This is a genomic window from Pseudomonas sp. W2Oct36, from assembly GCF_041060465.1.
Classification (GTDB): Bacteria; Pseudomonadota; Gammaproteobacteria; order Pseudomonadales; family Pseudomonadaceae; genus Aquipseudomonas; species Aquipseudomonas graminis_B.
Map to the genome: position 1 here is coordinate 1 of NZ_JAUERW010000020.1, position 57,671 is coordinate 57,671.

Below are 57,671 nucleotides of genomic sequence, written 5' to 3' on the forward strand. Positions count from 1 at the left end.
AAAACTGGGGTATCTGCCACCGACCGTTTACGAACGGACGATGGCCTTGAAACAACCTATCGAGGTGTCCGGAATTAGTTGACCACTACAGACGACTGACGCATTCCCGGCTAAAGCCAGTCCCACTAAACGCACGCGCTCGGTCAGTGGGACCGGCTTCAGCCGGGAAGAGGCCGTGCGGACAACCGCAGTTTAGCGGTGTGACGCCTGACGCATTCCCGGCTAAAGCCAGTCCCACTAAGAGAACGCGCTCGGTCAGTAGGACCGGCTTCAGCCGGGAACAGGCCGGTGCGGAAACCCGCAGTTTTGCGGTGTGACGCCTGACGCGATCCCGGCTAAAGCCAGTCCCACAAAAAGCACGCGCTCGGTCAGTAGGACCGGCTTCAGCCGGGAAGAGGCCGGTGCGGACACCCGCAGTTTTGCGGTGTGACGCCTGACGCGTTCCCAGCTAAAGCCAATCCCACAAAAAGCACGCGCACGGTCAGTAGGACCGGCTTCAGCCGGGAACAGGCCGGTGTGAACACCCGCAGTTTTGCGGTGTGAGGCCTGACGCCTTCCCGGCTAAAGCCAGTCCCACTAAGAGAACGCGCTCGGTCAGTAGGACCGGCTTCAGCCGGGAAGAGGCCGGTGCGGACACCCTCACTGTTGCGGTGCAGCGAATGACGCATTCCCGGCTAAAGCCAGTCCCGCTAAACGCACGCGCTCGGTCAGTAGGACCGGCTTCAGCCGGGAAGAGGTCGGTGTGAACGCCCGCAGTTTTGCGGTGTGACGCCTGACGCCTTCCCGGCTAAAGCCAGTCCCACCAATAGAACGCGCTCGTTCAGTAGGGCCGGCTTCAGCCGGGAAGAGGCCGGTGTGAATACCTGCAGTTTTGCGGTGTGACGACTGACGCATTCCCGGCTAAAGCCAGTCCTACTAAACGCACGCGGTCAGTCAGTGGGACCGGCTTCAGCCGGGAAGAGGCCGGTGTGAACCCCCTCAGTTTGCGGTGTGACGCCTGCCCCATTCCCGGCTAAAGCCAGTCCCACTCAACGCACGCGCTCGGTCAGTAGGACGGGCTTCAGCCGGGAAGAGACCGGTGTGAACGCCCTCAATTTTGCGGTGTGACGACTGACGCATTCCCGGCTAAAGCCGGTCCCACAAAAAGCACGCGCTCGGTCAGTAGGACCGGCATCACACGCAGATCACTGCCAGCCAAACTTGCGTACGTAGAACCCCTTCACCGCCTGGGTCAGCGCCACGTAGGCGATCAGGATCAGCGGCAGGATGGCGAAGTACAGCGGTGGCAGCGCTTGCAGTTTGAAGTAGTGCGCCAGCGGGCCCATCGGCAAGAAGATGCCCACGGCCATGATGACACCGGTCATCACCATCAACGGCATCGCCGCACGGCTTTGCAGGAACGGGATTTTCGGTGTGCGGATCATGTGCACGATCAACGTTTGCGTCAGCAGGCCCACGACAAACCAGCCCGACTGAAACAGGGTCTGATGCTCAGGCGTGTTGGCGCCAAACACGTACCACATGACCGCGAACGTGGTGATGTCGAAGATCGAGCTGATCGGCCCGAAAAACAGCATGAAGCGTCCTACATCCGCAGGCTGCCAGCGCTGGGGTTTTTTCAGCAGTTCCTCATCGACGTTATCGAACGGGATGGCGATCTGGGAAATGTCGTACAGCAGGTTCTGCACCAGCAGGTGCATCGGCAGCATCGGTAGAAACGGGATGAACGCACTGGCGACCAGCACCGAGAACACGTTGCCGAAGTTGGAACTGGCCGTCATTTTGATGTACTTGAGCATGTTGGCGAAGGTCCGGCGCCCTTCCAGCACGCCCTCCTCCAGCACCATCAGGCTCTTCTCCAGCAGAATGATGTCGGCGGCTTCCTTGGCGATGTCCACCGCGGTGTCCACGGAAATACCGATGTCGGCGGTGCGCAGCGCAGGCGCGTCGTTGATGCCGTCGCCCATGAAACCCACCACGTGCCCGTTGGCCTTGAGCAGCCGCACGATGCGCTCCTTGTGGGAAGGCGTCAGCTTGGCGAACACGTTGGTGGTCTCGACCGCGACCGCCAGTTCGGCATCGCTCATCCGCTCGATATCAGCCCCCATCAGCAGGCCCTGACGCTCCAGCCCGACTTCGCGGCAGATCTTCGCGGTGACGCGTTCGTTGTCGCCGGTCAGCACTTTCACCGCCACGCCATGCTCGGCCAACGCTTTAAGCGCCGGCGCCGTGCTTTCCTTCGGCGGATCGAGAAACGCCACATAACCGATCAGGGTCAGGTCGCTTTCGTCAGCCAGGCCGTAGGTGTCGCGGCCTGCCTCCATAGGACGCGCCGCCACCGCCACCACACGCAGACCTTCTTCGTTGAACGCGGCGGTGACGCTTAGAATGCGCTCGAGCAGCTCAGGCGTCAGCGCTTCTTCGGCATCGCCATGACGCACGCGGTTGCACACGCTCAGCACTTCTTCCAGCGCGCCTTTGCAGATCAGCAGATGCGGCTCGTGCTGCTGTTGCACCACCACCGACATGCGCCGGCGATTGAAGTCGAACGGGACCTCATCAACCTTGCTGAACGCGGTGCCGACTTGCAGCTCGCGGTGAATCTCGACGTGCTCCAGCACCGCGACGTCCAGCAGGTTTTTCAGGCCGGTCTGGTAGTAGCTGTTGAGGTAGGCCATTTCCAGAACGTCGTCGGACTCATCGCCCCATACGTCGACATGGCGTGCGAGAAAAATCTTGTCCTGGGTCAGCGTGCCGGTCTTGTCGGTGCACAGCACGTCCATGGCGCCGAAGTTCTGGATCGCGTCGAGACGTTTGACGATGACTTTTTTGCGCGACAGAAACACCGCGCCCTTGGCCAGCGTCGAAGTGACGATCATCGGCAGCATTTCCGGGGTCAGGCCGACCGCGATGGACAGCGCGAACAGCAACGCTTCCATCCAGTCGCCCTTGGTGAAGCCATTGATGAACAACACCAGCGGCGCCATCACGAACATGAAGCGGATCAGCAGCCAGCTGACTTTATTGACCCCGGCCTGAAACGAGGTCGGCGCACGATCGGTGGCGCTGACCCGTTGCGCCAGCGCGCCGAAATAGGTGTGGTTGCCGGTGGCCAGGATGACACCCGTCGCCGCGCCGGACACCACGTTGGTGCCCATGAACAGAATGTTTTCCAGGTCCAGCGGGTTGCCCGTATCGACGCCCTGACGCCGCCCGAACTTCTCCACCGGCATGGATTCGCCAGTCATCGCGGCCTGGCTGACGAACAGGTCCTTGGCGCTGAGCACGCGGCAGTCCGCAGGGATCATGTCGCCGGCAGACAGCACGATGAGGTCGCCCGGTACCAGTTGCTTGATCGGCAGCTCAATGCGTTTTTGCTTTGCGTTATCGGCAGCGTCGAACGAGCTGTCGGCGCGGCGCATGACGGTCGCGGTGTTGCTGACCATTGCCTTTAGCGCGTCGGCGGCCTGATTGGAACGCGCCTCCTGCCAGAAACGCAGCAGCGTGGAGAGCACGACCATGGAGAAAATCACCGTGGCGGCTTTCATGTCTTCGGTCAGCCACGAGATGAACGCCAGCAGGGTCAGCAGCAGGTTGAACGGATTTCGATAGCAGTGCCACAAATGCACCCACCATGGCAGCGGCTGTTCGTGCTCGACTTCGTTGAGGCCGTGTTGCTCGCGCAGTTCGTGCGCTTCGGTTTCGGTGAGACCGTCGGCGTGGCTGCTCAGGCGTGCGAGCAATTCAGGCACATCGCTGCTGGCGCCGCGGGTCAGGGTTTGCGCGAGGGTGGGCGGCACTTCGCGGCTGACGGTGGCGTCGGTCACGCTGTCGAGCGTCGCCAGCCGACGGAAGTGCCGGCCGAGTTTGCGGGTGCGGACGAAGTCTGCGAGGAATTCTTTCAGGAGGGTGTACTTCATGGTTGTGTCCCCTGGACTGAAGGCTGCTGGAGCTGAAAGCACAGGAACCTTGAGCGGGTACGGCACGCCTCAGGCGCCGCGCTCGTTCATGAGCAGGCACCGCAGGCTGGCCCGCGCAGCAAAAGCCACGCGCGTCCGATGCGCAGACGAACGACAGACGCGTCGGTCATCACGCAGGATTGGGCGTCAGGGAAAGGACAGGGAAGCGGGCTCTGAGCAGAGTCCGCGGGCCACCGCCGCTTCTCACGTTGTCGGCGAGATAGCGGCAGTGAAAAGACTGCGCGTTATCGTGCCGAGGATTGGCCGGTCGTTATCACCGGCTGACGTCTGTCACTCGAACAAGTACCCACTGTGGGTCTCCGCATTGGTTGAAAACGGGCGAAGCATACGCCCGGGTTTTATGAGAGTAAATCGCCAGTACGGAGGGTGAGCGGGTTAATGCGGATTTCTTCAGGGGAGGTTCAGGAACCGGGGGATGACGCCCCTTGTAGGAGTGAGCTTGCTCGCACATGCGTCATATCTGAGACCCAAAGGTTGAACTGATTCACCTCAGTTTCTGTAGGAGTGAGCTTGCTCGCGATGGCGTTATGTCTGCGAAGAGGATGTCGTCTGACACGCCGCTATCGCGAGCAAGCTCACTCCTACAGTGGTTTGCGGCGAGGGCAGTGCGAAAGTCCGTAGAAGCTTGCTGGCGAACAGGCGGCAACACCGGCATTGGCCTTGCTGATAAACTCGCACGCCCTCATTCCTGCCCCAAGGCCGAGCATGTCTTCGTTGAATCAGGCGCTCAGCGTCGCCCTCGATAATCGTCAATCCCTGCTGGCGGAACTGCACGCCCAAGGCACCGATTGTTATCGCCTGTTCCACGGCAGTCAGGAAGGCGCGAGCGGGCTGACCGTCGACCGTTACGGCCCGCAACTGCTGGTGCAGAGTTTCCACAACAGCCTGGATCTCGACTCGCTGCTGGCGCTGCAGGCCGCCGTCAATGGGCGGCTGGGCCTGGAACTGATGCTGGTTTACAACGACCGCTCCCAGGGCAACTCGCGGGTCGACCGGACAGACCCGATCTATAAAGCCGACGACGCGGCGCTGGCCGATCTGGTCGGCCATGAATGGGGCCTGAAATACCGGGTGCGCGGTCGTCATGCCGGGCAGGATCCACTGCTGTTTCTCGACCTGCGCAACGCCCGCGGCTGGGTCAAGCAACATGCCGCCGGCAAGAGCGTGCTCAATCTGTTCGCCTACACCTGCGGCGTCGGCCTGAGCGCAGCGGCGGGTGGCGCGCGCGAGGTGTGCAACCTGGATTTCGCCGAGGGCAATCTGGCGGTCGGTCGAGAGAACGGCCTGCTCAATCCGCAGCTACCGGCCATGCAATTTGTCCAGTCCGATTACTTCCCGGCCATTCGCCAACTGGCCGGACTGCCCATCGCTTCCCGTCGCGGCCACAAGCTGCCGAGGTACGTGCGCCTCGAGCAACGCCAATATGATCTGGTCTTGCTGGATCCGCCGGCCTGGGCCAAGAGCGCGTTCGGCACGGTGGATCTGCTGCGCGATTACCAGAGCCTGCTCAAACCCGCGCTGCTGACCACCGCCGAAGATGGCGTGCTGATCTGCTGCAACAACCTGGCGAAGGTCAGCCTCGACGATTGGCGCGAGCAGGTGCTGCGTTGCGCCAGCAAAATCGGCCGGCCCGTGCGCGACTGCCAGGTGCTGACCCCGGGCGCCGACTTTCCGTCACAGGACCAACAGCCCCCGCTCAAGACATTGATCTTGCAGCTGTGATGCGTGATCGGGCCTAAGGAAATTTCCCACAAGGATTGAAGCGACTGGATTCGGAACCAGATTGGCGTGCCATACTCCAAGGACCTCCCATCGAGAGAGTCGGCGACCTACATGCCCAAAGGATTGAAACGCGCCATCGGCGCCCTGCTGGCCGTCTTCGCCATTTACAGCGTGCTGGGGTTTCTGATCCTGCCCGGCGTGGCATTGCGAATCATCAATCAACAGCTGGCGAATTACGCCACGGTGCCGGCCAGGCTGGACCGTCTCGAACTCAATCCCTACAGCCTGGAAGTCACTCTCTGGGGCCTGAACATCGGGGCGCCGGGCAAGGAGCAAATCGGTTTCGCGCGGCTTTACGCCAACCTGCAAATCGACAGCCTGTGGACCAAGGCCCTGCACCTCAAGGCCGTCGAGCTCGATAAACCCAAGACCGAGTTGCTGTTCGCCAAAGACGGCACGCTCAATCTGGCCGGGCTGTTCAAGCTGCCGGCCAGCGAACCTGCTAAACCTGACGCCCCCCCGAGCAAACCGTTCCCGCTGCGCATCGGCGAGATCAAGCTGGCTGACGGCTACGTGCATTTCCAGGACATGCGCCCCAGCGAGCCCATCGAGTTTCTCTACGACGCGCTGAATTTCGAGCTGAAAAACCTCAGCACCCTGCCGGAAGACAACGCCGACATGACCCTGGTCGCCGCGGGGCCTAACGGCGGTCAGATCGACTGGGTCGGGCGTATCAGCCTTGTGCCCCTCTCGTCCGAAGGCACGCTAAAAGTCACCGACGGCAAGATGGAAGTCTGGTGGCCCTACGTGCGCGACGCGCTGCCGCTGGTCCTCAAAGACGGCGTCCTCAATTTCAACACCCATTACACACTCAGTCTGGCGAAGGAAACCGAGCTGCTGCTGGACAAGACATCCCTGAGTGTTGCGCCCTTCGCCATCGATGCCCCGGACGGCAGACCGCTGGCGCGCCTGAAAAAACTGAGCGTGAGCGACACGTCAATCGATCTGGCCAAGCAGTTGGTGTCGGTCGGCAAGATTCGCAGCGAAGGCCTGGAAACCTGGGCGACGCGGGAGTCTGACGGCGAGCTGGACTGGCAGAAGCTGTTCGCCAGCCAGCCGTCCAAAGCACAAGCCAAGAAAGTCGAGGCTGAAAAACAGCAGCCCGCGACCGCCACCGGCGCAGAAACCACGGCCAGCGCAAAAACGGCGGCGCCAAGCAAACCTTGGCAGGTGTTGCTGCGGGATACGCAGCTGCGCGACTACCGGATTCATCTTGCCGACAAGGTCCCGAAAGAGCCTGTGGCGATTGATGTCGGCCCGCTGAACCTGGACCTGACCGGCTTCGACAGCCTCAACAAGTCACCCTTCAAGCTCAAGCTCGACACTGGTGTGGGCAAGCAAGGCAAGCTGACCGCCGAGGGCGAGGTGAATCTTGCGCCGGTTCGCGCCAATCTCAATGTCACTACGCGCGACATCGACCTGCGAGTCGCGCAGTCCTACGTCACGCCGTTCATTCGCCTGGAAGTGCGCAGCGGCATGCTCAACAGCGATCTGGCCGTGGACCTGAAAAGCACCGAGCCCTTTGCGCTGCGCATCACCGGCAAGGCGCAGGTTGACCAGTTGCATACCCTCGACACCCTCAAGTCGCGGGACTTCGTGAAGTGGCAGCGGTTGAACGTCGACGGGCTGAATTTCCAGCTGGGCGATAGCCTGACCATCGCTTCGATTAATGTCGACCAGCCGTATGCGCGCTTCGTGATCGCTGACGATCGCTCGACCAACATTGACGACCTGCTGATTCCGCAGCCTGCAGATAAGGCGCCTGCCGCGCCGAAAGCCAAAGCCGCCAGCAGCGAAAAGCCGATGGGCATTCGCATTGGCGAGGTCAACATCACCAACGGCTCGGCCAACTTCGCCGACTTCAGCCTGACACCGAACTTCGCCACGGCCGTTCAGCAACTCAACGGCAAAATCGGCACGCTGGATAACCGCCAGGACAAACCCGCGACGGTGAATATCAACGGTAAGGTTGATCGCTATGCGCCGGTGACCATCAAGGGCGCGCTGAACCCGTTCAACCCGATGGCGAGTCTGGACATCGCGACCAGCTTCAAGCGCGTGGAACTGACCACGTTGACGCCCTACTCCGGCAAATTCGCCGGTTATCGCATTCGCAAGGGGCGTCTGAATCTGGATCTCCACTACCTGATTACCAAGGGCCAGCTCAAGGCTGAGAACAAGGTGGTGGTCGAGCAGCTGCAATTGGGTGAGAAGGTGGACAGCCCGGACGCGGTGAATCTGCCGCTGAAACTGGCGATTGCCCTGCTCAAGGATACCGATGGCAAGATTTCCATCGAGTTGCCCGTAACCGGCGATCTCAACAATCCGCAGTTCAGCGTGATGCCGATCGTCTGGCAGACCCTGCGCAATCTGGTGGTGAAGGCAGCGGCGGCGCCGTTCAAATTCATCGGTGGATTGATCAGCGGCGGTGGCGGATCGGAGGACCTGGGCACGGTGTCCTTCGCGCCAGGGGCTGAGGAGCTGAGCCCTGAGGCGATGGCTTCGCTGGACAAGCTGGCGGCAGCCTTGAAAGCCCGGCCAGCGTTGCGTCTTGAGATTGAAGGCACCAGCGCTGAAGCCAGCGACGGCCCGTTGATTGCCCAGCAACGACTGGAGCGTGAATACCAGAGCACGTACTACAAGATTCTCCAGCGCCGAGGCGACAAGGTGCCTGCGCAGCCGAGTGATCTGACGGTACCTGCGGATGAGAAGGCGCCAATGCTTGACGGTATTTATCGCACGCGCCTGAAACAGCAGCCGCCGGCCGAGTGGGTGAATCTGGGCAAGGAAGAGCGTCAGAACAAGCTGCGCGAGGCGGTACTCAAATCCTGGAGTTCGAGCGCGCTGCTGCTGCGTCAGCTCGGCCAGGCGCGGGCCGGAAGCATCAAGGACTACCTGGTCGACAAGGGCCAACTGGCAGACGAGCGGGTGTATTTCATCGACACCACCCTTGGCAAGCCGGAAAAAGACGGCCGCGTCATCAGCCCCCTGCACCTCGACAGCGAGTAATGATTTTGAAGAATGCGATAACGAGGATGGCGGTGATTCTCGGTATGACGGCGCTGCTTGGCATTGCCCAGGCAGACACATTGCGCTGTGGCAGCCAGCTGATCAGCGTCGGCGACCGGATGTTTGAAGTGCAGCAGAAATGCGGCCAGCCGGTCAGCCAGGACATCATCGGCTATAAGGAAACCGTCAATCACTACCGCCAGGTGGATCAGGTGCAAGTCCAGGAATGGATCTACGGCCCGAGCAACGGGATGTACCAGTATTTGCGGTTCGAAGGCGGGCGATTGGTGAGGATCGATAGCAAACGCGGAAGGTGATGGTTGCGGAAGATTTATTGTAGGACCGGCTTTAGCCGGGAAGAGGCCAGTATGAACACCACACATCTGCGGTGTGACACCCGACGCTTTCCCGGCTAAAGCCGGTGCTACAAAGGTGAGCCTGCCGCACTAGCAGGCGCGCCGCAGTTTTATAGTAGGACCGGCTTTAGCCGGGAAGAGGCCAGTGTGAACACCACACATCTGCGGTGTGACACCCGACGCTTTCCCGGCTAAAGCCGGTCCTACAAGGGAAGAGACCTGCGTGGACACCCTACATTTGCGGTGTCACGCTTGACGCCTTCCCGGCTGAAGCCGGTCCTACAGGGGAAGAGGCCCGCGTGAACACCCTACATTTGCGGTGTCACGCTTGACGCTTTCCCGGCTGAAGCCGGTCCTACAACGAGCGGGGCCAGTCCCACAGCCATCAACCATCTACCATCAACGCTCGTGCAATGCCTCGGCGCGGGCTTTGAGGACGGGTTTGAGCATGTAGCTCAGGATGGTTTTCTTGCCGGTGATGATGTCCACCGAGGCGACCATGCCAGGGATGATCAGCAGCGGGTGCTCATCGGTGCCGAGGTGGCTGCGGTCGGTGCGCAGTTTGATCACGTAGAAGGTGTTCTTCTTCTCTTCGTCCTGAATGGTGTCAGCACCGATCTGTTCCAGCTTGCCTTTCAGCCCGCCATAAATCGTGTAGTCATACGCGGTGAACTTGATCATCGCCTCCTGCCCCGGGTGCAGGAAGGCAATGTCTTGCGGGCGAATGCGCGCTTCTACCAACAGCGTGTCATCCAGCGGCACGACTTCGGCGATGTCGCTGCCCGGCTGAATAACACCGCCAACAGTGTTGACCAGCATCTGCTTGACCACGCCGCGCACCGGCGATGTCACCATTGTGCGGTTCACGCGGTCTTCAAGGCCCTTGGCCGTCGACTGCGCTTTGGAAAGGTTGGTGCGCGCTTCATTCAGTTGCGTCAGCGCGTCACTGCGGAATTTGCCACGGGTTTCATCGATCTTGCGCTGCACTTCGGCAATCGCCGCCTGTGCGCGAGGGATCGCCAGCGTGGTGCCGTCCAGCTGACCACGGGTTTCCACCTCGGAGCGTTTCAGCCGGAGGATGTCCACCGGCGACACCGCGCCCTGAGACACCAACGGCTCGGACATGCCGATCTCCTGGCGCAACAGGGCCAGGCTGCTGCGGTACTGCTCCTGCTTGGAAGCAAATTCGCGCAATTCCTGCTGGCGTTGAATCAGTTGCTGCTGCAAACCACCGACCTCATCGACCAACTGCTGACGGCGGCTCTTGTACAGCGACTCTTCGTTGGACGCCTGATTCGGCACCAACTTGCGCGCTTCGGCGCTGATGTTCAGTGGCCGATCGTCAACCTCGGCGCTCAGGCGCTCGACGCGCAACTGCATCGCCAGACGATCAGCTTCAGTCTCACCCACGTTGGAGGCAAAGCGGGTGTCGTCGAGACGAATCAGCGGGGCGCCGGCGTCGACAATCTGGCCGTCGTGGGCATAGATCTGCGCGACGATGCCGCCTTCCAGGTTCTGGATTTTCTGGATCTTGGTCGACGGAATGGCCTTGCCCTCGCCCTTCGTCACTTCATCGATCACGGCGTAGTTAGCCCACACCAGCAAGAAAACGAAGAACAGGATCACGGCCCAGATGGTCAGCCGCACGATGCGCGGGGCGTCGTCGACCAGTGCCTTTTTGACTTCCGGCAGCGCTTGGCCTTCGAGCGAAGGCGAGCCTTTGAAATAGCCGAAGATGCCGCCACCGGAGTTTTGACCTGACTTAAGCAACACTGATCTGCCCCTTCTTCAACGCTTCCATAACGGCGGCTTTCGGGCCGTCGGCCACGATCTGGCCGCGGTCGATGACCACCAGGCGATCAACCAGGCTGAGCAACGAAGCTCGGTGTGTCACAAGAATCACGGTCTTTTTCTCGATAACGCCATGCAGGCGCTGCTTCAAACGTTCTTCGCCAGTGTTATCCATGGCGCTGGTGGGTTCGTCGAGCAACAGGATTGGCGGATCGAGCAACAAGGCCCGCGCCAGCGCAACGTTCTGCCGTTGACCACCGGACAGGTTCTGCCCGCGCTCGCCCACCTGCAACTCATAGCCCTGGGGATGCAGGCTGGCGAATTCATGCACGCCGGCCAGTTCAGCGGCCTGCAGCACCATCTCGTCGTCGACGTAACGCGCGCCGGAAATCAGATTGTCCCGCAGCGTCCCTGATAACAGTTGAATGTCCTGGGCCACGTAGCCGATGTTGTGGCGCACTTCGCTGACGTCGATCTGACGGATGTCGACGCCATCCACCAGCAGCGAGCCTTCGTCCGGCTGATACAGACCCACCAGCAGTTTGGCCAGGGAGCTTTTCCCCGACCCGCTGCGGCCGATGATGCCGACCTTCTCGCCCGGGCGGATCACCAGATTGATATTGCGCAGGGCCAGGTTCTGCTGGTTCGGGTACGTGAACTCCAGATTGCGGAATTCCATGGCGCCCTGCAGGACCTGACGGCTGAGCGGACGCTCGTCGAAGTTGCGTTCCTGGGGCAGCTCCATCATCTGATCGACCGAGACCATGGTCACTTTCGCTTGCTGATAACGGGTCAGCAGGCCGGACAATTGCGCCAAGGGGCCTAAAGCACGACCGCTGAGCATGTAGCACGCCACCAGGCCGCCCATGCTGAGAACGCCGTCCATGATCATGTAAACGCCGAAACAGATCATCGCCACGCCCGCCAGTTGCTGGATCAGCAGGGTGATGTTCATGGCGAGACCGGAAAGCACTTTGACGCGCAGTTCCAGACGGCTGAGCGTACCGATGGTGTGTTCCCACTGGTATTGACGCTCGCTTTCGGCGTTGTTGACCTTCACCGCATCGAGGCCGGCAAGGGTTTCGATCAGGCTCGACTGACGCTCGGCCCCCAGCGCCATGGTGCGTTCAAGGGTGGAGGTCAGCGGTTTTTGCAGGAAGTGGCCGATGCCCAGCGCCAGCGGGAAGGCAATGATCGGAATCCACACCAGATGCCCGCCCAGCAGCGCGATCACCAACAGGATGATCAGCGTGAACGGCAGGTCAATGAGGCTGGTCAGGGTCAGCGACGTGAGGAAGTCACGCATGCCCTGAAACTCATGGATGTTCTGGGCGTAGCTGCCGACCCGCGCCGGGCGAAACTTCATCGCCATGCCGACGATACGTTCGAACAGCGTGGCGGAAATGATCAGGTCGGTTTTCTTGCCGGCCAGGTCCAGGCACAGACTGCGCAGGCCCTTGAGCAAAAGATCAAACAGGAACGCGCCACAGATGCCGGTCGCCAGCACCCACAATGTTGCGGTGGCCTGGTTGGGCACGACACGGTCGTAGACGTTCATGACAAAAAGAGGGGTAGCCAGCGCGATCAGGTTGATCACGAAGCTGGCAGCGATCGCGTCGACGTAAAGCCAGCGAGACAGCTTGAGGGTGTCCTTGAACCAGGAACGAGCGCGCGGGATGAGCGAGCCCTGGGTGACGTCAAATTTATGTTGCGGCTGTGCGAAAAACACCCGACCGCTGTAATCCTGCGCCAGCGCTTCGGTTTCGATCAGCACTTCGCCGCCGTTGCTTTCGCTGATCAGCAGGCGGGCAGACTCGCCCTCCCAACCGAGCAGAACGGCAGAGCGCCCTTCCTTCAGCAGCAGCAAGGCGGGCAATGCGATCTCGGGAATCTGGGTGAGTTTGCGTTGCAGCAAACGCCCCTGCAAACCTGCCCGGGCTGCGGCGCGAGGCAGCAAATCCGGGCTCAAGCGTTGGTCGGGCAATGGCAGACCGGTGGTCAGCATGGCCCGGCTCGCCGGTTTGTGATGCAGGGCACAGAGTGTCAGCAGCCCGTCGAGTAACGGATCGTCGTGCTGGCTGCGTGGATCATGACCTAATTGAGCCGAAGGTAATTCCAAGTCCACGCTGACACTCTCTTTCTTAACAGTTAAAAGAAGCTGACCCCGTCAAGAATCAGTTCATGCCCGGCAGCTGAACGGTCGGTTTCACATCGTTCTGCACAACCGATGCCATCGGCGCGACGACGCCCTGGCTTTTCAGCAGCGTGCCCATGTCCGCCTTGATGCGGTATTGGGTGTACATCTGCAGGTTTTTCAGCTGCATCAGACGCTGTTGCGCGGTGAACAACTCGTTCTCGCTGTCGAGAAGGTCGAGCAGGGTACGCTCTCCCAGACTGAATTGCTGCTGGTACGAGGTACGCACGCTGTTGGCACGCTCGACGTACTGCTGAGCGATCGGCAGCTGGGCGTTGGCGTTGTTGTAGGCGTTCCAGGCCAGGCCCAGTTCTTCGTTCAACTGACGCAGCGCGTTGTTGCGGATATCCAGCGCCTGGCTCGACAGGTACGACTTCGACTGCAGGTCAGCCTTGTTGCTGCCACCGGCGTACAGGTTGAAGCGCATGCGCACCATGGCTTCCCAGCCATTGTTGTGGCCTTCGTCGCCGCCAATGTTGTTATCGGCATTGCGGCCCAGTTCTGCATCGAAACGCGGGTAGTAATTGGACTGCGCCGAGGTGTACTGCTTTTCAGCGGCCACGATGTCGGATTCGGCCGAGCGCAGCACCGGGCTGTTCTCCAGCATCTGGCGACGGGCTTCGTTCAGATCGGCAGGCATCATCGCGAACGGCGACGGCGCTTCAAGTTGATCAGCTTCCAGACCAACGGCACTCAAGTAATTGGTTTGGGCGTCGGCCAGATTGGTTTGTTCGGTGATCAGGTTGTTGCGGGCTTGTGCCAGACGGGCATCGGCCTGGTCCATATCGGCCATACGACCCACGCCGCGGGAAGTGCGCAGTTTGATTTGGTCGTAAATACGTTCGTGACTCTTCAGGTTCTCTTCGGCCAGCCGAACCATTTCACGTTGAGTCAAAACATCCAGATAGACCTGCGCAACTGTCAACGCCGTACGTTCGGTTGTATTTAACAGCGAGTATGCCCGGGAATTGGCGGTGGCTTGTTGACGCGCAACTTCGTTACTTGTTGCGTAGCCGTCAAACAGCATTTGCTGAAGACGGATTTGCGCTTCGCCGCGGTCCAGCGTCTGGTAGTCGTGACGACCGGTCGAGGCACGGGTGCTTGGCGTATCGGAACCGGCCCGGCCGTAGCCCGCCGTGACATCGACACGCGGCAGGTAGCCGCCTCGTGCAGCGCGCAGCGCATAGTCCTGGGCGATACGGGCATTAATGCCTGCCTGCACCTCGGGATGCTCGTCCATGGCTTTCTGCATGGCGGACTGTAGCGTCTGGGCCTGAACGAAACCGGCACAAAGGATGAGGGGTACAGCAGTGAAGAGGTGCTTACGCATTTTGGTGGTTTCCCGAGAACGTACTTGTTCAAAATGCAGCAATACACACTGCCGCATCGTAAAAATGGCCATTGAAGTGATCGTTTCGAGAGTGTTCTGAAGGGCGCTTGCGATCACACTGCAGAAATACGCGATCTCATCAAATATCAATGTGACATTACGGAAGCGATTGTTTAGGATGTCGCCGAATAGGTCAATACTTTGGCAGAAAGTTAATTCCTGTGCCGACCTGCTGTTAATAAATTGGCGCCAGATTACGTGCAACTTAATTAGTTCCCTAAGTTGTTATCTGGCGCCGGAACAAATGCGAATCTTTACGTATTCCAGTAATGAAGCGGCGTTAGTTAAGGCCGGTCGGCATGATGGATACCAACTGAACGGTAATTTCGGAGAGTCACCCCCATGAGCAGTGTTGTTGCCATCGTCAAAAGCATTGTTGGCCAAGTCGTCGCAGTTTCCCCGGAAGGGATTCGTCGTGTGCTCATTGAGGGTGACCGGTTGTTCACCGGCGAGCAGGTTCTGACAGGCCCGGGAGGCGCAGTCACGCTGCAGCTTGCCGATGGCCGTCAGCTGGACATCGGCCGTGACAGCCAGTGGAGCGCAGACGCACCGGCTTCTGCGACCAACCTTGCCGAAGCCACCGCGCAAGCCGCACCGTCCGTTGCGGAATTGCAGCAGGCGATCGCGGCCGGCGCCGACCCGACCAAAGACCTCGAAGCCACTGCGGCAGGTCCGCAAGCGGCGCCAGGTGATGGCGGCAACGCAGGCGGCGGCCACAGCGTGGTGATGCTCACCGAGACCGCGGGCGAAGTGAATCCGACCATCGGCTTCCCGACCAACGGCCTGGCGGCAACGGCTGTGCCCCCTCCTACCCTGAGCAACGGTCTGGCGATCGACAACGGCAATGGCAACGGCACCCCCGCCGCGCCGCAGCCTGTCGGCACCCTGACACTGACCGCTACCCAGACGCTGACCGAAGCCGGCGGCGCGCTGGTGTACACAGCAAACGTCACTCAGGCGCCGACTTCGGACCTGACAGTCACCCTGTCCAACGGGTCGACCATTGTCATTCGTGGCGGCGACACGTCGGGCTCGACCACTGTGCAAGTGGCTGACACCAATACTCCGTACATCGACCCTTCAGTTATCAGCACGACCATCACTGGCACAACGGGCGGTGGCGGCCTCATCGTGACGACCGATCCGACGCCGGCGGTGACCACCATCACCGACACCATCGACACCACTTTTGCCAGCATCACCGGCACTCAGTCGGTGATTGAAGGCCAGGCCGCCACGTACACCATTACGCTGAGCAACCCCGCGCAGACCGAAGTCACGATCAACCTGACCTACAGCGGCACCGCTACCGACGGCAGCGACTACACGCAAGTGGTCAGCGTGAAGATCCCCGCCAACAGCAGCAGCGTCACCTTCGACCTGAACACCCTGAATGACACGATCCCGGAAGGCGTTGAAAACGTCACCGTGGCGATCGGCGCCATCAGCGGCGGCAACTTCGAGAACGTCGCTGTCAGCCCGACCAATGGCAGCGTCACTACCACCATCATCGACAACGATGCGCTTCCGGTTGTCGATCCCAATGGCGGCGCCAACGGCACCAACAGCGAAACCACCTTCACCGAAGGCCAGGCTGGCGTTTCGATCGCCGACCAGTTGACCGTCACGGACGCCGACAGCCCGACGCTGCAAGGCGCGAAAGTCACCCTGACCAACCCTCAGGACGCCGACAGCCTGGTGGTGGGCAGCCCGAACGCGAACATCGCGGTCAGCACCGCCACCGTCAACGGCCAGATCGTACTGACCCTGACCGGCGCCGCCACCGCAGCCGAATACGAAGCCGTGATCAAGTCGATCACCTTCCAGAACAGCAGCGAAGACCCGAGCGTTACCGATCGCACCATCACTGTGACCGTCAACGACGGCCAGAACGACTCCGCACCGGCCACCAGCATCGTGCACGTCGTCGCCGTCAACGACGCCCCGACCGTGTCCTTCACCAGCACCGATTACGTCGAAAACGGCGCGCCTCAGGCACTGGTCAACAACCTGCAGATCGGCGACGTCGACGGCGGTCAGTTGAGCGGCGCGAAGATCACCGTGACCGGCGTTCAGGCCGAAGACCTGATCGCATCGCCGTCCTTCCAGGGCGGCAACAGCGGCACCACGGCTTCGGGCATCAGCTACACGCTGGGCAACGACGCCAACGGTAACGTCGTCATTCAGTTGAACGGCAACGCCTCGATCGCCGACTACACCACGCTGATCAACTCGATCACCTACGCCAACAGCAGTGACGCGCCGATCACCACCCCACGGGGCGTGACCATCGAAGTGACTGACGTGGACACCCACGGCACCAACAACCTGACGGGCAGCGCCACCGGCGAAGTCGCCATCACGCCGGTCAACGACGCACCGACCGTCATCGACGCATCGGGCCAAGGCGACGAAGACACCGCCATTGCGGTCAGGCTGACCGGCACTGACGTCGACGGCACCATCGACCACTTCAACCTGGTCAGCCTGGCGGCCAACGGCACGTTCTACGCCGATGCTGCCGGTACCCAGGCGCTGACCAACCTCAGCAACATCGCCGCCACCGCCAACGGCGCAACGATCTACTTCAAGCCGAACGCCAACTGGGCGGGCGACACCAGCTTCACCTACACCGCAGTCGACAACCAGGGCCTGCAAACTGGCGCGCCAGCCAACGGCGTCATTAACGTCACGCCAGTGGCCGATGCGCCGATCGTCACCGTTGCTGACGCCCAAGGTAATGAAGACTCGGCGATCAAGCTGACCCTGAGCACCGCGCTGGTCGACACCGACGGCTCCGAATCCCTGGGCCCGCTGGTTGTGTCCGGCATTCCGGTCGGCGCCGTGCTGACGGATGGCACCCACAGCTACACCTCGATTCCGACAGGCGACGGTGCTGTTTATATCGACGGTTGGGACCTGAACAACCTGACGATCACCCCGCCGAAAGACTTCAACGGCCCGATCACACTGCAGGTGAGCTCGACGTCGACCGAAGGCGCCAACCAGGATTCGGCCACCACGACACAGGCGCTGATCGTCAATGTGACGCCTGTGAACGACGGCCCGGCGGTCAACTTCGACAGCACGACTTACACCGAAAACGGTGCACCGGTCGCGCTGGTCAATAACTTCAGCATCACCGACATCGACAGCACGCAACTGAGCAGCGCGAAAATCACGCTGACCGGTGTTCAGGCTGAGGACCTGGTGGTGTCTCAGTACTACAAAGGCGGCACCACCGGCCTTACCGACCTGGGCATCACCTACACCCTGAGCAACGACGCCAGCGGCAACATCGTGATCGACCTGACGGGCAACGCCTCGGTCGCCAACTATGAAACCCTGATCAAGTCGCTCACGTACGCTGACAACAGCGAAAACCCGAGCACCGTACCGCGTGGCGTGAGCATCTCGGTTACCGACCTCGACGCCAACGGCACCACTAACCTGACCGCCGTGCACGACGGCCAGATCAACGTGATTGCCGTCAACGACGCTCCGACCGTGAACGCGGCTCTGGGCCAGGGCGACGAAGACACTGCGATCGCGGTCAACCTGACCGGCGCTGATGTCGACGGCACCATCGACCACTTCAATCTGGTCACCATGGCCGAGCACGGCACGTTCTACGCCGACGCCGCCGGTACCCAGGCGCTGACCAACCTCAGCAATATCGCTGCCAGCAACAACAGCGCGACGATCTACTTCAAGCCGGATGCCAACTGGGCCGGTGACACCAGCTTCACCTACACCGCGGTCGACAATCAGGGCCTGCAAACTGGCGCGCCAGCCAACGGCGTCATCAACGTCACGCCGGTGGCAGACGCCCCGATCGTCACCGTTGCCGACGCCCAAGGTAATGAAGACTCCGCGATCAAGCTGAACGTCAGCACCGCGCTGGTCGACACTGACGGCTCGGAATCTCTCGGCCCGTTCGTGGTGTCCGGTATTCCAGTCGGCGCCGTGCTGACGGATGGCACCCACAGCTACACCTCGATTCCGACCGGCGACGGCGCTGTCTACATTAATGGCTGGGACCTGACCAACCTGACGATCACGCCGCCGAAAGACTTCAACGGCTCGATCAACCTGCAAGTGAGCTCGACGTCCACCGAGCTGACCGGCCAGTCTGCGACCACGACTCAGTCCCTGAATGTGACCGTCGGCCCGGTCAACGACGCACCGACCGTTACTTTCACCAACCCTGATTACGTCGAAAACGGCGCACCTCAGGCACTGGTCAGCAACCTGCAGATCGGCGACGTCGACAGCAGCCAGCTGAGCAGCGCGAAAATCACGCTGACCGGCATTCAGGCCGAAGACCTGATCGTTTCCCAGTACTACACCGGTGCAAACAGTGGCACCACCACTCTGGGCATCAGCTACAACCTCAGCAACGATGCCGATGGCAACATCATCATCGACCTGACCGGCAAGGCGTCGATCGCTGACTACACCACGCTGATCAACTCAATCACCTACGCCAACAGCAGTGACGCCCCGATCACCACCCCACGCGGCGTGACCATCGAAGTGACCGACGCTGATGCCAATGGCACCAACAACCTGTCGGGCAGCGCCACTGGCCAGATCGGTATCACGCCGGTCAATGACGCGCCGGTCGTGAACAACACCGCAGGCAAGGGCGACGAAGACACGCCGATTGCCGTCAAGCTGTCGGGCGGTGACGTTGATGGCACCATCGACCACTTCAACCTGGTGTCGATGGCCAGCAACGGGAAGTTCTACGCTGACGCTGCAGGGACCCAGGAGCTGACCAACCTCAGCGACATCGCCGCCACCAACAACAGCGCGACGATTTACTTCAAGCCAACCGAAAACTGGGCGGGCGTCACCAGCGACTTCACCTACACCGCTGTCGACAATCAGGGCCTGGCCAGCACCCCGGCAACCGGAAACATCAGCGTCACGCCGGTAGCCGATGCCCCAATTGTCACCGTTGCCAACGCACAAGGTAATGAAGACTCCGCGATCAAGCTGAACGTCAGCACCGCGCTGGTCGACACTGACGGCTCGGAATCTCTCGGCCCGTTCGTGGTGTCCGGTATTCCAGTCGGCGCCGTGCTGACGGATGGCACCCACAGCTACACCTCGATTCCGACAGGCGACGGCGCTGTCTATATCAATGGCTGGGATCTGACCAACCTGACGATCACGCCGCCGAAAGACTTCAACGGCTCGATCAACTTGCAAGTGAGCTCGACCTCCACCGAGCTGACCGGCCAATCGGCAACCACGACTCAGTCCCTGACCGTGAACGTCGCGTCGGTGAACGATGCGCCTGTCGTCAACACGGCCACCGGCACTGGCAACGAAGACACCCTCGTTGCGGTCAAGCTGACCGGCTCGGACGTCGACGGAACCATTGACCACTTCACCCTGGTCAACACGCCTGCCAACGGCACGTTCTACTCCGACGCGGCGGGCACTCAGCCGCTGACCGGTACCACCAACATCACCGCCACCGACAACGGCGCGACGATCTACTTCAAGCCGGACGCGAACTGGAATGGCAGCACGCCGTTCACCTACACCGCCGTCGATAACCAGGGCCTGGCGTCCACGACTCCGGCAACCGGCACCATCACGGTCACGGCCGTCAACGACGCGCCGGTTGTGAATTTCGACAGCAGCACCTACACCGAAAACGGTGCAGCGATCGCGCTGGTCAACAACTTCAGCATCACCGATGTCGACAGCACTGAGCTGACCAGCGCGAAGATCACGCTGACCGGTATTCAGGCTGAAGACCTGATCGTTTCCCAGTACTACAAAGGCGGCAGCGACGGCACCGCGGGTACCACCGATCTGGGTATCAGCTACAAGCTGAGCAACGATGCCGACGGAAACATCGTTATCGATCTGACTGGCAAGGCTTCGGTAGCCAATTACGAAACCCTGATCAAGTCGATCACTTACGCCGACAACAGCGAAAACCCAAGCACTGCACCACGCGGCGTGACCATCGCCGTCACCGACCTTGACGCCAACGGCACCAACAACCTGACCGTCGTTCACGACAGCCAGATCAACGTGATTGCCGTCAACGACGCCCCGACCGTCAACGCGGCACTGGGCCAAGGCGACGAAGACACTGCCATCGCGGTCAACCTGACGGGCGCTGACGTTGACGGCACCATCGACCACTTCAACCTGGTGTCGATGGCCAGCAACGGCAAGTTCTACGCTGACGCTGCAGGGACTCAAGAGCTGACCAACCTCAGCAACATCGCCGCCACCAACAACAGCGCGACGATTTACTTCAAGCCAACCGAAAACTGGGCGGGCGTCACCAGCGACTTCACCTACACCGCTGTCGACAATCAGGGCCTGGCCAGCACCCCGGCAACCGGAAACATCAGCGTCACACCGGTGGCCGATGCTCCAATCGTCACCGTTGCCAACGCACAAGGTAATGAAGATTCAGCGATCAAGCTGAACGTCAGCACCGCGCTGGTCGACACAGACGGCTCGGAATCCCTGGGCCCGTTCGTGGTGTCCGGCATTCCAGTAGGCGCCGTGCTGACTGACGGCACCCATAGCTACACCTCGATTCCGACCGGCGACGGCGCTGTCTATATCAATGGCTGGGACCTGACCAACCTGACGATCACGCCGCCGAAAGACTTTAACGGCTCGATCAACCTGCAAGTGAGCTCGACCTCCACCGAGCTGACCGGCCAATCGGCAACCACGACTCAGTCCCTGACCGTGAACGTCGCGTCGGTGAACGATGCGCCAGTGGTCAACTTCGACAGCACCACTTACACCGAAAACGGTGCGCCGATCGCGATCGTCAACAACTTCAGCATCACCGACGTCGACAGCACTGAGCTGACCAGCGCGAAGATCACGCTGACCGGCATTCAGGCCGAAGACCTGATCGTTTCCCAGTACTACAAAGGCGGCAGCGACGGCACCGCGGGTACCACCGATCTGGGTATCAGCTACAAGCTGAGCAACGATGCCGACGGCAACATCGTTATCGATCTGACTGGCAAGGCTTCGGTAGCCAATTACGAAACCCTGATCAAGTCGATCACTTACGCCGACAACAGCGAAAACCCAAGCACTGCACCACGCGGCGTGACCATCGCTGTGACCGACGCAGATGCCAGTGGCACCAACAACCTGACCGTCGTTCACGACAGCCAGATGAACATGATCGCCGTCAACGACGCTCCAGTGGTTAACGCTGCGTCGGGCCAGGGCAACGAAGACACCACCATCGCGGTCAAGCTGTCTGGCTCTGACGTCGACGGCACCATTGACCACTTCAACCTGGTCAACACGCCAGCCAACGGCACCTTCTACTCCGATGCCGCCGGCACTCAGCCGCTGACCAACTTGAACAATATCGCTGCGACCAACAATGGCGCGACGATCTACTTCAAGCCGGACGCGAACTGGGCGGGCGATACCACCTTCACCTACACCGCTGTTGATAACGAGAACCTGCCAGCCGGCACCACCGCAACTGGCACCATCAACGTCACGCCGGTGGCTGATGCCCCGACCGTCACCGTCAGCAACGCCCAGGGCGATGAAGACACCGCGATCCAGATCAATGTCAGCACTGCACTGGTCGACACCGACGGTTCGGAAAGCCTGAGCGGCCTGACCGTGGGCGGCATTCCGGTTGGCGCTGTGCTGACCGATGGCAAAAACAGCTACACCTCGATCCCGACCGGCGACGGCAAAGTCGTCATCGATGGCTGGGACCTGACCACGCTGACCCTGACGCCACCGGCTGACTTCAACGGTTCGATCACCTTGCAGGTGAGCTCGACGTCGACTGAACTCACCGGGCAGAAAGCAACCGCCACCGGCTCGCTGACCGTCAACGTTGCCGCAGTGAACGACGCGCCAGTGGTCAACACCGCCACAGGCACTGGCAACGAAGACACCCTCGTTGCCGTGAAGCTGACCGGCTCTGACGTGGACGGCACTATTGACCACTTCACCTTGGTCAACACGCCTGCCAACGGCACGTTCTACTCCGACGCGGCCGGCACTCAGCCGCTGACCGGGACCACCAACATCCCCGCCACCGACAACGGCGCGACGGTCTACTTCAAGCCGGACGCGAACTGGAATGGCAGCACGCCATTCACCTACACCGCCGTCGATGACCAGGGCCTGGCGTCCACGACTCCGGCAACCGGCACCATCACAGTCACGGCCGTCAACGACGCGCCTGTGGTCAACTTCGGCAGCATCACTTACACCGAAAACGGTGCGCCGATTGCGATCGTCAAAGACTTCAGCATCGCTGACGTCGACAGCACTGAGCTGACCAGCGCGAAGATCACGCTGACCGGCATCCAGGCTGAAGACCTGATCGTTTCCCAGTACTACAAAGGCGGCAGCGACGGCACCGCCGGTACCACCGATCTGGGTATCAGCTACAAGCTGAGCAACGACGCCAACGGCAATATCGTCATCGACTTGACCGGCAAGGCTTCGGTGGCCAATTACGAAACCCTGATCAAGTCGATTACCTACGCCGACAACAGCGATAACCCGAGCACTGCGCCACGCGGTGTGACCATCGCTGTGACCGATGCTGATGCGAACGGCAGCAACAACCTGACCGTCGTTCACAACAGCCAGATCAACGTGATTGCCGTCAACGATGCCCCAGTCATCGGCCACACCGGCAGCGGCAAACAGTTCGGCAACACCTGGAACGAAACCGCCGTGGGTGGCGATGTCACCGCGCCGGGCAAAGGCCCGGGTCAGATCGCTCGCGATTTCACCCTGAACGACGCTGACAGCACCTCGCTGAAAAGCGCGACCGTCACGCTGACCAACTTCAAGGACGGCGACGTCCTGAATGTCGGCAAACCGGGCGCCCTGACCTACACCGTCAGTGATGTTAAAGACGCTTCCGGCGCGGTGACCGGCAAGACCATCACCTTTGGTGCAGGCACTGCGGCCCAGTACCAGACGGCGATTCAGTCGATCACTTTCGACAGCACGTCCCATGATCCGTCGAAAGAAAACCGCCTCATCAATATCACTATTGATGACGGCAGCACGGTCAACAACATCGCGTCCACGACCTCGACGATCCACATCACTACGGTCAACGATGTACCGACCGTGAGCACTGCATCGGTCGGCTTCACCGAAAACGATGCAGCGGTCTCGATCGTCAAGAACCTGAACCTGGCCGACGTCGACAACACCACCCTGAGCAAGGCCGTGGTTTCGGTCGATGTGAAGGCAGGCGACGTGCTGACGTTCACCGGCACTGCGCCGAAAGGCGTCAGCGTGGTAGAAACTCACAACGCCGACGGTCTGGTGAACGGCTTCCAGATCAAGGGCATCGCGTCCATTGACCAGTACAAGGCGCTGATCCAGTCGATTACTTTCAACAGCCCGGGCGACAACCCTCAGGCGGGTGACCGTGCCGTAACCGTCCAAGTGACCGATTCCGGCGCGAAAGGCGACGGTACAGGCACGCAGGATTCGCTGGTTGCCGGCAGCACAATCACCGTCACCGCGGTGAACGACGCTCCGGTCATCGGCCACACTGGCGATGGCAAGGAATTCGGCAACACCTGGAACGAAACCCTGGTCGGCGGCGATGTCACTGCGCCGGGCAAAGGCCCAGGCTTGATCGCTCGCGACTTCACCGTCAGCGATGCCGACAGCCCGACGCTGCAAAGCGCTACGGTCACACTGACCAACTACAAGGCGGGTGATCTGCTGGCGATCGGCAACACCGCTGGCCTGAGCGTCACCACCTCCGATATCGTCACCAACAACGTTGTGACCGGCAAGGTCATCACGTTCGGTGCGGGCACGGCGGCTCAGTACCAGACGGCGATCTCGTCGATCACCTTCGACAGCACGTCCCACGACCCTGTCAAAGACGACCGCATCATCAACATCAGCGTCAACGACGGCAGCGCCACCAACAATATCGTCAACACCACGTCGACGATTCACATCACGACGGTCAACGATGTGCCAGTGGCCGATGCCACAACCGGCAGTGGTAACGAAGACAGCCCGGCCATCGCCGTGACGCTGAGCGCGACCGACGTGGACAGCACAATCGACCACTTCAACCTGGTCGACATGGCGGCACACGGCACCTTCTACGCCGATGCAGCCGGCAAGGTCGCGCTGACCAGCCTGAGCAACATCGTCGCAGTCGGCAACGCTGCAACGGTGTACTTCAAGCCAGCCGCCGATTGGGCGGGCAGCACCTCGTTCACCTACAAGGCCGTGGACGATCAGGGTCTGGCGAGTTCGGTCAACGCCACCGGCACCATCAGCGTGGCACCTGTTGCCGACCAACCGCTGGTGACGCTGGGTTCCGGCGTGGTTCAGTCGACCGGTCTGGTGAAAGACGTTTATGTCGGCACGCTGAAGAACATGGGCACCGACGGCAACGGCGCCAACGAAGCGACCATCAAGGCCGGCTTCAACACCACCGTGGATCCGACCACGCATAGCGTCGCAAGCGGTGCACAGGACTCGTCCGTCGCGGTCGGCACCGGCACCAAGTTGTCCGGTCTGGTCTACATGGAAGCTGGCCACACCTACACCTTCTCCGGCACCGCGGACGACAGTCTGCTGATCACCGTAGGCGGTCAGACCGCAGCCAACGCCACATGGGGCGCGGGCGGCAAGATTCAGAGTGCGGGCTTCACGCCGACGGAGTCCGGCTACTACACCCTGGACGTCTACCACTACAACCAGGCAGGTCCGGGCAGCTACAACATCAGCCTGACCGACAAGAACATCAGCACCGGCGCCTCCCAGACCGTGGCCCTGAACGGCAGCAACGTGCTGCTGTTCGCAACGGTCGATGACCTCAAGGCTTCCGGCCTGAACGTCTCGCCGTTGCACGAAGGCACGGTTGGCAGCGGTGAGGGCTATTACACCGGTTACGAGCTGAACCACGGCACCGAAGGCACCGCGATCAAGCTGAGCCCGGTCAAAGCGGTGTTCGGTGACAGCCTCGATGGTTCGGAGACTCACGTCACCACCCTGAGCGGCGGCGCACCGGCCGGCTCGATCCTGACCGACGCAGCGGGCCACACGGCCACCGTGACGACTCACGTCGAAGACGGCAAAACCGTGATGGACACGATCGACGTCAGCAACTTCGACCTGTCGACGCTGAGCATCACCACGCCTGACTACTTCAGCGGCAAGTTCACGCTCAACGTCACGGCGACGGCGACCGAAGCGACGGTTCCAGGCGTCCCAAGCGCGGTGGCCAGCGCCAGCGACAGCAAGGCGATCACCGTCACCGTCGAGTCTCAGACCTACAACTCGAGTGAAGGCCTGGCCGGCACCGACCCGACGCCGATCACTGGCACCACCGGTGGCGACATCATCGTTGGCGACGTCAGCGGCACGACCATCGTGCAGGGCAAGAGCTACAACATCGCCTTCATCGTCGACAGCTCGGGCAGCATGGGCAAATCCCTCGACACGGCGAAAACCCAGCTGCAGTCGGTCTTCGAGAAACTGGCGAACGGTGCTCAGACGGCCAATGCAGGCAAGATCAACGTGCTGCTGGTGGATTTCGATACCAACGTGCGCTCGACCGTTTCTGTGGACATGTCTGACAAGGCTGCCGCCCTGAAAACCCTGGCCGCTGCTCTGGCGACCATGACATCGGGCGGTACCACCAACTACGAAGATGCCTTCAAGACCACGGCGAACTGGTTCGCCGGTTTGAACAGCACCAACCCGACGGGCGAGAACCGCACCTACTTCATTACCGACGGCGAGCCTAACGTTTACCAGAACACCAGCACGGTGCTCGGTACGGTGAACGGCACGGCCATCACATTGGCGACGGGCCTGGAAAGCTGGCATCTGGGCAGCACGTATTCGGTGAACGGCAAAGTCGCCATCGACACCGTGGGCCACGTTTACAGCTACGCCAGCAGCACGACCGGCAAGCTGATGGGCACCCTCGCCAGTCATGCCGACGGCAAGGGCGGTACGGAATACAGCCTGAATTCGCCTGAAACCAACGGCAGCAGCGTCGTGCTGGCTGAAGCGGACACCGGTTACGCGCTGTTGCTGAAGCAGTCGCCGACCATCGAAGCGATCGGCCTGAACTCGGCGGTCAAGACGAGCACGCTCAATCACTACGACAGCGACGGTCACGCGCAGACCAACGTCAACGCTGACGATCTGGCGAAAGCGGTACTGGGCGACCAGAAAGATATCGCGCCGGGCAGTGACACCCTCAACGGTGGCGACGGCAATGACATCCTGTTCGGTGACCTGATCACCTTCAACACCCAGGGCGGCATTACGGCGCTGAAGGCGTTTGCGGCGGACACGCTGCACGTCAACGTGTCGACCATCGATGACAAGACGCTGCATTCGTTCGTGACCAACAACCTTGACGCAGTGGCTCATTTGGCCAATTCGTCGTCGACGTCGCAGGACGGCAACGACACCCTGCTGGGCGGCAATGGCAATGACATTCTGTTCGGCCAGGGTGGCAACGACATTCTCAATGGTGGCAACGGCAACGACATCCTGATGGGTGGTAAAGGCAACGACATCCTCACCGGTGGCGCAGGTGCCGATACGTTCGCCTGGAAAGCAGGCGACACCAACAGCGGTGGCTTTGACGTGATCAAGGACTTCAACAAGGGCGAAGGCGACCGCATTGACCTGCGTGACCTGCTGCAGGGTGAAGACACCGACACCCTCAGCAAGTACCTGCAAGTCACCAACGATGGCCGTGACACCATTCTGCAAGTCAGCACCACCGGACAGTTCGCGTCGAACGTGACCGCAGCCGCCGCTGCCAACACGGCCGACGTGCACATCAAGGTGGAGGGCGTGACCTGGAGCAATGCCATGGTCAACTCGCTGGTGAGCGGTGCGGATCCGACCATCAAAGTCGATCACCACTGATAGCTGAGTCGCGAGAGCTGTTGTACTGTGCTGGCAGCCGTCCCTGACGGTTGCCAGCCCGGTCAGTCCCTGAGGAATGAGCCATGTTTTACGTTCAGCGCGATGCCGATGGCACGCTAATTCGCGTGGAAGCGACGGCCTTTGCCGAAGCGAGCGAGCAACTGCCCCCCGATGACCATCAGGTGCAAGCCTGGTTTGCCAACGAAGTGGTCGAGAAGAGCCTGATCCAGCTCAAGTCCAGCGACATGGACATGATCCGAGTACTAGACGACCTGATTCAGGTCCTGACCAGCAAAGGCATCCTCAACATCACCGACCTCCCCGCCGCCGCACAGGCGAAATTGATGGATCGAACCCAGGCCCGGGAAACACTGGGCGGCCTGAGTGACTTGATTAATGACGATGAACAACGGCTGATCTGAAGCTGTTACTTTCAGCACTTACCTTTCTGCAAACGACGTGCATACCCGATCTCGGGTATGCCCGTGTTCGCGTGCGTGATGCAGACGTTAAGGCAGACCGATCAGTACTGTTTGCGCCGGACCTTGATGTCGCCCTGCTGGTATTGCTGATACCCGGTGTAGGGCAGCAGCACGGTATCGGCGACCGCAGAAAGGGCCATGTCCAGTGCAATGGTGGGCGCAGACCAGTGTGGGCCGGAAACTGGCGGGGCGTTCAAGGTGCAGAACTGGTAAACCGCACCGCTGTAGGCACGGGGTATGGATTGGCAATTGGAGCTGTGGCGCGCCAATGTATCCGCGGCCCCTTTTTCATCATTGAGGGTCTTGATGGTGCCGCAACCTGAAAGGGTTGCCACGATTAATGCTGCAGTCCATAGCTTCATACGAGCACTTCCATTGATTGATTGATTGATTCGAAAAGATCAGGCGTGCGTCGGCCAGCTTCATTGCGTCTCACCGGCAGACACATTCTTCAGCCCATCACTTCCATGGCGCAGGATCCCCAAACAGCCGGCCCTGCACCCCTTCGATGCCCATTTCCAGAATCACCCGGTGTTCGCCTTCGGTCTCAACCCGCTCGGCAATCAGCGGCAGATCGATGCTGTGGGCCGCGCGCTGGACCGCTTCGATGAACAACCGTTTGTGGCTTTCCTGGTCGATGGTGCGGATGTAGCTGCCGTCGATCTTCAGATACGCCAGCCCCAGATGCGCCAGGTTGCCGATCATGCTGAAACGTCCACCGAACCGCTGCAGCGCCAGGGAATAACCGGCTTCTTGCAGGCGTCGGGTCAGCTTCTCCAGCACCGCTTGCTCCGGCACTTGTTCCTCGCCGATCTCGAAGGTCAGGCGCGCGCCGAGTTTGGGGTGATGGCGCAAGGCGTTGAACACTTCATTCAGCGCCGCAGCATCGTTGAGCGTGGCCGCCGACAGGTTCAGCGCCAAGCGCTCATTGTGTGTGCCCAGATGCGCCAGCACCTGCTGCAACATCAGCAAATCCAGTCGGCTCGACCAGCCAAAGCGCTCCAGCCACGGCAGAAAGCGCCCCGCCGGAATCGTCTCGCCGTCGGCATCGACCAAGCGCGACAGCACCTTGTAATGCATCACGTTCGAGCCATCGCCCGACGCCACCACCGGCTGAAAGAACAGCTGAAAACGCCCGTGCTCCAGCGCATGATCCAGGGTCCTGTGCCACGCGTGCTGATCTTCACCCAGATCGCCAATCGCGCCACGCTCGATGCAATACCACGATTGCTCGCCGCCGCTTTCAGCCTGGGACAACGCCTGATCGGCCAGCGCCAGCAAGGTCAACGAGGCATCGCCCGGGCTGTACGGCGCCAGCCCCATGTGCGCGACGGGCGAGACATCGGAGGCGCCGGTGGCTTCAAGGCTCTGCAGCGCCGCGTCGAGATTCTGCACCAGTTGCACGGCTTCATCGTGAACCATACCCGGCGCCAGCACGGCGAACTCACCGCCACGGCTGCGGCTGATGAGATTTCGGGTTTCAGGGTACTTTTCGCAGTGACGCACCAGTTGCTCAGCCACCGCCACCAGCAAGGCATCGGTGCGCTTGCCGCCCAGACGCTGGTTCAAGCCAGCCAGGTCGTTGACGCGCAACATCATCAAATACCCCGCGCGGCCGTCTTCCAGATGGCTGACATGGGCGTTGAGCTGCATGTCGAAATAACGGCGATTGGACAGCCCGGTCAGGCTGTCCTGATACGACTCAATGCGCAGCTTCTCGCTGCGCTCGGTGCTTTCCTGAAACAGCGCCTTGAGCTTCTCGACCATCTGGTTCATCGCCTGCACCACCCGGCGCAGCTCCGGTGTGCGCGGCAGTTCGGGCAGAACGAGAAACTCGCGACGACCAATCGCCTGGGACTGCGCCACCATGTAATCCAGCGGTTTCAGCTGCCGGCGCAACAGCATCGCGCCCAGAATCGCACTGACCACGCCGCACACCAGCAGCCAACCCAGGCTGCCCAGGGCGCTCTGCCACAACTTGGCCAGCGCGAACATCGGATGGCTGACCACCTCGACCCGCGCCGTCTGCTGCCAGCCGCGGCTGACAATCGCCTCGCCGCCCGCGGGCTCAAGCCCGATGGCGTTGATAAACCACTGCGGCACGCCCTGATTGTCCGGCGTCGCACTGCGCTCGACGATCGCGTCGCCACTGGCCAGGTCCACCACGCGGATGCTCGCGTAATAACCGCTGTCGAAGATCGACGCCACCATCAGCTCGACCATCGCCGGGTCGTCGATGTTGGACGTGAGCGACAGCGCCAGGGACGTCGCGGCGTCCTGGGCGTGGGAGCGCAACTGATTGACGTACTGCGCCCGCGAGCTTTCCAGGCTGACGACAAAACTCCCCGCAAAGGCAACCACCAGAAACAGACAGATCGCGATCAACAGCTGTTTGAACAGAGACATCAGTACTCCTAATTCTCGGGCTCGGTGGGGAAGCCTTCTGCAGTCATTTTTTTCAGCACGTCCTGCCACCGGGACAGACGTTTGGTGTCGCTCACTTTCTTGTTGCCCTGCGCGCCCGGCAGCCACAGCCCTTCAGCGTTGAAGGCATACACCGGCAACAGGTCCGTGCGTTGGCTGGCGGGTTTGATGTCGTCGATCAGGCTGTCGAGCACCAACGGCATGGCGTTGGGGCTCGAGTAATAGGTCAGTACCATGTGCGCGCGGTTCAGGCGCAGCGCCTTGACGTAGGTGATCAGCAGCTTTTCGCTGGGCACGCCCAGACGGCGCAGGCTGAAATACTTGGCGATCGCGTAATCCTCACAATCCCCCGCGCCCTTGATCAGCGACTCGACCGGCGTCGCCCAGTAATCGACCTCGTGCCACAGGTCGATGTCTTCGGCGTAGCGCATCTGCTTGTTGAAGAACAGGTTCACGACTTTCAGCTTGTCCAGCTCGCTGACCTGCTTCTCGGTCGCCAGCAAATTTTGCCAGGCATCGATGCGCTGCTTGCCGGCGCCCAACGGTCCGTACAGCGCCTCGGCGCGGCGGCTGATCAGGGAGAAATCCCAATCCGCGCTCAGATAGCCGACACACGCCGTGCACGTCAGTGCAAGCGCCAGAAGCATCCATAATCCAGGGCGCTTTTGAGCGGGGCGTGTCGCCAATTTGTCTTGTCCATCAGGCAATGGATAACGGAAAGCGATGGTGAGGGGTTGGGGAGGGAAACGCAATGGCGCGGTGAGATCATGCGCGGAAGGAAATGCCCGAAAACGCGACTCATGATAGGCTCGCGCCCCTTGATTTCATGACTCACCGGGTTGGTTTGGAAACGCGTATGGATATTGGTTTGAGCTGCACCGTCTGGGCAGGATGTGAACGTGCCGGTCATCTCGATGGTATCGGTGTGTACACCCGCTCTCTGTGGCAGGCGATGGAAGAGCTCAAGCAAAGCGAAGAGCCAGGCATGACCGTCAAGCCTTATGCGTTCGGCCGCAATCTACCCACACTGGCGTGCGGCGTACCCAAGACGCTCTCAGCTGATTTCCGCATTCAAGTGCTGGCGAGCGGCTTGCTCGGCCTGCCGCTGCCCAACTCCTCCGCCATCGCTCGCGATGTCGACATCGTCCACGCCTCCGATCACCAGATCCCGAGAATCAGTGGCGTCCCCGTGATTGCCACAGTCATGGACGCGATTCCGCTGATTCATCCGGAATGGATCAGGCAGAACCTAAAAACCCTCAAGGGCTGGCTGTTCGCACGAAGCGTGCACAGCGCCGACCACTTGATCACCATCTCTGAGCACAGCAAGCAGGATCTGGTCACGCACATGGGGATTGCCCCCGAGAAAATCAGCGTGACGCCGCTGGGCGTGGACCCGGTGTATTTCGAGCGCATCCCCCTCGAAACCCGCGACGCTGTGCTCGACAAGCATCAACTCAAACCCGGTTTCTTCCTGTTCATCGGCACGCTGCAGCCGCGCAAAAATTTGCCGAAGGTGCTGGAGGCGTTCAACGCGTTGCCGGAGTCGGTGCGCAAAGAGCATCCGCTGATTGTGGTAGGACGTGATGGCTGGGCCAACGAAGACCTGATTCCGCAGCTCAGGGCGCTTGAAGCAAAGGGCGAAGGGCGCTGGCTCAGTTATCTGCCGCAATCCGATGTGTTCGCACTGCTCCAGAGCGCCAGCGCGTTGGTGTTCGCGTCGTTATACGAAGGGTTTGGCTTGCCGGTCATCGAAGCATTCGCAGCCGAATGCCCGGTCATCGCGTCGAACACCACGTCGCTGCCGGAAGTGACTGGCAATGCCGCCTGGGCGGTTGATCCGCTGGACGCGTCGAGCATCTCGGCAGCGATGCTCGACGTCTTGAGTAACGACGCACTCAGAAGCGAACGGGTTGAAATAGGGCTGGAACGCGCTCGTCAGTTCACTTGGCAGGAATGCGCACGGCAGACGCTGGCGGTGTACCGCAAAGTGTTGGCGGCACACCCCAAGGCGTAAGTTGCTGCAGGCTACTTAGGGGTGACTTTGGTGTTACTGGGGGCTGAATTACCCAAGTCCTTCAGCGCTTCCGAATCATCGCCACCGAGCCACACGTTGACGCTGGCAACGCTCTCTTGCGACAGCTTGCCGGCCCAGCGATTGAGAATGAACAGGTTGGTGATGAAGTCGTACTGCGATTTCAGCAGGTCGCCGCGGGCCTTGAATTCGTTCTGCACGGCGGTCAGCACATCGACGGCATTAACCACCCCATAGGTGAACGCCTTCTGCGCCGCGATGCTCGACTGCTTGGCCGATGACAACGCATTCTGCCCCGCGCGGATCTTGTCCACGGCAGACTGAGCGGTGAGGTACGCGTTGGTGGTTTCCTTCACCACTTGCCGGCGAACGCCTTCCAAATCCTGCTCTGCCGCATATTGCTCGTCATACAGCCCACTGACCCGCGCGGAGGTCGAGCCGCCGCTGTAGATCGGCACTTTCAGGCCGATGGTGGCGACGTAGCTGTCACTGCGCGGGGTCAGGGTGTTGTCGTAACCGACGTCACTTTGCTGCGCGCCCAGATTAAAACTGAGTGACGGGTAATGCCCGCCCTTCCCTTCACGCACCGCTGCATCGGCCGCCGCCAGATTGCTTTCATACGCCTTGAGTCGCGGGTTGCTGTCGAGCGCCTGGGCAATCCAGGCATCCAGCGGCAGTGTCGGGGCTTCAAGCGCGATGTCGTTACGGATCCGGCTCAAGCGATCATTGATCGGGCGACCGACAATCTCCGACAGCCCTTCCCGTGACAGACGCACCTGATTGCGCGCCTCAATTTCCTGAGCAATCAGCAAGTCGACCCGGGCTTTGAGGTCCAGCATGTCGGTGATCTTGGCCATCTGCCTGGCGTACAGCGCATTGACGCGATCAAGGCTGCCCTGAGTGGCGCGACGCTCGGCCGAGACCAGTTCCAGCGCATCGTCGGCGGCCAGCGCAGCAAAATAACGCTTGGCCAGATCAACCGTCGCTTCCGCCTGAGAATCCTCGGACTGCGAGCTCTTCTGCAGCGTGACGCTCTTGGCCTTCTGATAGCGCTCCCACGCTTCCTTGTTGTAAATGAATTGACTGAGGTTCAGCCCATAGCTTTTGTTGTCATAGATATCCCGCGACTGATCATCCTTGCGCAGAATCCGGTTGATATTGCTGCTCGCCGAAACCTGGGGAAGCAACCCACCAAACGCCTCACGCTCCTGCTGCTTGGCAGAGCGTGCATGGGCATAGGCCGACAGAATGCGCGGATCTTCAAGCCGCGACTCTTTGTACAGCGTCATCAGGTCCAGCGAATAGGTCGAAGCGCTGACCTGTTGAGGGACGGCGGGCTGGGCCGCATTGGCGCTCAGCGCAAACAAACCGAAAAGCAGACCGGGAAGCATACGGACCACGGTCATTCCTCGATCATCGATTTGGCGAACATGTTGCGCGCAGGCTTGAGCAGGTACTGCAGCATCGTGCGTTCGCCCGCGTTGATCAGCACTTCCGCCGGCATGCCCGGTTGCAGTTTGCGGTTGCCCAATCGCTGCATGCCTTCGTCGGTGACTTTCACGCGCACCAGGTAATAGCCCTCGCCGGTTTTCTCGTCGGTAAGACGGTCAGCCGAGATTCGCGTGACCTGCCCCTGAATCACCGGCGTGGTCGCAGCGTTGAACGCACTGAAGCGGATATCGGTGAGCTTGCCGAGGGTGATGCGGTCGATGTCATTGGTCGACACATGCGCCTCGACCACCAGTTCGGAAGACTCCGGCACGATGTCCAGCAGCGGCGTCCCCGCGCTGACTACCCCGCCGACGGTGTGCACTTTCATGTCCAGCACCATGCCGTCTTCCGGGGCCCGGATGACGATGCGCGACAGCCTGTCCTTGAGCGCGCTGGCTTTCTCTTGCAAATCGAAGACCTGCGCCTGCACGTCGCTCAGGTCCTTGGCCACGTCGGAGCTGAATTTCTGATTGGTCTGAACGATCTGCATCTCGGTTTCGTTGATCTGCAGACGCGTTTTGGTGATGGTCGACTGGTGGTCAGCGACTTCCGACTTGAGCATGTCCAGCTTGCGTTCCTGTTCGAGCAGGCGCTGCTTGTCAACGAAGCCTTGCCGCAGCAGGTCCTTCAGCTCGGTGATTTCACCGGTGTAGGATTTTTCGAGACTGACCTTGGTCGCGATCATGTCGTTGAGGCCAATAATTTGCTGCTTCAACTGGCCGATGCGCTCTTTTTGCACGGAGATTTCGCCCAGGCGAGCGTCGTGCCGCGACCGGAAAACCTGGGCCTCACCGTCGATGGCTTCGCGGGCACGATCACTTTCGACACCGTCGATCTTCAACGCCGGAATGGCCGGCTGATCGTCACGTTCGGCACGCAGACGCGCTTCTTTGGCGCGCGCGGTGATGAGCTGGTTGCGGGTGGATTCGTACTCGGAGCTGAGCTGGCCATCGTCAAGAATGATCAACGGATCGCCCTTGTGCACCGTGTCACCGTCACGTGCGAGCAGCTCTTTTACGATCCCGCCCTCAAGGTGCTGGACGGTTTTGCGGTAGCTCTGCACGGTGACGACGCCGGAACCGTAAACGGCGTTGCCCAGCGGGGCAAAAGCGGCCCAGGTGCCGAACAAGCCAAAGGTCACCAGGACAATGGTCATCCCGACCCGGCGGATGCCGCGGTCGGACGTCGGCATGTCTTCAGAATGCTCGTCGAGCACGGTCATCGCGTTACTGGTCATTCAAGAATTCCTGTCAGGCGCTGGGCTGAATGGCGCCGGTCGATGCCGGAGCAACCCGGGGCGGGTTCTGACCCTGTGCCTGGGCCTGCGCGTGGGCTTGAGCTTTGGCCTGTTGCTGAGCGAGTTCGGCGATCACTTGGTCACGGGGGCCGTACATCGTCAGGGTGCCGCTGTTCAACACCATGATCCGGTCAAGGCGTGACAGAACGTTTGGCCGGTGGGAAATGATGAACACCGTCGCGCCGGTTTCTTTCATCTTCTGCAGCGCCACACCCAGCGCACGCTCGCCCACTTCATCGAGGTTGGAGTTGGGCTCATCCAGCACGATCAGTCGGGGGCTGCCATACACCGCACGCGCCAGACCAATGCGCTGACGCTGGCCACCGGACAAGTTGACGCCCTCGCTGCCGATCACCGTGTCGTAGCCGTCGGGCAGTTGCAGGATCATTTCGTGGACGCCAGCCGTGCGCGCCGCCAGCACGACTTTGTCAGGTTCGATCTTGCCGAAGCGGGCGATGTTATCGCTGATGCTGCCTTCAAAAAGCTCGATGTCCTGAGGGAGATAGCCCAAGTGCGGGCCAAGCTTTTGTTTGTCCCACGCGCTGATGTCGGCGCCATCGAGCCTGACAACGCCATGCTGCGGCGGCCAGATGCCGAGCAACGAGCGCGCCAGCGTCGACTTGCCTGCCGCGCTTGGCCCGACGATACCGACGATGCTGCCGGCCGGCGTCACGAAGCTGATGTTTTTGATCACTGCCGCTTTCGCACCCGGTGGCGCCACAAACAGGCTTTCGACCTGCAGGTGCCCTTCCGGGTCTGGCAATGACATGCGCTCAGGCTCGGCGTTGAGCTTGTCCAGGGTTTCATTCAAGCGCTGGTACTGCACGCGCGCAGAGACGAAGCCTTTCCAGCTGCCAATCATCTGATCGATCGGCGCGAGTGCACGGCCCAGCAGGATAGAGCCGGCCATCATCAAGCCAGGATTGATCTCATGGGTAATCACCAGGTAAGCGCCTGCCGCCAGCATCATCGACTGCGCCCAGGCCCGGAATGTCTTCGAGATGGAAGTGATCACGCCGCTCTTGTCACTGGCACCGGACTGCAACACCAGCACCCGCCGCTGCCGAACCGCCCAGCGGCCCATCAGCGTGTCGAGCATGCCCATCGACTCGATGACTTCAGCATTGCGCAGGCTTTTGGTGGTGTGCAGATTGGCGGTAAGGCTTTGCTTGTTGGCCTCGGCCAGGGCGCCGCCGGTATAGCGATGATTGACATACGCCAGCGCCACCAGCACAACCGCGGAGACAACCGTCATCCAGCCAAACCAGGGGTGAAACAGAAACATCACGGCGGTATACACCGGAAGCCACGGCGCATCGAAGAACGCAAACAGCCCGTTTCCGGTGAGAAATTGCCGCAGCGAGGTCAGGTCATTGAGGGACTGCGCCGACGCGTCCATGCCGCCGCTGTTCAGCGCTTTCCGAAAGCTGGCGCGGTAGACGTCACGACTGAGCAGCACATCCAGCCGGTTGCTGATGCGCACCATGATGCGTGACCGCACCCACTCCAGCGACCCGAGCGTCAGCATCAGGATCGTGAGAATAAGGGTGAGCATGATCAGCGTGGAGGTGCTGCTGCTGGGCACAACGCGTCCCGAGACCTGAATCATGTAAAAGGTCGGAACCAGCATCAACGTATTGACGAAAAGACTGAAGAACCCGACCGAGAGGAAGCTCCCGCGACAAGCCTTGAGTGCCGCTTGCAGGTTGTTTTCGTGTGAGCGATTCATAGAATCCATGGCTGAAGATAAAGGGCTGCGAAGCCAGTGAAGTGCGGCAACGGCTAAGGCCGGCAGCATAAGAGCCGTCAACCGGCGTTGCGTTCCGCGTTCAGATTCATTTCCTGCTATCCCGACATTGGGCTACCGGTGTTATTCGTTGCCCGGCGCTCAATCCGACGAGCTGCTGACCCCACGATCTGACCTTATCAAGTAGTGCTGATGCCTGCTCGATATTGCAGCGATTGGTGATGGCGTGCCACTACCGTTGCTCGCTTAAAACGACCTGCTCTCGTGTGTGGGCTCATGTTATCGGCGCTCCGGCGCTGCTGGCTCAGGGGCTGTGTTGTCCGGATCACAGGCCAAGAAGTTGGATCCTGTCGGATCGCCACAGCGACGCCTGCCGACGACTGATATGTCCTACAGCATGCAAACCTACTCGGGGCACACGCATGTCGACGCCACTCTGATATTCTTGCGCCCTTCGCACGGGACGCTACACCAAAACGACAACCGCCCCCTGCTAACCGCATTTGTCGGATGAGGCCTCGCGCCTGGTGCGACCTCACTTCAAACATCACTGCCTGGCTACGCGCAAGGATTTAGAAATATGGAATTGATACCGGTAATTTTGTCCGGCGGTGTAGGTAGCCGGTTGTGGCCCGTCTCGCGCGAGGCCCACCCAAAACCGTTCATGACATTGCCCGACGGACAGAACCTCATTCAGAAAACCTTCCTGCGCGCCGCTGCGCTTGAAGGGGTAACGGAGATTCTGACGGTCACCAATAAAGAGCTGCTGTTCAAGACCGAAGACGAATACCGGCATGTTGCCAAATCCGGCCCGGCTCAAGCGTTCATCCTGGAGCCTTTCGGTCGCAACACCGCTGCCGCAGTGGCCATGGCCGCGTTGCAACTCAAGGAAGCGCACGGCCCTGAAGCGTTCATGCTCGTGCTGGCAGCCGACCACCTCATCCAGAATGAGGTCGCCTTTTCCGAGGCCGTCGCCAAGGCTGTCCGACTGGCCGCCAGCGGTTGGCTCGTCACATTCGGCATCAAGCCGCAGTACCCAGAAACGGGCTTCGGGTACATCGAAGCCGGTGAGCCTATCCCGAGCGAAAGCGGCCTGAAAGTCGCACGTTTTGTCGAGAAACCAGACCTGGCCACCGCCCAGTCCTACGTGGCAGCGGGTAACTACTTCTGGAACTCGGGCATGTTCTGCTTCCAGGTGGGCGCTGTTCTCGAAGAACTCGCAAAGCATGCGCCTGACGTTCTGTCTGCTGCTGCCGAATCCATCAGCCTCTCTCGTGAAACCAAAGGCGACGCCTACCGCTGCCTGAACCTGGACGCAGAGTCCTTCGCCAAAGTCCCGGACATCTCGGTTGACTACGCATTGATGGAGCGCTCTGACAAGGTCGCCACCGTCCCTTGCGACATTGGCTGGAGCGACATCGGCTCGTGGAACGCAGTGAGCGAACTCACCAATGCCGATGCCAATGGCAACCGCTTTGAAGGCGAAGTGCTGTCCCACGGCGCGCGCAACAACTACGTCAACAGCGAAGAACGCCTGACCGCACTGGTCGGCGTGGAAGACCTGCTGGTCATCGACACAGCCGATGCCTTGATGATCGCGCACAAGGATCATGCCCAGGACGTCAAACACATCGTCACCCAGCTGAAGAAGTCTGGCCACACCCTGCATCAGTTGCACCAGACGGTGCATCGCCCATGGGGTACTTACACGACTCTGGAAAACGGCGAGCGCTTCAAAATCAAGCGCATCGTGGTCAAGCCCAAAGCGTCGCTGTCCCTGCAGATGCACCACCACCGCAGCGAACACTGGATTGTGGTCAGCGGCATGGCAATTGTCGTGAATGACGATCAGGAGCTGATGCTGAACACCAATGAGTCGACGTTTATTCGTGCGGGGCATCAGCATCGCCTGACCAACCCGGGTGTGATCGACCTCGTGCTGATTGAAGTGCAGAGCGGCGATTATTTGGGTGAGGACGATATCGTTCGTTTTGAAGATGTCTATGGCCGCGCGGGTCAATAAGGCAACCGAAACTTTGGTCTTGGTAGCCATGGTTTCTGGTGTCTGCCGACGACCATGGACCGCACTTGACCTTCTCAAAGGCCCCTCTCGCCAGGAACATAGTTCCCGGCGAGACTGGGTCTGCTTCCAGAATGCCCAACTGTTGTCCTTCATCTGATCAGTTTATGCGCGTCTAGATCGACGCCAGACCGCGGGAGAAGCAATGCCAGTGAGTGAGCCCCATTTGAAGTTTCAGGATTTTAAGGTGAACACATGTTTGGATTGTTGAGAGGGCTGTACAGCTACAGGAGCTTTATCGGCACCTCCATCCGCAACGAATTCGTAGCTCGGTTTTCCCGCAGCAGCCTGGGTGGGTTGTGGATGATCATCAACCCGCTGGCGAACGTGCTGATCTATGCGCTGATCCTGTCCAACGTTCTAGCAGCGAAACTGCCCGGCATCGAAAACAAATACGCCTACGCGCTGTATTTGATGGCCGGGACGCTTGCGTGGAGCCTCTTCTCCGAGATCATCAACCGGTGCCTGACGCTGTTCATCGAGAACGGCAATCTCATGAAGAAGATGAGATTCCCGCGGATCACCCTGCCCTTCATCGTTTTGGGCTCGGCCTTGCTGAATAATCTGCTGCTGCTGCTCTCCGTGCTTGCAGTCTTCATTTGTCTCGGTCAATGGCCGACCTGGGAGATGCTCTGGGCCATCCCCTTGATTCTCATCGTCGCGGCGCTGGCAGTCGGGCTGGGCTTGATCCTCGGTGTGCTCAACGTATTTGTGCGTGATATCGGTCAGGTCATCCCGATCGTGCTGCAGATCCTTTTCTGGTTCACGCCGATCGTCTACCCGATCAACATCATCCCCGAAGACCTCAAGTCGCTGATCGCCTGGAACCCGATGTACCCGATCGTGACGGCGTATCACGACGTCTTCGTTTACAACGTGGCGCCTGACTTCTCGCAGATAGGTATCACTGTCCTGATCACATGCCTGCTGCTGGGCTTCGGCCTTTACATCTTCCGCCGAGCAGCGCCCGAAATGGTGGATGCTTTATGAGCCTGTTGCGCGCAAAAGACCTTGGCAAAGCCTACCGGACGTATCGAAGCGAGTGGCAGCGTATTGGCCGCTGGCTGGGCATCAAAAGCGCTCCCCGCGAAGAGCATTGGGTGCTTCAGCACATCAATTTCGAGATTAATGCAGGCGAAGCCATTGGGATCGTCGGCCAGAATGGTGCGGGCAAGTCGACGCTGCTGAAAATGCTGACCGGCACCTTGCAACCGACAACGGGCTCCGTTGAGGTGCACGGCCGGATCGCGGCGATTCTGGAACTCGGTATGGGCTTCAACCCGGAGCTGACGGGTCGTCAGAATGTTTATCACGCGGCAGGCTTGATGGGTTTTACCACTCAGCAGATTGATGAAGTGATGGATGAGATCGAGGCGTTTGCCGAGGTTGGCGAATACTTTGACCAGGCGGTCCGGACGTATTCCAGCGGCATGCAGATGAGGGTGGCCTTCGCGGTCGCCACTGCCAAGCGCCCTGAAATTCTGATCGTGGATGAGGCACTCTCGGTTGGCGACAGCTACTTCCAGCACAAAAGTTTCGACAGGATTCGCGAGTTCCAGGATCAAGGCACCACGTTGCTGATCGTTTCACATGATCGAAGCTCGATCCAGGCATTGTGCGACCGCGTGCTTCTGATTGAAGGCGGCACGGTGATCAAAGATGGCGCGCCGGAAGAGGTGATGGATTTTTACAACGCCATTATTTCCGAGAAGGAAAACGCCACCGTTCAAGTGCACAAGCTTGCAGACGGGAGCGTGCAAACGCGTTCAGGCTCCGGCGAAGCGACCATTGAGAGTCTTGCGCTGTACAACGAAGTCGATGCGCCGGTCGAATTCGTGTCTGTGGGGCAATCACTGAGCTTGAAAGTAAAGGTCAGCGTTAACAGTCCCATTCCCGAGCTGGTCGTGGGCTATATGATCAAGGACCGCTTGGGCCAGCCGATTTACGGAACCAATACCCATCATCTGGACAAGAAGATGGGCGCGCTCGAAGGGAGTACCCAGTTGGAGTATGTCTTCAGGTTCGACGCCAATATTGGCGTTGGCTCATATTCTATCGCTGTCGCCCTGCATACGGCAGACACCCACCTCAACGCAAACTATGAATGGCGAGACTTGGCACTGGTGTTCAACGTGATCAATGCCGACAAAATCCCTTTCGTTGGCTCAGCCTGGATACAACCTACAGTGGAGTGCATCCAGTGATGCAGTTCTATCGCGCCTTCGAAGACAAACACCGCGGCTCCCACGAAACGATCAAGCAGCGACTGCAGGTGTACCTCCCGTTCATCCTTCCGCTGCAAGGTCTGTATGACGACTGCCGCGCGCTCGATGTAGGTTGCGGGCGCGGCGAGTGGCTGGAAACCCTGGTCGAGAACGGATTCAATGCCACCGGCGTCGATCTGGACGAAGGCATGCTGGAAGCCTGCCAGGCCCGCCACTTGCCTGCCGAGAAGGCCGACGCCCTGCTCTATCTGAAGGCGATGCCAAGCGACTCACTTTGTGTATTAACCGGTTTTCACATCGTCGAGCACATACCCTTCGACGATCTGAAACAACTGGTCGCCGAAGCGAACCGAGTCCTTAAGCCTGGTGGCCTGCTGATTCTCGAAACGCCCAACGCAGAAAACCTGATTGTGGGGACGCAGAATTTCTACCTCGACCCCACACATGAAAAGCCTATTCCGCACATGCTGCTGGAATTTTTGGTTTCATTCAGTGGCTTTGCTCGGTCGAAGCTGTTGCGTCTGCAAGAAAATCCGGCGCTAGTGGTCAGCCCTACCGTCGGATTGATGGACGTGATCGGCGGGACGAGCCCGGATTACGCAATCATTGCTCAGAAAGATGCAGGCACGCTCGACGTGTCGGCATTCGATCCTGCGTTTGACGCGGCATATGGATTGAGTCTTGACGAGCTCGTACGTCGTTATGAAGAAACTCAATCGTCCAAGTTCGCTGAGCTGGCGCGTCTTTATGAAGAAACTCAATCATCCAAGCTCGGTGAGCTGGCACGTCTTTATGAAGAAACTCAATCGTCCATGCTCGGTGAGCTGGCACGTCTTTATGAAGAAACTCAATCCTCTAGGCTCGGCGAGTTGGCACGTCTTTATGAAGAAACTCAATCTTCCAGGCTCGGCGAGCTGGAGCAGCGTCTGGTAACCAATCAAAAGGTAACGCTGGGGGAATTCGAACACCGTTTTGACGAGGTTCAGACCGCAATGCTCGATGATCTGCGATCACGTCTCGCAAGCAATCAGGCAGAGAAACTGAAGGAACAATGCGAGATTCTGACTAGCACTGCTTCGCTGCTCGAAAGTCGATTTGACCATGTCGCGCGTGAGTACTCCGCGATGACCAATCAAGTGGATGACGTCAAAGCTGCAGTTCTGGACTTCAAGCTTGACAAGCTAAAGACGGCAAACATCGCACTGGAAAACGCCAACACCTCTCTCGAGTTTGCGAACGCTTCGTTGGTTAAACTGCTCGATGAGTCCTCCAGAAACGCACACATGTGGTACACCGAGGCAGAAAACCGCCTGAGCCAGATCAATGCGTTGAAAGACGATGCTGCTCACAAAGATGAAAGAATCAAAGCGTTGACCGGCGAACATCACTCGTTGAACGAGTACCTCACTCAGCTGAAAAACAGCACCTCATGGCGGGTAACAAGCCCGCTTCGAGGCGGTGCAGTGCTGGGCAGATCAGTGACTTCATCGCCGTCGCAGACACTCAAGCGGGCGATCAAGAGAGTATTGAAAGGCGTTCTGAACCGACCCGGCCTGCGCAAGAACGTCAAGCGCGTGCTGTTTCGTATCCCCGGCCTGCAAACCAGATTGCAAGCCCTTGCCGCTCGTCTCAGGGCGGAAACAGTGGTCACGCCGCAGACGGTCCAGTACCCGGAGCCGACTCCGAGCTTTACGCCGGATCCGAGTGATGTCCCCGCTGCTCCGGCTCACCTCACGGAAAATGCCAAGGCTATCTACAACCGCCTCAACAGCAACGAACAACGTAAGGATACGAATTGATGCGCGTCGTTATTGACCTTCAGGGCGCCCAGGCGGAAAACAGAAATCGGGGCATCGGACGGTACGCGCTGTCGTTCACCAAGGCCTTCATCAAAAACCGTAGCGACGTGGAAGTCTTCGTCGTCCTGAACGGGCTATTCGGCGACGCTGTCGATTACATTCGGGACGAGCTTTATGGCCTGTTGCCGCCCAGCCATATCCAGACATGGAGGCCGAGCAGCAAGGTCAGCGCGCTCAATCCGGAGAATGCCTGGAATCGGCAGGCTTCCGAATTGGTGCGTGAGGCGTTCATTGCCAACCTGGACCCTGACCTCATCCTGATCACCAGCCTGTTTGAAGGTCTGGTCGACGACGTGGTGACCAGCATCAAGGCGCTGAACTCGTCGATCCCCACGGCAACGATCGTCTACGACCTCATTCCCTACATCAATCCCGACGCTTACCTGGCATCACCGCCGGTTCGCAGCTGGTACGAAACCAAGCTTCAGCACTTGCGCCGCGCCGATCTGGTGCTGGCGATCTCCGGCTCATCGCGATCGGAAGTCATTGACCACCTCGGCTTCACTCCCGAGGAAGTCGTCAATATTTCCACCGCTATCGACACCGACCATTACCGGCCGAAGCTCGATGAACAGCAGGACACAAGCCTGAAAAAACGCTTGGGGATTGATCGCCAGTTCGTCATGTACACGGGTGGCATTGATCCGCGCAAGAATATCGAAGGTCTGATCAGCGCTTTCGCCAAGCTGTCGAAGCCGGTCCGCCGCGATCATCAGCTGGTGATTGTCTGCAACATTCAGCCGGACGAACGCTCCCGTCTCCAGGACCTTGTTGTCTCAACCGGCTTGAAGAAAGCGGACGTGTGTTTCACCGGTTACGTGAGCGAAGACGATCTGATCGCTCTATATAACGCGTGCAAGCTGTTTATCTTCCCGTCGCTGCACGAAGGTTTTGGCTTGCCTGCGCTGGAAGCCATGTCCTGCGGCAAACCCGTCATCGCCTCAAATACATCGAGTCTCCCGGAAGTGCTCGGAAACCCCGAGGCGCTGTTTGACCCGTATCAGATCGACTCCATCACCGCGAAGATGGAACAAGTACTGGTTGATGATGCGCTCAGGGCCGGGCTGGCGGACTTGGCCATCCGGCAGTCTCGTAAATTCACTTGGGACGAGACAGCGATTCGAGCCGTGCGGGCAGTCAAGGAATTGATCGCCGGACGCCGTTCGATCCCGAATCCTGTGCGTGCGCCGAAGCGGCCTCGGCTGGCCTATGTTTCCCCGCTCCCGCCTGCCCGTAGCGGGATCAGCGATTACAGCGCCGAACTGCTTCCTGAACTCGCGGCCCACTACCAGATTGATGTGATCGTGGCCCAGGAGTCGGTTTCGCCCGCTGACGCTGGAATCAATTACAAGCTGCGCTCGGTCGCCTGGTTCGAAGAAAACGCCCACGTGTTTGATCGCGTTATCTACCACTTCGGCAACTCCAGCTTCCACGAACACATGTTCCATCTGATCGAAAAAATCCCGGGGACCGTCGTCCTCCACGATTTTTTCCTGTCGGGCATTGCGGCGCACATGGAGGTTCATCTAGGGCATCACGGCTTCTGGACCCGTGCGCTGTACCTCGGTCACGGTTACAAGGCGGTCAGTGAGCGTGTCAACGGCGCTGATACGGCCGATGCGGTGTGGAAATACTCGTGCAACCTGCGAGTGCTTCAGCAAGCCGAGGGGATCATTGTTCATTCCCATTACTCGATTCGGCTGGCACAGCAGTGGTACGGCGAAAACTCTGGCCTGAAATGGGCCGAGATCCCCCTGCTGCGTACGCCTCGCTTCCCCAACGCGCGAACCCACGCAGAGACAAAAGAGAAGCTGGGTTTCTCTGAAAGCGACTTCGTGGTCTGCAGTTTTGGTTTGCTGGGCCCGTCCAAGCTCAACAATCGTCTGCTGGACGCCTGGCTGGAATCCGAGCTCGCGCAGGACGAGCACTGTCATCTGGTCTACGTTGGCCAGAACAGCGAAGGTGAGTTTGGCGAAAACCTGCTGAAGAAGATCAACGCCAGCCCCTGCCGCGACCGTATCAAGATCACGGGCTGGGCAGACGCTGACATGTTCAAGGCCTATCTGGAAGTCGCCGATGCGGCGGTCCAGTTGCGGACGCTGTCACGCGGGGAAACCTCCGCCGCTGTGCTCGATTGCCTGAATTACGGCATTGCCACGATCGTAAACGCCAACGGCAGCATGTCGGACATACCGACCTCCAGCCTGGTCAAGCTGCCGGACGATTTCGACGACGCCGAGCTCTCGGACTCGTTGAATCTTCTGCGTCAGGACTCTGCTACGCGCGAGCGTATCGGCGCGCAGGGTCAGCAACTGATTCACACCCGGCACTCACCTCGGGCCTGTGCCTTCCTATACCGGCAAGCCATCGAGAAATTTCACGAAGATTCGTACCACTCCGTATCGGAGGTTGTGACGTCGATTGCAGGACTCGAAAAACAAGGCTTCAGCTACGAAAGTTCGATGGCCGTTGCTGAGTCCATTGACCAGAGCCTGAAGCCGACAATTTTGAAACCGCAGTTGCTCGTGGACATTTCCGAACTGGTTAATCGCGATGCCAAGAGCGGAATCCAACGCGTTGTTCGAAGCATCCTTGAGGTGTGGCTGTCGACGCCTCCGGGTAATTATCGGGTTGAACCTGTTTATGCCACCGAAGACGCGGATGGCTACCGGTACGCAAGACACTTCACCCTGGGCTTCCTGAATTGCCCGACTCATCTTCTTGAGGATGAGCCAGTGGTTTACCACTCCGGGGACCATTTCGTGGGCCTGGATCTGCAACCCGTTATTGTCCCGAGACAGCGTCAGGCGCTGGCAGAGATGAGGCGCCGTGGCGTCACGGTGCAATTCGTGGTGTATGACCTGCTGCTCAAAAAGCTGGCGCAGTGCTTTCCTGCAGGGGCGGCCGACATCCTGGATGGATGGCTGGAAACCGTCGCAGAGTCGGACGGTGTGATATGCATCTCCAAAGCCGTTGCGGATGAAATGGCTGAGTGGGTTGCAGAGCATCGCAAACCTTCCAAGCGACCTTTCAATATCTCGTGGTTCCATCTGGGGGCTGACATCACCAAGCCAACCAGCGCCGAAGGCACGTCGGCCATCCCCAAGAATGTGCTCACCAGCTTGCAGGCCCGTCCTTCATTTTTGATGGTGGGCACCGTCGAGCCAAGAAAGGGACATGCGCAGGTTCTGGATGCGTTCGAGCTGCTTTGGGCCAATCAGCAGGATGCCAATCTGCTGATAGTCGGCAAGCAAGGCTGGATGGTTGAGGGGCTTGTCGAGAGGCTCAGGGAGCACCCGGAATCCGGGAAGCGACTGTTCTGGTTTGAGGGCATCGACGATGATTATCTGTGCAGCCTTTATGCACAGTCCGACGCATTGATCGCTGCATCGCTCGGCGAAGGTTTCGGCCTGCCGCTTATTGAGGCTGCGCAATACGGGTTGCCGTTGATTGCCCGGGACATCCCCGTGTTCCGAGAAGTAGCCGGCGAGCATGCTTTCTATTTCGAGGGACAGGACGCGCAGTCACTCGCGAAGAGCGTTACGGCGTGGCTCGAACTGCATCGCAGTGCCGCGCAGCCGAAGTCTGATGGAATGCCGTGGATGACGTGGGAGCAGAGCGCTGGACAGCTGTTTCAATCATCACAGGCACTCGCTGAATAAGCACCGGAATATCCTCCCCCTGGCTTGACGGCAGGGGGAGGATTCTGTTTCTGGACCCGTCTGAACGCCGCTACGCGGCTATCAATGACACCGCTGCAGTAGCCACTTGGCGCTGACGGCAGCGCCAAGTGCTGAAGGGCAAGATCACTTGTCAGTCAGGATGCGCATTGATACAAACCCGATGCCAAGGATCCGATCATCCATACTCCCGGTCAGCTTCTTGGGCGAGATCGGCTTAGGCGGGATGAACGTTATGCGGTCAGCACTTGAGCCCTCCAGGTCCACATCCACGCGCACTTCCGATGTCCCTTGAGGAATCTGAACGCTATAGACATGACTGCCTATTTCGACGCGAGTCGGCTCGGTCGCGTTTGGCCCAAAGGGCATAGCCTTCAGCACAAGCGTAAATTTTTGAGGCAGTGGCTCGGTAAAGTCGAACACTGCTTTTGCAGAAGACCAACGCCCCCACGGCTCTACATCGTAAAAGCCCTCCGCGGCGCGTATGAACTCAGGCATCCCACCGCGGTTGAAGTCAATCCCGGTCGCCAGGTTACCGCTGTAACGCCCACCCATAGCGTCGACAACAAAACCTGCCTGCTGCTGAATCTGTTTTGTGGAGAGACCGCTCAAATCCGGATGCTGGCTGCCATCGAGCCTGAAGAACACAAGTTCTTTGTTGTCACTCTGAAGCAGTGGCTGTTGCTGCAGCAGGCCAGAAAGCTCCTGCACCAGTGCCTGGCCGTTATCTGCATAACCTCGGCGATCGATGTAAATGCCGTCGAAGCCCAGCTTGCGGATGACTTCAAGTTGACGCGCCATCGGTTCTTGCGCCAGTCCGCGATAGAACTGATCACCTGGCCGGCCTTTCATACCGCCAAAGCTCCAGTGCAATGCCTTCGATTGCAGCACGCCTGCCAGAAGCTGATAGTTGGAAAGGCGGTTCATGATCGGCTCTTCGGGAAAGCCAATATAGGGCAGTTGGTAAACAGCACTGCCCGCAGGGAGCGTATTTTCGATTGCTGCTACAAAGCGTTTATCGCTGTCGAATGCCTCTTCAACGGCTGCATTGCAACGCTTACAGACTGGTCCGGTCTGGTCGTACAGACCGACAAACAGCAGCACTACGGAGAGAGCCATTGAATATTTAGCGAAGTGAGGGGCTTTCTTCTGCAATATGAGTTGCAGCGAGATGAAGAAGAACAACAACGCGCCACATGCTATGAAGATGCTGATCCTGTTCCATCCCCTGATGGAAGGGGACACCAGCATTGCGAACAGCGAGCCTAGCCCACCAATCGTCGCGAACAGAAACAACACCAGAGTAACGGCAGCCAGCAGGCGCAGCCTACCGTCATGCTCTGAACGAGCGGGGGCAAATATCAAATACAACAACGCCAGCATGAACCCCGCTGCACCGATTATCCCCAACCCGGAAGTGTAGTTCTCATTGATCAGCGGCGACCCTTGGTAATATTTCACACCAACCGGCCCAAGAGGGCCTACGCGATGGTCCAGCCGTGGCATCAAGAGTTGCATCATCTTCAGACCGAAGATTTCAGACTCGGCGAACGAGCGCTTGGCGACTTCCTGGTTAGGACCGTTTCTATACGTTCCAAGCATATTGGGTGCGAGGTTGAGAAACACACCGAACACAATGGCAATGCTCAGCAGCGCTGCTTTTTTTGCGCCATGCATGTTCTTCCATCTAAAGGCACTCAATACCCCTGCTGATGCCAGAACGATCAGCCCGAACAGCGCGTAGTACACACCAAAGGAGGCCAGCACCACCATGCACAACGCGGTTAGAGAAAGTTTGCGTAACACAGACTTGATGGGAGCTTTGGCTTGGGCCGCGTGGGTGTAGTAGATATCGAGCGCCAGATAGAAAAACACCGGGGCGACGAAGTACCAAGTATAAAAAAGGTGATTCAATCGTAAGAAATGGAACGGGACAAACGTGTAAAGCACGCTCATGGTCGCCGCAAACTTGCGGTTCAGGCCGAACGCCCGTGCGGTTATGTAGGTGCCGACAAAGCAGGAAGAAAAGCTGAGCAGATAAAACAGCTTTACGCCGGCTGGCCAACCACCCGCGATGAGCGCAAGCACTTTGATCAATAAGTGGTCAGCAGCATCCGAGCCCGGGAAATCAAGGAAGCTCGAACCGAACGGATAGCCACTGCGCGCATTATCAAACAGCCAGCCTTCCGTAACCCGCTGCGCCATCCAGGCATGAAACATCCCGTCGCCTTCGTACCCATATGGCCGGGACAGGTCCGGGATCAGCCCGTGCAAGCCGCTCATGAAGAAGCTGGCGAGGAAGAATGTCGCAATTGCACCAACGAGGAGAAACTTCCACTCGCAAGCAAGCGTTGTCCGCCACGTAGGGAAACCGCCTATGTCGCCATGGCGGTGCAGACGTGTACTGATTTCTGAATTCAAAGTCTTTGCTCGGATTGGTTAGTCAAAATTTACGCGTTCGCTTTCAACCACGAGCGGCATATTGCGAATTTTGGTGTGAACCGAACCCAAGTACTCACCAAGCATCCCCAAGAACAAAATCTGAACCGAACTGAAGAAGAACAATGAAATGAGCAGAGGAGCGATACCGACCTGGAATGAGTTCCAGAACACCAGCTTGGCGATCAGGAAACCAAACGCTGCCAACAGGCTTAATCCTGCAAGCAAGGCTCCCCCCATCACCATCAGACGCAAAGGCACTTTGGAATGGTTGGTGATACCCAGCATGGCAATGTCATACAAGGTATAGAAGTTGTTGCTGGTAATGCCGCGCTGGCGCCGTGGTTGCTTGAACGGCACGGTTGCGATCGGAAAGCCGATTTCACACAGCAGCCCACGGAAGTACGGATACGGATCGTCAATCTTCTTGAGAATGTCCAGGACCGCACGATCAAACAGGCCTGCGCCTGTTGCGTTCTGCACCAGCGGGACTTCCGAGATGCGGGTCACGAAGCGGTAATAGGCGCGGCGTGCGATGAACATCAGGCGCGACTCTTCGCTTTCTGGCTTCACCGCCATCACGGTCTTGAAGCCCTCCTCCCACTTTTTGACGAACTCTTCGATCATCTCTGGCGGGTCTTGCAGGTCGGAGGCGATCAGCACGGCCGCGTCGCCCCGAGCCTGTAGCAGGGCGTGGTAGGGCGAACGGATATGACCGAAGTTTCGGGCGTTAAGGATCAACTTGACCCGGTTGTCCTGCGCAGCCAGTGCGCGCAACTTCACGATGCTGTTATCGGTCGAGCAGTTATCAATGAAGATATGTTCGTAATCGTAGTCGAGGCGTGACATCACCTCGACGATGCGCTGGTGCAGCTCATCAATATTGGCTTCTTCGTTGTAGCAAGGGGTCACTATGCTGATGAGCTTACGCATAATTGAAAACATACCTGTTATTAATGACGAATGAGAGTAAAGCCATGGGCACGATCAGAGCGATGCCGGCTAGGTAGGGGTTTACGCCCAGCAACTTCAGCGCAGCGATCCCGGCCACGTTGGCTGCGTAGACAACGGCATAGCCGGCCACGAAACGAAAGATGAGTTTGTTGTTCTTCGAACCAAACACCAGGGCGCCAGTGCTCTTGAAATTGAACAATACGCCCAGGATCGTGGCGCACAGCAATGCCATGCTGTAGTGCAGACCGAGGTAAAGGAAGCCGGCAAAGCAGCCGTAGCCGAACGCCGCGTTCAACATCCCTACCAACGCAAACCGGACCAGTTTTATCTTGAGAAGCGCGTGAAGCCGTGGCCACGCTTTTTCAGTTTCTTGCATGCAGCGCCTGCCTGATTTCGCGCAACACGCCGCTCAGCGATGAGTCACCGGGCACATAGCCGAACAACTGCTCAGCCCTGCGATTGTGCGAATAGTAATGGGCCTTGGGCCCGGTGGCGTTCACCCGCGCCTGCTCACCAGCAACCGTAAACTTCAGACCGAATTCGTCGCTCACCGCTGCCAGCAATTCGAACTTGCCCACCGGCGCAAGGCTGTAGCAGTCCACTGCATCGTTACCGGGAGGTGCCTGCAAAACACGGTCGATCAACTGCATGAAGTCGGCAGGCGTGAGGTAATCGCGAAGCATGTCATCGGGAGCAACTTCCAGCACGGTGCCCGTGTGCAGGGACCTCAGGATGTCACTCAGGAAGAACCGCGCCTCGCACGACTGGCGATGGCTGAAGTAGCTGAAGACTCGCACATCGGTGATAGCCGCCTCTGGCAGCGCTCGGTGGCGACATTCAGCCTGAAACTTGGCCGCGCCGTACCAGTGCTGTGGCTGCAGAGCGTTGATGGGGAAAACGGCGACCGAGTCCCCAGTGATCGGCGCCGAGAAGTTGGTGCCGTACGCGGCGCCGCTGCTCAGGTAGATGTACTTGCAGGCAGGGTGGCTACGCAAATAGGCCAAAGCCAGATTGTCGTACTGCTCCGTGACGCTGAAAATCGCCTGGCCCATCTGTACGGCCCGCGCCGGATCGCCTACACCAACGAAGTTGATGATCGCATCGAACTCGCCGCTGTCATCGAAAGCGGCGTAGTCGAGAACCGGAAAGCCCTCGCACTCCGCGATCGTTTGAACGCCTGCGTCCAGGGTGGCGGGCGTTCGCACAAACAGCGTGCATTTGTACGCCGTGGATTGAGCGAGACTGGCTATCAGGTCCTTGGCGATGTGGCTGCTGGCTCCAAGGATGGCAACCTTCATTGACCCAGGTCCAGCAACGGCGACTGCTCGTGGATCGGACGGCCGAACTCAAGGCGCGGTCGGCATTCGCGGGCGTCTGGCATTAATACTTCGATAAGCATCGGCTTGCCGTTTGCCAGGAACTCCACGACCGCGGATTTGAACGTGTCCAGGTCGATCACGCTTCGCGAATCAATGCCGTACGCTTCACCCAGGGCTTTGAATTGCGAGGTATAGCCATCCCAGTACGTCGAGGAGTTACGCCCCTCGAAATACATCTCCTGAAAGCCGCGCACCATGCCCAATGAGTGGTTGTTCAGTACTACCGTCAGAATAGGCAGACGCTCACGGGCGATGATGTCCAGCTCCTGAATATTCAGCTGGGCCCCGCCGTCACCGGTAATCACCACAACTGGCTTGTGCCCAGCGATGCAGGCACCCACGGCCGCCGGAATGGCAAAGCCCATCGTGCCCAGACCGCCGGAGTGGTGCATGGCTTGACCGGCGTTCAGGCGCAACGTGTGCGCGGCCCACATCTGGTTATTGCCTACATCGGCCACGTAATCGAGCGCCCGGCCTTCGGTCAATTCGTTGAGGGCACCGAACAGAGCGAAAGGGCTGAAACCCAAGTCGGTGTACTCGTCCTTGAACGATTGCTCGAACACCTGCGCCAAACTTGCATGCCAGGACGGCGGCGCGGACGGCAGCATCGGAGCGCGAGCAATGAAGGAGGCGAAAACCCCTTCAAGGTCGGCGTGGATCGACTGCTGCGCCTTCACCCTGTTATCCAGCTGAGCGGCGTCCAGATCGAACTGCACGATGTGCGCGTTTTGGGCGAAGGTTTCGGGCTTGGCGCCGGTTTGGCGTACGTCCATGCGGCTGCCAAGAACAATCAACAGGTCGCAATGCTGCACGGCGTAGTTGGCCGCCCTCGTCCCGTAAGCACCGAGCATCCCGATGTAGTGCTCGCTGGCGGGCACCTTCTCGGCGCCCTTCAGGCTCGCAACGTGAGGGATGCCCAGCCTGCGGACCTCGCTCAACCATTGGCTGAACCCGGGTGTGTTCACCGCGCCGCCACCGATCAGGAACAGCGGCTTCTGAGCTTTCTCCAACAATGCCCAGACGTCTTCATGAGAGGCGTTCTGCGCAGGCGCCCGGTCCGACTCGCGGGCCCATGCGCTCAGCAATTCATCAAGCACGGCGTCGTCGACTTCGGCCCGCTGAACGTCCATGGGAATGTCCAGAAGCACGGGCCCTGGCCGGCCTTCGCGGGCGACGGTGATCGCCTTGAGCAGGCAAGGAATCAGTTCGTCAACATGGGTGACCTGGTGAGCGTACTTGGTGATGCTGCTCACCAAGGCAACGCTGTCGAGCTCCTGAAAACCCTGTTGGCGAATAGCCCGATCGCCCTTCTGCTCATGGGTGTTGACCTGGCCGGTCAGGAACAGGCACGGATGGCTGTCCAACCAGCAGTCGGCAATTCCGGTAATCAGGTTAGTGGCGCCCGGGCCGCTTGTGCCCAGTGCCACGCCCATCACTTTGTGACTCGTCGCGCGCGCGACGGCGGATGCAGCGAAGGCGGCGCCTTGCTCATGGTGCATGGAAACCAACTTGGTCTTACCGAGCAAGTTGATACTGTCCACCAGGTGGGCAATCATTCCACCGATGAGCTCGAAACCGTAGAGGACTTGAGTGTCCGCCAGAACCTTGGCTACTGCATCCGATGCTTTCATAAGTTAGAAACCGATCCCGAAGAACTCTTCCAGTTTTTCACCAACGTAGTCGAACTGCTCCTGACCCAGCGACGGTTGCACGCCCAGCCAGAAGGTCTGGTTCATGGTGCGGTCGGTGTTGGTCAGTTCGCCCACAACGCGGTGCTCAACGCCATGGAAGTACGGCTGACGGGTCAAGTTGCCTGCGAACAGCAGACGAGTGCCGATCTTGTTCTGATCGAGGAACTTCAACAGGTCCACACGCTTGACGCCGGCAGTCTCTTTCAGCGTTACCGGGAAGCCGAACCAGGAAGGATCGCTGTTAGGCGTAGGCTCGGCGATTTCCAGGAAGTCGCTCAGGCTGGACAAACGCTCTTTCAACAGCTGGAAGTTGCGCTTGCGGGTCGCGATGAACTCCGGGGCGCGGTCGAGCTGGGCCAGGCCGCAGGCAGCTTGCATGTCGGTGATCTTCAGGTTGTAGCCCAAGTGGGCGTACACGTACTTGTGATCGTAACCTTGAGGCAGGCTGCCGAATTGCTGCCCGAAACGGTTGCCGCACGTGTCGTCGCAGCCTGGCGCGCAGTAGCAATCGCGGCCCCAGTCACGGAACGATTCAGCGATCATTCGCAGTTGGGCGTCGTTGGTGAATACCGCGCCGCCTTCACCCATGGTGATGTGGTGAGCCGGGTAGAAGCTGAGCGTGCCGATGTCGCCAAAGGTACCGACCATCTTGCCGTCGTAAGTCGCACCCAGCGCGTCACAGCAATCTTCGACCAGCCACAGGTTGTACTTTTCGCACAGCGCCTTCACCTTGCCCAGATTGAACGGGTTGCCCAAGGTGTGAGCGAGCATGATGGCCTTGGTCTTCGGCGTGATGGCCGCTTCGATCAAGTCTGCATTGATGTTATGGGTGTTCATTTCCACGTCGACGAAGACAGGGATCGCGCCGAACTGAACGATCGGGTTGACGGTGGTCGGGAAACCCGCCGCAACGCCAATGACTTCGTCGCCCTTCTTGATTGCACGATCACCCAGTTTCGGTGAAGTGAGGGTGCTGAACGCAACCAGGTTGGCCGAAGAACCTGAGTTCACGGTCAAGAGGTGGTTCACGCCCAGGAACGCAGCGAGTTTCTTCTCGAATTCAGCGTTGAAGCGACCAGTGGTCAGCCAGCCGTCCAGCGAAGCCTCAACCATCAGCTGCAGTTCACGCGCGCCGATTACCTTGCCCGACGGAGGGATGACGGTTTCGCCCCCGACAAAAGGTTTGGCCGCCAAGGCAGTCTGGGCGTAGCGCTCAACGAGCTGGCTGATTTCCTGACGGAGCATATCGGGGGTCATAGTATTTCCTGCTCAAGCTAATTATCGGTTAGGCGCCAGTGGCATGGCTGCCATGTAGCTATTGATTTCTTCTACGCAACGGACATGCATGTCGGCACTCTCCATCCAGGCTCTGTGCCAGTTGACGATGCGAGTCAGCGTTGTCTCCAGGCCCCAGGTTGGTTCCCACTTCAGGTGAGCGCGGGCCTTGGATATGTCCAGCTTCAAATAGCGTGCTTCATGCGGCTGCGGGTCACTGTCAAGCTGCCAGCTAGCGCCAGCTCCCCACGCCTGCACCATGTGATCGAGTATCCATTCGACAGGTTGGGCGTCCTCGTCGCGAGGGCCGAAGTTCCAGCCCTGAGCGAATGACTGGCCATGCTCCCATAGGTGCTGGGCCAGAACAAGGTAACCGCTGAGCGGTTCAAGTACGTGCTGCCAAGGGCGGGTGGCCTTGGGATTGCGGATTACCACGGGCTTGCCCTGTTCGACAGCGCGCAAAATGTCAGGAATCAACCGGTCGTCAGCCCAATCGCCACCGCCGATGACATTGCCGGCGCGCGCCGAGGCCAGTGCAGCGGAGTGTTCAGTGTTAAAGAACGAGTTGCGGTAAGCGCTGGTTACCAGTTCCACACAGCCTTTACTGTTGCTGTACGGATCGTGGCCACCCATGGGCTCGTTCTCGCGATAGCCCCATTCCCATTCCTGATTCTCGTAACATTTGTCGGTGGTGACATTGACGATGGCACGCAGGCCGGGGCACTTGCGCGCGGCCTCCAACACATGAACGGTGCCCATCACGTTGGTGGCGTAGGTTTCGACCGGTTCCCGATACGACAGCCTGACCAGCGGTTGCGCCGCCATATGGATCAGGATGTCCGGATCGAAGGCAACCATGCTCTCAGTCACAGTCTGCAGGTCGCGGATGTCGCCGATCTGCGACTCCATGCCCCGCTCAACCTGCGCTTGGTCGAACAGTGAAGGCGTAGTGGGTGGCGCCAAGGCAAAGCCTTTCACGTGCGCGCCCATGCCCTGCAACCAAAGGGCAAGCCAGCTTCCCTTGAAGCCGGTGTGGCCCGTGAGGAAGACCTTTTTGCCTTTCCAGAAGTCAGCGGAGACAGAAGCTTTCATAGTTGTTCTCAGTCCCAGAATTTCCAAGGCGCGTCGCCGCTCTGCCACAACTTCTCAAGCAGATTTTTATCGTGCAGGGTATCCATCGGCTGCCAGAAGCCCGGATGTTCGAAGGCCATCAGTTGGCCCTGTTCGGCGAGGCTCATCAACGGCCCCTGTTCCCAAACCGTGCTGTCGCCTTCCAGGTAATCCAGCACTTGCGGAGAAAGCACGAAGAAGCCGCCATTGATCATGGCGCCGTCACCTTTAGGCTTTTCCTTGAAGTTCAGGACCCGACCTTCGGCGATGTCCAGTGCGCCAAAGCGCCCTGGCGGGAAGGTAGCGGTGAGAGTGGCCGCTTTGCCGTGGCTCTTGTGGAAGGCGACAGCAGCGCTGATGTCCATGCTTCCAACGCCATCGCCGTAGGTGAAGCAAAAAGCCTCATCGTTGCGCACATAGTCCGCAACCCGACGCAGACGACCACCGGTCATGGACGTCTCGCCTGTATCGACCAACGTCACATTCCAGTCTTCAGCGCGCTGGTCGTGAACTTTCATGGTGTTTTCGCGCATGTTGAACGTGATGTCCGACGTGTGCAGGAAGTAGTTGGCGAAGTATTCCTTGATCATGTAGCCCTTGTAGCCACAGCAAATGATGAAATCATTGATGCCGTGGGAGGAGTACATTTTCATGATGTGCCACAGAATCGGCTTGCCACCGATTTCAACCATTGGCTTGGGCCGTGTACCGGTCTCTTCGCTTAAACGCGTGCCGAGCCCACCTGCCAGAATGACCGCTTTCATAACCGCTCCTTGTTAGTTCGAACTCACGAATGCATCGGAGTAAAAGTGTTTGACAGGCAATCCGGCACTATTCAGAGCTTCACGCGCGGAATGGATCATGCTCTCTGAGCCGCAGGCGTACACCACTGCATGATCAAGTTCGATTCCGTCATCAAGCAGAGCGGTCTGGACGTAGCCAGTACGGCCCTGCCATTGCGCATCCGGCCGTGAGAGTACAGGAATAAATACCGCGTTCAGACCCTCAAGATGAGGTGCCCAGTAAATATCGGTAAGGCTGCGCCCGCCCCAATAGATGAAGATCTTCTTGCCCGCCGCCAGCTCCGGATTAGCCTGTAACTGCTCAAGCATCGCCTTGACAGGCGCAATGCCGGTACCGGTAGCGAGAAAAATCAGCGTGCTAGCACTCTTGTCACGCAGACAGAATGTGCCCAGCGGGCCTTCCAGGCGCAGAAGGTCATTGGGTTTGGCGTCACCGAACCAGTAACGGGACATCGAGCCGTGCTCGACTTGCCGGATCTGCAGTTCCAGCTTGCCGTCGATGCGCGGGGCATTGGCGATGGAATAACTGCGACGCAAGCCGCCCGCCCCGATCACGTCCAGATACTGACCAGGCAGGTAATGAAGCTTGCTGGCAGGCGGGACGCGCAGGATGACTTCAACCACGTTGTCCGCAAGATGAGTAATGGTGTCGATCCGGCAAGGCAGGGTTTTGACTTCGATGTCGCCCAGCGCACCGATATCCTCGGCGTCTATCTCCACATCGGTAATCGCACGGCGGCAGCAGGTCAGAATCATTCCTGCGGCCATCTCCTCCGCGGTCAGTGACGCCTCTCCTTTGAGGGCCTCAGTGTCACCGCTGAGCACCGTGGTTTTGCACACGCCGCAACGACCCGTGCGACAGCTGTACTCAAGGGTGATGCCGGCAGCTTTTGCGCTGTCCAGCAACGAAGCGCCAGGCTCGGAAATGAATGTCTGCCCACTGTGGAGCTTTACTGAAACCATGGGGTTACCGGATTCGAAATACTGAAAGGCTGCAGAAGTTAACGTCTGGCAACGCCTGTGAAAAAGACTTCGGGCGACGAACATAACAAAAGTGGCGTGCGGAAGATGCTCCAGGACCACGCCGAACAGGGCGAGGCGTGGAGTACCACGCGCGGTTTGAGCGCATCTGAAGTTGCTTCGGGGGACGGAGTTTACACTCTGGTGCCCGGTTTAGTGCAGGATTTTGCGAGGCGGCTCCTGTCGGGGGATGGCCCTCGGAAGGAATTTCACGCCGCACATGCAGGCACCGCGCCCAAAGATCG

General features: G+C 59.4%; 30 protein-coding genes. 11 read left to right on the top strand and 19 right to left on the bottom strand.

Features of this window, described 5'->3' with window-relative positions; all coding sequences use genetic code 11:
- Positions 1 to 1,184: 1,184 nt before the first annotated feature.
- Positions 1,185 to 3,920, bottom strand: a complete 2,736-nt coding sequence (mgtA, locus tag QWI18_RS21455) for a magnesium-translocating P-type ATPase (RefSeq protein WP_369319790.1) — start codon at positions 3,918 to 3,920, stop codon at positions 1,185 to 1,187.
- Between the two features lie 765 nt (positions 3,921 to 4,685).
- Here mgtA and QWI18_RS21460 point away from each other — a divergent pair.
- The 3 genes from QWI18_RS21460 (at position 4,686) to QWI18_RS21470 (ending at position 9,088) form a co-directional block, all read left to right on the top strand.
- On the top strand, positions 4,686 to 5,702 hold the full coding sequence (locus QWI18_RS21460) for a class I SAM-dependent rRNA methyltransferase (protein ID WP_369319791.1): 1,017 nt from the start codon (positions 4,686 to 4,688) through the stop codon (positions 5,700 to 5,702).
- A 111-nt stretch (positions 5,703 to 5,813) separates the two neighbouring features.
- Positions 5,814 to 8,771, top strand: coding sequence for a DUF748 domain-containing protein (locus tag QWI18_RS21465; protein WP_369319792.1), 2,958 nt, complete (start codon positions 5,814 to 5,816; stop codon positions 8,769 to 8,771).
- 26 nt (positions 8,772 to 8,797) lie between these two features.
- Positions 8,798 to 9,088 carry a DUF2845 domain-containing protein gene (locus QWI18_RS21470; protein WP_244160338.1) on the top strand — a complete coding sequence of 97 codons (291 nt, stop codon included), beginning with the start codon at positions 8,798 to 8,800 and terminating at the stop codon, positions 9,086 to 9,088.
- 438 nt (positions 9,089 to 9,526) lie between these two features.
- Here the strand turns inward: QWI18_RS21470 and QWI18_RS21475 are convergent, their stop codons facing one another.
- The 3 genes from QWI18_RS21475 to QWI18_RS21485 are packed head-to-tail and all read right to left on the bottom strand — an operon-like array spanning position 9,527 to position 14,442.
- Positions 9,527 to 10,900 (bottom strand): HlyD family type I secretion periplasmic adaptor subunit, encoded by a 1,374-nt coding sequence (locus tag QWI18_RS21475; protein WP_192133626.1) that lies wholly within the window; start codon positions 10,898 to 10,900, stop codon positions 9,527 to 9,529.
- Entirely contained in the window at positions 10,890 to 13,043 is a 2,154-nt protein-coding gene (locus QWI18_RS21480) for a type I secretion system permease/ATPase (protein WP_192133623.1), read from the bottom strand. The genes QWI18_RS21475 and QWI18_RS21480 overlap by 11 nt, the downstream gene beginning before the upstream one ends.
- A 49-nt stretch (positions 13,044 to 13,092) precedes the next feature.
- Positions 13,093 to 14,442 carry a TolC family outer membrane protein gene (locus tag QWI18_RS21485; protein WP_192133622.1) on the bottom strand — a complete coding sequence of 450 codons (1,350 nt, stop codon included), beginning with the start codon at positions 14,440 to 14,442 and terminating at the stop codon, positions 13,093 to 13,095.
- 402 nt (positions 14,443 to 14,844) lie between these two features.
- Between QWI18_RS21485 and QWI18_RS21490 the strand changes: the two genes are divergently transcribed.
- Positions 14,845 to 27,435 carry a retention module-containing protein gene (locus QWI18_RS21490; RefSeq protein WP_369319793.1) on the top strand — a complete coding sequence of 4,197 codons (12,591 nt, stop codon included), beginning with the start codon at positions 14,845 to 14,847 and terminating at the stop codon, positions 27,433 to 27,435.
- Positions 27,436 to 27,518: 83 nt separating this feature from the next.
- The gene (locus QWI18_RS21495) at positions 27,519 to 27,857 is read left to right on the top strand and encodes a tryptophan synthase subunit beta (protein WP_065988311.1); all 339 of its coding nucleotides are present in this window, start codon (positions 27,519 to 27,521) and stop codon (positions 27,855 to 27,857) included.
- A 101-nt stretch (positions 27,858 to 27,958) separates the two neighbouring features.
- Here the strand turns inward: QWI18_RS21495 and QWI18_RS21500 are convergent, their stop codons facing one another.
- The 3 genes from QWI18_RS21500 to lapG form a co-directional block, all read right to left on the bottom strand.
- Positions 27,959 to 28,279 (bottom strand): YceK/YidQ family lipoprotein, encoded by a 321-nt coding sequence (locus QWI18_RS21500; RefSeq protein ID WP_192133618.1) that lies wholly within the window; start codon positions 28,277 to 28,279, stop codon positions 27,959 to 27,961.
- A 97-nt stretch (positions 28,280 to 28,376) separates the two neighbouring features.
- Positions 28,377 to 30,323, bottom strand: a complete 1,947-nt coding sequence (gene lapD / locus QWI18_RS21505; protein ID WP_369319794.1) for a cyclic di-GMP receptor LapD — start codon at positions 30,321 to 30,323, stop codon at positions 28,377 to 28,379.
- A gap of 8 nt (positions 30,324 to 30,331) precedes the next feature.
- Complete coding sequence (gene lapG / locus QWI18_RS21510) at positions 30,332 to 30,988, bottom strand: cysteine protease LapG (RefSeq protein WP_192133614.1); 657 nt, start codon at positions 30,986 to 30,988, stop codon at positions 30,332 to 30,334.
- A 209-nt stretch (positions 30,989 to 31,197) separates the two neighbouring features.
- Between lapG and QWI18_RS21515 the strand changes: the two genes are divergently transcribed.
- Positions 31,198 to 32,358 (top strand): glycosyltransferase family 4 protein, encoded by a 1,161-nt coding sequence (locus QWI18_RS21515; RefSeq protein WP_369319795.1) that lies wholly within the window; start codon positions 31,198 to 31,200, stop codon positions 32,356 to 32,358.
- An 11-nt stretch (positions 32,359 to 32,369) separates the two neighbouring features.
- Here QWI18_RS21515 and QWI18_RS21520 read toward each other — a convergent pair whose 3' ends face one another.
- From QWI18_RS21520 to QWI18_RS21530, 3 genes are read right to left on the bottom strand one after another with little or no spacing between them, the layout of a single operon-like run.
- Positions 32,370 to 33,782: a TolC family outer membrane protein gene (locus QWI18_RS21520; RefSeq protein WP_369319796.1), complete on the bottom strand. Its 1,413-nt coding sequence runs from the start codon at positions 33,780 to 33,782 to the stop codon at positions 32,370 to 32,372.
- Positions 33,779 to 35,104 carry an HlyD family type I secretion periplasmic adaptor subunit gene (locus QWI18_RS21525; protein ID WP_296311438.1) on the bottom strand — a complete coding sequence of 442 codons (1,326 nt, stop codon included), beginning with the start codon at positions 35,102 to 35,104 and terminating at the stop codon, positions 33,779 to 33,781. The genes QWI18_RS21520 and QWI18_RS21525 overlap by 4 nt, the downstream gene beginning before the upstream one ends.
- A 13-nt stretch (positions 35,105 to 35,117) precedes the next feature.
- Entirely contained in the window at positions 35,118 to 36,893 is a 1,776-nt protein-coding gene (locus QWI18_RS21530) for a type I secretion system permease/ATPase (protein WP_369319797.1), read from the bottom strand.
- A gap of 598 nt (positions 36,894 to 37,491) precedes the next feature.
- On the opposite strand from QWI18_RS21530, the gene QWI18_RS21535 reads away from it, so the two are divergent.
- From QWI18_RS21535 to QWI18_RS21555, 5 genes are all read left to right on the top strand, one after another.
- Positions 37,492 to 38,934: a mannose-1-phosphate guanylyltransferase/mannose-6-phosphate isomerase gene (locus tag QWI18_RS21535; protein ID WP_369319798.1), complete on the top strand. Its 1,443-nt coding sequence runs from the start codon at positions 37,492 to 37,494 to the stop codon at positions 38,932 to 38,934.
- Between the two features lie 252 nt (positions 38,935 to 39,186).
- Positions 39,187 to 39,981: an ABC transporter permease gene (locus QWI18_RS21540; RefSeq protein ID WP_272631366.1), complete on the top strand. Its 795-nt coding sequence runs from the start codon at positions 39,187 to 39,189 to the stop codon at positions 39,979 to 39,981.
- Positions 39,978 to 41,195 (top strand): ABC transporter ATP-binding protein, encoded by a 1,218-nt coding sequence (locus QWI18_RS21545; RefSeq protein WP_369319799.1) that lies wholly within the window; start codon positions 39,978 to 39,980, stop codon positions 41,193 to 41,195. Before QWI18_RS21540 ends, QWI18_RS21545 begins: the two co-directional genes overlap by 4 nt.
- Entirely contained in the window at positions 41,195 to 43,015 is a 1,821-nt protein-coding gene (locus tag QWI18_RS21550) for a methyltransferase domain-containing protein (RefSeq protein ID WP_369319800.1), read from the top strand. The genes QWI18_RS21545 and QWI18_RS21550 overlap by 1 nt, the downstream gene beginning before the upstream one ends.
- Positions 43,015 to 46,737: a glycosyltransferase gene (locus QWI18_RS21555; RefSeq protein WP_369319801.1), complete on the top strand. Its 3,723-nt coding sequence runs from the start codon at positions 43,015 to 43,017 to the stop codon at positions 46,735 to 46,737. Before QWI18_RS21550 ends, QWI18_RS21555 begins: the two co-directional genes overlap by 1 nt.
- A gap of 144 nt (positions 46,738 to 46,881) precedes the next feature.
- Here the strand turns inward: QWI18_RS21555 and QWI18_RS21560 are convergent, their stop codons facing one another.
- From QWI18_RS21560 to QWI18_RS21600, 9 genes are read right to left on the bottom strand one after another with little or no spacing between them, the layout of a single operon-like run.
- Positions 46,882 to 49,176, bottom strand: a complete 2,295-nt coding sequence (locus QWI18_RS21560; RefSeq protein WP_369319802.1) for a sugar translocase — start codon at positions 49,174 to 49,176, stop codon at positions 46,882 to 46,884.
- An 18-nt stretch (positions 49,177 to 49,194) separates the two neighbouring features.
- Positions 49,195 to 50,127: a glycosyltransferase family 2 protein gene (locus QWI18_RS21565; protein ID WP_369319803.1), complete on the bottom strand. Its 933-nt coding sequence runs from the start codon at positions 50,125 to 50,127 to the stop codon at positions 49,195 to 49,197.
- The gene (locus QWI18_RS21570) at positions 50,120 to 50,524 is read right to left on the bottom strand and encodes a GtrA family protein (RefSeq protein ID WP_369319804.1); all 405 of its coding nucleotides are present in this window, start codon (positions 50,522 to 50,524) and stop codon (positions 50,120 to 50,122) included. The genes QWI18_RS21565 and QWI18_RS21570 overlap by 8 nt, the downstream gene beginning before the upstream one ends.
- Positions 50,511 to 51,446 carry an NAD-dependent epimerase/dehydratase family protein gene (locus QWI18_RS21575; RefSeq protein ID WP_369319805.1) on the bottom strand — a complete coding sequence of 312 codons (936 nt, stop codon included), beginning with the start codon at positions 51,444 to 51,446 and terminating at the stop codon, positions 50,511 to 50,513. The genes QWI18_RS21570 and QWI18_RS21575 overlap by 14 nt, the downstream gene beginning before the upstream one ends.
- Positions 51,443 to 53,158, bottom strand: a complete 1,716-nt coding sequence (locus QWI18_RS21580) for a thiamine pyrophosphate-binding protein (protein ID WP_369319806.1) — start codon at positions 53,156 to 53,158, stop codon at positions 51,443 to 51,445. The genes QWI18_RS21575 and QWI18_RS21580 overlap by 4 nt, the downstream gene beginning before the upstream one ends.
- Positions 53,159 to 53,161: 3 nt before the next feature.
- On the bottom strand, positions 53,162 to 54,475 hold the full coding sequence (rfbH, locus tag QWI18_RS21585) for a lipopolysaccharide biosynthesis protein RfbH (protein WP_369319807.1): 1,314 nt from the start codon (positions 54,473 to 54,475) through the stop codon (positions 53,162 to 53,164).
- 21 nt (positions 54,476 to 54,496) lie between these two features.
- On the bottom strand, positions 54,497 to 55,585 hold the full coding sequence (rfbG, locus tag QWI18_RS21590) for a CDP-glucose 4,6-dehydratase (RefSeq protein ID WP_369319808.1): 1,089 nt from the start codon (positions 55,583 to 55,585) through the stop codon (positions 54,497 to 54,499).
- A gap of 8 nt (positions 55,586 to 55,593) precedes the next feature.
- Positions 55,594 to 56,367, bottom strand: coding sequence for a glucose-1-phosphate cytidylyltransferase (rfbF, locus tag QWI18_RS21595; RefSeq protein ID WP_369319809.1), 774 nt, complete (start codon positions 56,365 to 56,367; stop codon positions 55,594 to 55,596).
- 12 nt (positions 56,368 to 56,379) lie between these two features.
- Positions 56,380 to 57,453: an FAD-binding oxidoreductase gene (locus tag QWI18_RS21600; RefSeq protein ID WP_369319810.1), complete on the bottom strand. Its 1,074-nt coding sequence runs from the start codon at positions 57,451 to 57,453 to the stop codon at positions 56,380 to 56,382.
- Positions 57,454 to 57,671 lie beyond the last annotated feature (218 nt).

What these genes read in the sequence shown, in the direction of transcription:
- mgtA (WP_369319790.1), bottom strand. Translation starts at nt 3,920, where the DNA reads ATGAAGTACACCCTCCTGAAAGAATTCCTCGCAGACTTCGTCCGCACC.
- QWI18_RS21460 (WP_369319791.1), top strand. Translation starts at nt 4,686, where the DNA reads ATGTCTTCGTTGAATCAGGCGCTCAGCGTCGCCCTCGATAATCGTCAA.
- QWI18_RS21465 (WP_369319792.1), top strand. Translation starts at nt 5,814, where the DNA reads ATGCCCAAAGGATTGAAACGCGCCATCGGCGCCCTGCTGGCCGTCTTC.
- QWI18_RS21470 (WP_244160338.1), top strand. Translation starts at nt 8,798, where the DNA reads ATGGCGGTGATTCTCGGTATGACGGCGCTGCTTGGCATTGCCCAGGCA.
- QWI18_RS21485 (WP_192133622.1), bottom strand. Translation starts at nt 14,442, where the DNA reads ATGCGTAAGCACCTCTTCACTGCTGTACCCCTCATCCTTTGTGCCGGT.
- QWI18_RS21490 (WP_369319793.1), top strand. Translation starts at nt 14,845, where the DNA reads ATGAGCAGTGTTGTTGCCATCGTCAAAAGCATTGTTGGCCAAGTCGTC.
- QWI18_RS21495 (WP_065988311.1), top strand. Translation starts at nt 27,519, where the DNA reads ATGTTTTACGTTCAGCGCGATGCCGATGGCACGCTAATTCGCGTGGAA.
- QWI18_RS21500 (WP_192133618.1), bottom strand. Translation starts at nt 28,279, where the DNA reads ATGAAGCTATGGACTGCAGCATTAATCGTGGCAACCCTTTCAGGTTGC.
- lapD (WP_369319794.1), bottom strand. Translation starts at nt 30,323, where the DNA reads ATGTCTCTGTTCAAACAGCTGTTGATCGCGATCTGTCTGTTTCTGGTG.
- lapG (WP_192133614.1), bottom strand. Translation starts at nt 30,988, where the DNA reads ATGCTTCTGGCGCTTGCACTGACGTGCACGGCGTGTGTCGGCTATCTG.
- QWI18_RS21515 (WP_369319795.1), top strand. Translation starts at nt 31,198, where the DNA reads ATGGATATTGGTTTGAGCTGCACCGTCTGGGCAGGATGTGAACGTGCC.
- QWI18_RS21520 (WP_369319796.1), bottom strand. Translation starts at nt 33,782, where the DNA reads ATGACCGTGGTCCGTATGCTTCCCGGTCTGCTTTTCGGTTTGTTTGCG.
- QWI18_RS21525 (WP_296311438.1), bottom strand. Translation starts at nt 35,104, where the DNA reads ATGACCAGTAACGCGATGACCGTGCTCGACGAGCATTCTGAAGACATG.
- QWI18_RS21530 (WP_369319797.1), bottom strand. Translation starts at nt 36,893, where the DNA reads ATGAATCGCTCACACGAAAACAACCTGCAAGCGGCACTCAAGGCTTGT.
- QWI18_RS21535 (WP_369319798.1), top strand. Translation starts at nt 37,492, where the DNA reads ATGGAATTGATACCGGTAATTTTGTCCGGCGGTGTAGGTAGCCGGTTG.
- QWI18_RS21540 (WP_272631366.1), top strand. Translation starts at nt 39,187, where the DNA reads ATGTTTGGATTGTTGAGAGGGCTGTACAGCTACAGGAGCTTTATCGGC.
- QWI18_RS21545 (WP_369319799.1), top strand. Translation starts at nt 39,978, where the DNA reads ATGAGCCTGTTGCGCGCAAAAGACCTTGGCAAAGCCTACCGGACGTAT.
- QWI18_RS21550 (WP_369319800.1), top strand. Translation starts at nt 41,195, where the DNA reads ATGCAGTTCTATCGCGCCTTCGAAGACAAACACCGCGGCTCCCACGAA.
- QWI18_RS21555 (WP_369319801.1), top strand. Translation starts at nt 43,015, where the DNA reads ATGCGCGTCGTTATTGACCTTCAGGGCGCCCAGGCGGAAAACAGAAAT.
- QWI18_RS21565 (WP_369319803.1), bottom strand. Translation starts at nt 50,127, where the DNA reads ATGCGTAAGCTCATCAGCATAGTGACCCCTTGCTACAACGAAGAAGCC.
- QWI18_RS21570 (WP_369319804.1), bottom strand. Translation starts at nt 50,524, where the DNA reads ATGCAAGAAACTGAAAAAGCGTGGCCACGGCTTCACGCGCTTCTCAAG.
- QWI18_RS21575 (WP_369319805.1), bottom strand. Translation starts at nt 51,446, where the DNA reads ATGAAGGTTGCCATCCTTGGAGCCAGCAGCCACATCGCCAAGGACCTG.
- QWI18_RS21580 (WP_369319806.1), bottom strand. Translation starts at nt 53,158, where the DNA reads ATGAAAGCATCGGATGCAGTAGCCAAGGTTCTGGCGGACACTCAAGTC.
- rfbH (WP_369319807.1), bottom strand. Translation starts at nt 54,475, where the DNA reads ATGACCCCCGATATGCTCCGTCAGGAAATCAGCCAGCTCGTTGAGCGC.
- rfbG (WP_369319808.1), bottom strand. Translation starts at nt 55,585, where the DNA reads ATGAAAGCTTCTGTCTCCGCTGACTTCTGGAAAGGCAAAAAGGTCTTC.
- rfbF (WP_369319809.1), bottom strand. Translation starts at nt 56,367, where the DNA reads ATGAAAGCGGTCATTCTGGCAGGTGGGCTCGGCACGCGTTTAAGCGAA.
- QWI18_RS21600 (WP_369319810.1), bottom strand. Translation starts at nt 57,453, where the DNA reads ATGTTCGTCGCCCGAAGTCTTTTTCACAGGCGTTGCCAGACGTTAACT.